At 35.0% G+C, this 57,671-nt stretch carries 50 protein-coding genes (2 of these 50 cut by a window edge); 27 read left to right on the top strand and 23 right to left on the bottom strand.

Features of this window, described 5'->3' with window-relative positions; genetic code table 11:
• Positions 1-871, top strand: the 3' portion of a protein-coding gene (locus CA834_RS08500; RefSeq protein WP_094968270.1) for a S41 family peptidase. 332 nt of this gene lie to the left of the window's left edge; only the last 871 of its 1,203 coding nucleotides appear in the window; its start codon lies beyond the left edge, outside the window; its stop codon occupies positions 869-871.
• An 82-nt stretch (positions 872-953) separates the two neighbouring features.
• Here the strand turns inward: CA834_RS08500 and hisIE are convergent, their stop codons facing one another.
• The 18 genes from hisIE to CA834_RS08590 form a co-directional block, all read right to left on the bottom strand.
• Positions 954-1,553 (bottom strand): bifunctional phosphoribosyl-AMP cyclohydrolase/phosphoribosyl-ATP diphosphatase HisIE, encoded by a 600-nt coding sequence (gene hisIE, locus CA834_RS08505; RefSeq protein ID WP_094968271.1) that lies wholly within the window; start codon positions 1,551-1,553, stop codon positions 954-956.
• Positions 1,550-2,305 (bottom strand): imidazole glycerol phosphate synthase subunit HisF, encoded by a 756-nt coding sequence (gene hisF, locus CA834_RS08510; protein ID WP_094968272.1) that lies wholly within the window; start codon positions 2,303-2,305, stop codon positions 1,550-1,552. Before hisF ends, hisIE begins: the two co-directional genes overlap by 4 nt.
• A 2-nt stretch (positions 2,306-2,307) precedes the next feature.
• A complete protein-coding gene (gene hisA, locus CA834_RS08515) occupies positions 2,308-3,051 on the bottom strand; it encodes a 1-(5-phosphoribosyl)-5-[(5-phosphoribosylamino)methylideneamino]imidazole-4-carboxamide isomerase (protein ID WP_094968273.1) in 744 nt (247 codons plus the stop codon).
• Between the two features lie 107 nt (positions 3,052-3,158).
• Positions 3,159-3,740, bottom strand: coding sequence for an imidazole glycerol phosphate synthase subunit HisH (gene hisH / locus CA834_RS08520; protein ID WP_094968274.1), 582 nt, complete (start codon positions 3,738-3,740; stop codon positions 3,159-3,161).
• On the bottom strand, positions 3,740-4,870 hold the full coding sequence (gene hisB / locus CA834_RS08525) for a bifunctional histidinol-phosphatase/imidazoleglycerol-phosphate dehydratase HisB (protein WP_094968275.1): 1,131 nt from the start codon (positions 4,868-4,870) through the stop codon (positions 3,740-3,742). The genes hisH and hisB overlap by 1 nt, the downstream gene beginning before the upstream one ends.
• Positions 4,867-5,904 carry a histidinol-phosphate transaminase gene (hisC, locus tag CA834_RS08530; RefSeq protein ID WP_094968276.1) on the bottom strand — a complete coding sequence of 346 codons (1,038 nt, stop codon included), beginning with the start codon at positions 5,902-5,904 and terminating at the stop codon, positions 4,867-4,869. Before hisC ends, hisB begins: the two co-directional genes overlap by 4 nt.
• Positions 5,901-7,187 carry a histidinol dehydrogenase gene (gene hisD, locus CA834_RS08535; RefSeq protein WP_094968277.1) on the bottom strand — a complete coding sequence of 429 codons (1,287 nt, stop codon included), beginning with the start codon at positions 7,185-7,187 and terminating at the stop codon, positions 5,901-5,903. The genes hisC and hisD overlap by 4 nt, the downstream gene beginning before the upstream one ends.
• 39 nt (positions 7,188-7,226) lie before the next feature.
• A complete protein-coding gene (gene hisG, locus CA834_RS08540) occupies positions 7,227-8,084 on the bottom strand; it encodes an ATP phosphoribosyltransferase (RefSeq protein ID WP_094968278.1) in 858 nt (285 codons plus the stop codon).
• A 217-nt stretch (positions 8,085-8,301) separates the two neighbouring features.
• On the bottom strand, positions 8,302-9,117 hold the full coding sequence (locus tag CA834_RS08545; protein WP_094968279.1) for a prohibitin family protein: 816 nt from the start codon (positions 9,115-9,117) through the stop codon (positions 8,302-8,304).
• 10 nt (positions 9,118-9,127) lie between these two features.
• Positions 9,128-11,161 (bottom strand): hypothetical protein, encoded by a 2,034-nt coding sequence (locus tag CA834_RS08550; RefSeq protein WP_094968280.1) that lies wholly within the window; start codon positions 11,159-11,161, stop codon positions 9,128-9,130.
• 19 nt (positions 11,162-11,180) lie between these two features.
• On the bottom strand, positions 11,181-11,927 hold the full coding sequence (gene fabG / locus CA834_RS08555; RefSeq protein WP_094968281.1) for a 3-oxoacyl-[acyl-carrier-protein] reductase: 747 nt from the start codon (positions 11,925-11,927) through the stop codon (positions 11,181-11,183).
• Between the two features lie 128 nt (positions 11,928-12,055).
• Positions 12,056-12,928, bottom strand: coding sequence for a succinate--CoA ligase subunit alpha (gene sucD, locus CA834_RS08560; protein ID WP_094968282.1), 873 nt, complete (start codon positions 12,926-12,928; stop codon positions 12,056-12,058).
• Positions 12,929-13,037: 109 nt separating this feature from the next.
• Entirely contained in the window at positions 13,038-13,973 is a 936-nt protein-coding gene (locus tag CA834_RS08565; RefSeq protein WP_094968283.1) for a UDP-3-O-(3-hydroxymyristoyl)glucosamine N-acyltransferase, read from the bottom strand.
• A complete protein-coding gene (gene efp, locus CA834_RS08570) occupies positions 13,974-14,540 on the bottom strand; it encodes an elongation factor P (RefSeq protein ID WP_094968284.1) in 567 nt (188 codons plus the stop codon).
• A gap of 15 nt (positions 14,541-14,555) precedes the next feature.
• Entirely contained in the window at positions 14,556-15,341 is a 786-nt protein-coding gene (gene lpxA, locus CA834_RS08575; protein WP_094968285.1) for an acyl-ACP--UDP-N-acetylglucosamine O-acyltransferase, read from the bottom strand.
• 1 nt (position 15,342) lies between these two features.
• Positions 15,343-16,749 (bottom strand): bifunctional UDP-3-O-[3-hydroxymyristoyl] N-acetylglucosamine deacetylase/3-hydroxyacyl-ACP dehydratase, encoded by a 1,407-nt coding sequence (locus CA834_RS08580; protein ID WP_094968286.1) that lies wholly within the window; start codon positions 16,747-16,749, stop codon positions 15,343-15,345.
• Complete coding sequence (gene lpxD, locus CA834_RS08585) at positions 16,736-17,764, bottom strand: UDP-3-O-(3-hydroxymyristoyl)glucosamine N-acyltransferase (RefSeq protein WP_094968287.1); 1,029 nt, start codon at positions 17,762-17,764, stop codon at positions 16,736-16,738. Before lpxD ends, CA834_RS08580 begins: the two co-directional genes overlap by 14 nt.
• A gap of 49 nt (positions 17,765-17,813) precedes the next feature.
• Complete coding sequence (locus tag CA834_RS08590; protein ID WP_094968288.1) at positions 17,814-19,040, bottom strand: HD domain-containing protein; 1,227 nt, start codon at positions 19,038-19,040, stop codon at positions 17,814-17,816.
• 43 nt (positions 19,041-19,083) lie between these two features.
• Here CA834_RS08590 and porX point away from each other — a divergent pair, with 43 nt between their 5' ends.
• The 6 genes from porX (at position 19,084) to CA834_RS08620 (ending at position 25,200) form a co-directional block, all read left to right on the top strand.
• The gene (gene porX / locus CA834_RS08595; protein ID WP_094968289.1) at positions 19,084-20,631 is read left to right on the top strand and encodes a T9SS response regulator signal transducer PorX; all 1,548 of its coding nucleotides are present in this window, start codon (positions 19,084-19,086) and stop codon (positions 20,629-20,631) included.
• 98 nt (positions 20,632-20,729) lie between these two features.
• The gene (gene tsaE / locus CA834_RS08600) at positions 20,730-21,194 is read left to right on the top strand and encodes a tRNA (adenosine(37)-N6)-threonylcarbamoyltransferase complex ATPase subunit type 1 TsaE (RefSeq protein ID WP_206186861.1); all 465 of its coding nucleotides are present in this window, start codon (positions 20,730-20,732) and stop codon (positions 21,192-21,194) included.
• 244 nt (positions 21,195-21,438) lie between these two features.
• Positions 21,439-21,990 carry a hypothetical protein gene (locus tag CA834_RS08605; RefSeq protein ID WP_240507541.1) on the top strand — a complete coding sequence of 184 codons (552 nt, stop codon included), beginning with the start codon at positions 21,439-21,441 and terminating at the stop codon, positions 21,988-21,990.
• A gap of 111 nt (positions 21,991-22,101) precedes the next feature.
• Positions 22,102-23,301 (top strand): alanine dehydrogenase, encoded by a 1,200-nt coding sequence (locus tag CA834_RS08610; RefSeq protein WP_094968290.1) that lies wholly within the window; start codon positions 22,102-22,104, stop codon positions 23,299-23,301.
• A gap of 16 nt (positions 23,302-23,317) precedes the next feature.
• Positions 23,318-23,704 carry a hypothetical protein gene (locus tag CA834_RS08615; protein ID WP_094968291.1) on the top strand — a complete coding sequence of 129 codons (387 nt, stop codon included), beginning with the start codon at positions 23,318-23,320 and terminating at the stop codon, positions 23,702-23,704.
• 116 nt (positions 23,705-23,820) lie between these two features.
• On the top strand, positions 23,821-25,200 hold the full coding sequence (locus tag CA834_RS08620) for a nucleotide sugar dehydrogenase (RefSeq protein ID WP_094968292.1): 1,380 nt from the start codon (positions 23,821-23,823) through the stop codon (positions 25,198-25,200).
• An 85-nt stretch (positions 25,201-25,285) separates the two neighbouring features.
• On the opposite strand, the gene CA834_RS08625 is transcribed toward CA834_RS08620, so the two are convergent.
• Positions 25,286-29,389 carry a T9SS type A sorting domain-containing protein gene (locus CA834_RS08625; RefSeq protein ID WP_165764777.1) on the bottom strand — a complete coding sequence of 1,368 codons (4,104 nt, stop codon included), beginning with the start codon at positions 29,387-29,389 and terminating at the stop codon, positions 25,286-25,288.
• A 603-nt stretch (positions 29,390-29,992) separates the two neighbouring features.
• Here CA834_RS08625 and CA834_RS08630 point away from each other — a divergent pair.
• The 15 genes from CA834_RS08630 (at position 29,993) to CA834_RS08700 (ending at position 50,056) form a co-directional block, all read left to right on the top strand.
• Complete coding sequence (locus tag CA834_RS08630; protein ID WP_094968294.1) at positions 29,993-30,982, top strand: glycosyltransferase; 990 nt, start codon at positions 29,993-29,995, stop codon at positions 30,980-30,982.
• Positions 30,975-32,507 carry a lipopolysaccharide biosynthesis protein gene (locus CA834_RS08635; protein ID WP_094968295.1) on the top strand — a complete coding sequence of 511 codons (1,533 nt, stop codon included), beginning with the start codon at positions 30,975-30,977 and terminating at the stop codon, positions 32,505-32,507. The genes CA834_RS08630 and CA834_RS08635 overlap by 8 nt, the downstream gene beginning before the upstream one ends.
• The gene (locus tag CA834_RS08640) at positions 32,504-33,592 is read left to right on the top strand and encodes a glycosyltransferase family 4 protein (RefSeq protein ID WP_094968296.1); all 1,089 of its coding nucleotides are present in this window, start codon (positions 32,504-32,506) and stop codon (positions 33,590-33,592) included. Before CA834_RS08635 ends, CA834_RS08640 begins: the two co-directional genes overlap by 4 nt.
• Entirely contained in the window at positions 33,593-34,798 is a 1,206-nt protein-coding gene (locus CA834_RS08645) for an O-antigen ligase family protein (RefSeq protein WP_094968297.1), read from the top strand.
• A 13-nt stretch (positions 34,799-34,811) separates the two neighbouring features.
• Entirely contained in the window at positions 34,812-36,323 is a 1,512-nt protein-coding gene (locus CA834_RS08650) for a DUF2264 domain-containing protein (RefSeq protein WP_094968298.1), read from the top strand.
• Positions 36,324-36,387: 64 nt separating this feature from the next.
• The gene (locus CA834_RS08655; protein WP_094968299.1) at positions 36,388-37,269 is read left to right on the top strand and encodes a sulfotransferase; all 882 of its coding nucleotides are present in this window, start codon (positions 36,388-36,390) and stop codon (positions 37,267-37,269) included.
• A 255-nt stretch (positions 37,270-37,524) separates the two neighbouring features.
• Complete coding sequence (locus tag CA834_RS08660; RefSeq protein WP_094968300.1) at positions 37,525-38,601, top strand: glycosyltransferase; 1,077 nt, start codon at positions 37,525-37,527, stop codon at positions 38,599-38,601.
• Positions 38,602-38,612: 11 nt separating this feature from the next.
• Complete coding sequence (locus CA834_RS08665) at positions 38,613-39,755, top strand: glycosyltransferase (protein WP_094968301.1); 1,143 nt, start codon at positions 38,613-38,615, stop codon at positions 39,753-39,755.
• A gap of 27 nt (positions 39,756-39,782) precedes the next feature.
• Positions 39,783-41,693, top strand: a complete 1,911-nt coding sequence (gene asnB / locus CA834_RS08670; RefSeq protein ID WP_094968302.1) for an asparagine synthase (glutamine-hydrolyzing) — start codon at positions 39,783-39,785, stop codon at positions 41,691-41,693.
• A gap of 4 nt (positions 41,694-41,697) precedes the next feature.
• Positions 41,698-42,831, top strand: a complete 1,134-nt coding sequence (locus CA834_RS08675) for a glycosyltransferase family 4 protein (protein ID WP_094968303.1) — start codon at positions 41,698-41,700, stop codon at positions 42,829-42,831.
• Between the two features lie 24 nt (positions 42,832-42,855).
• The gene (locus CA834_RS08680) at positions 42,856-43,476 is read left to right on the top strand and encodes a sugar transferase (RefSeq protein ID WP_094968304.1); all 621 of its coding nucleotides are present in this window, start codon (positions 42,856-42,858) and stop codon (positions 43,474-43,476) included.
• 361 nt (positions 43,477-43,837) lie between these two features.
• Positions 43,838-44,965 (top strand): DegT/DnrJ/EryC1/StrS family aminotransferase, encoded by a 1,128-nt coding sequence (locus CA834_RS08685; RefSeq protein ID WP_094968305.1) that lies wholly within the window; start codon positions 43,838-43,840, stop codon positions 44,963-44,965.
• On the top strand, positions 44,959-46,854 hold the full coding sequence (locus CA834_RS08690; RefSeq protein WP_206186862.1) for a polysaccharide biosynthesis protein: 1,896 nt from the start codon (positions 44,959-44,961) through the stop codon (positions 46,852-46,854). The genes CA834_RS08685 and CA834_RS08690 overlap by 7 nt, the downstream gene beginning before the upstream one ends.
• A gap of 32 nt (positions 46,855-46,886) precedes the next feature.
• Positions 46,887-47,669 (top strand): polysaccharide biosynthesis/export family protein, encoded by a 783-nt coding sequence (locus CA834_RS08695; protein ID WP_094968307.1) that lies wholly within the window; start codon positions 46,887-46,889, stop codon positions 47,667-47,669.
• A 17-nt stretch (positions 47,670-47,686) separates the two neighbouring features.
• Positions 47,687-50,056, top strand: coding sequence for a GumC family protein (locus CA834_RS08700; RefSeq protein WP_094968308.1), 2,370 nt, complete (start codon positions 47,687-47,689; stop codon positions 50,054-50,056).
• 22 nt (positions 50,057-50,078) lie between these two features.
• On the opposite strand, the gene CA834_RS08705 is transcribed toward CA834_RS08700, so the two are convergent.
• On the bottom strand, positions 50,079-51,251 hold the full coding sequence (locus tag CA834_RS08705) for a proline dehydrogenase family protein (protein WP_094968309.1): 1,173 nt from the start codon (positions 51,249-51,251) through the stop codon (positions 50,079-50,081).
• A 99-nt stretch (positions 51,252-51,350) separates the two neighbouring features.
• Between CA834_RS08705 and aroB the strand changes: the two genes are divergently transcribed.
• The gene (gene aroB, locus CA834_RS08710) at positions 51,351-52,424 is read left to right on the top strand and encodes a 3-dehydroquinate synthase (RefSeq protein WP_094968310.1); all 1,074 of its coding nucleotides are present in this window, start codon (positions 51,351-51,353) and stop codon (positions 52,422-52,424) included.
• Here the strand turns inward: aroB and CA834_RS08715 are convergent.
• The 3 genes from CA834_RS08715 to CA834_RS08725 all read right to left on the bottom strand — a co-directional run bounded on the left by CA834_RS08715 (position 52,415) and on the right by CA834_RS08725 (position 54,692).
• The gene (locus CA834_RS08715; protein ID WP_094968492.1) at positions 52,415-52,930 is read right to left on the bottom strand and encodes a DinB family protein; all 516 of its coding nucleotides are present in this window, start codon (positions 52,928-52,930) and stop codon (positions 52,415-52,417) included. The two genes, aroB and CA834_RS08715, sit on opposite strands and share 10 nt — an antisense overlap.
• A gap of 63 nt (positions 52,931-52,993) precedes the next feature.
• Positions 52,994-53,473 (bottom strand): Lrp/AsnC family transcriptional regulator, encoded by a 480-nt coding sequence (locus CA834_RS08720; RefSeq protein ID WP_094968311.1) that lies wholly within the window; start codon positions 53,471-53,473, stop codon positions 52,994-52,996.
• A 58-nt stretch (positions 53,474-53,531) separates the two neighbouring features.
• On the bottom strand, positions 53,532-54,692 hold the full coding sequence (locus CA834_RS08725) for a M14 family metallopeptidase (RefSeq protein WP_094968312.1): 1,161 nt from the start codon (positions 54,690-54,692) through the stop codon (positions 53,532-53,534).
• Positions 54,693-54,995: 303 nt separating this feature from the next.
• Here CA834_RS08725 and CA834_RS08730 point away from each other — a divergent pair, with 303 nt between their 5' ends.
• From CA834_RS08730 to CA834_RS08745, 4 genes are all read left to right on the top strand, one after another.
• Positions 54,996-55,370: a helix-turn-helix domain-containing protein gene (locus tag CA834_RS08730; protein ID WP_094968313.1), complete on the top strand. Its 375-nt coding sequence runs from the start codon at positions 54,996-54,998 to the stop codon at positions 55,368-55,370.
• 39 nt (positions 55,371-55,409) lie between these two features.
• Positions 55,410-55,796 (top strand): hypothetical protein, encoded by a 387-nt coding sequence (locus tag CA834_RS08735; RefSeq protein ID WP_094968314.1) that lies wholly within the window; start codon positions 55,410-55,412, stop codon positions 55,794-55,796.
• A gap of 5 nt (positions 55,797-55,801) precedes the next feature.
• The gene (locus CA834_RS08740; protein WP_094968315.1) at positions 55,802-56,605 is read left to right on the top strand and encodes a TerC family protein; all 804 of its coding nucleotides are present in this window, start codon (positions 55,802-55,804) and stop codon (positions 56,603-56,605) included.
• A gap of 221 nt (positions 56,606-56,826) precedes the next feature.
• Positions 56,827-57,671, top strand: the 5' portion of a protein-coding gene (locus CA834_RS08745) for an MBOAT family O-acyltransferase (protein ID WP_094968316.1). Its footprint extends 604 nt past the window's final position; 845 of the gene's 1,449 nt are visible here — the first part of the coding sequence; the start codon lies at positions 56,827-56,829; its stop codon lies beyond the right edge, outside the window.

Raw genomic sequence — 57,671 nt, forward strand, 5'->3', positions numbered from 1 at the left:
TAAGGCAGAAGTCAATGCCTTAAAAACTTATTTAGAGACAACCAAAGCAAATGCGGTGGAAGGCATTTATAAATTAGGGGAAAGCTCTATTGAAATCGGCTTAAAGCAAACGGCTAATAACGTGGTTGAAGGCATTGTTTTAACAGAAGGAGACTCCATCTGGAGGCAAGGCGAGGTTTATCTACGAGGGAAAAAGAACAAATTTGGAAAGTATAATCTCATTAGCAACAAGCGAGCTACCAAAACCCTTCAAATGATCAATAACATCAGCTTTGATAATGCGCGATTGGTTAGCTTAAAAAAACTTGAAAACCCTTATAATGCCGAATTTAAAACCGATAAGACCTCTAACTGGGAATTTAAGGCGCTTAAAGACAATGTCCAATACATCTATTTTGGGAGTTTTAACAGAAGAGAACCTAATAAAACCGCTTCAAAGGAATTTCTTAGTGATTTAAAAACAAAGTTAACCGCCGATTACCTTATTGTTGACCTAAGGAGTAATGGTGGTGGCGCCAATAAGATATCTCAACCCTTTTTTAAGCTACTTAAAAAATCTAAAGCAAAGATTTATGTATTAACCAACAGTTTTACGGTGAGCAATGCGGAACAATTTACCGTTAAACTAAAATCCTTGGATAACACGGTTCATCTGGGACAAGGTACCTATGGCGCCATTACCTACGGCTCAAATTATGGAAATGTTTATGAAACACCGTCTGGTTATTTTTCACTATACCCTACGGATATGAACTTTCATAAACAGTATTTTCAATATGAAGGCTCAGGTGTTGTACCTGATATAAAGCTAGATTTTAATCGGGATTGGATAGAACAAACTCTTGAAATTATTGAGGCAGACCAAAAATAGTAGTCTAACGTGGTTCTAATGCGCGATTAAACTTTCTGAATTTTCATTAGAGTAACTGTCACTAATTAACTTTAGTGACAGTTTATTTTTCTCTTTGTTTTAGCACGCTAACAACATCATTCATTTTATAGCCCTTAGCCTGTAATAGCATGAGATAATGGAATAATAAATCGGCACTTTCTTCTAGGAATAACTTATCATTATCATCTTTGGCCTCTATAACCACTTCTACAGCCTCCTCGCCTACTTTCTGTGCGATTTTGTTTATCCCTTTAGCAAATAAAGAAGCCACATACGACTTTTGCGCATCGGCAGATTCAATACGTGAAGTAATTGTATCTTCTAATTTCGTAACGAAACCATAAGATTCTTCATTTGATTGATTCCAGCAAGTATCAGAACCTTTATGGCATGTTGGACCCTTTGGGTTTACAGAAATCAAGAGCGTATCATGGTCACAGTCTAATTTAATATCCACAAGATTTAAAACATTACCACTTTCCTCACCCTTAGTCCATAAACGATTCTTAGAGCGACTGTAAAATGTAACCAAATTTGTCTTCTTAGTTTTATCAAGTGCGTCCTGGTTCATATAGCCAAGCATTAAAACATTCTTGGTTTGAGCATCTTGAATGATTGCAGGAACTAAGCCCTCTGGATGTTTTTCAAAATCTATAATCATAATCGTACTTCAACATTGTGTTTTCGTAATTCTTCTTTTAAGTCTTTAATGGGAATTTCTCCAAAATGAAATACACTAGCTGCTAAGGCCGCATCAGCTTTGCCTTCTTTAAAGGTATCAATAAAATGCTTCACCGTTCCGGCACCTCCTGAAGCAATAATGGGAATATTCACTAGTTCGGATAGTTTGGCCAATGCCTCATTCGCAAAGCCAGATTTGGTTCCATCGTGATTCATAGACGTAAACAGTATTTCGCCTGCACCTCGGGATTCCACTTCCTTGGCCCATTCAAAAAGTTTTATCTCTGTAGGTATAGTTCCTCCAGCCAAATGCACATACCATTCCCCTGCTATCTCTTTGGCATCAATGGCCACTACTATGCACTGACTCCCAAATTTATCGGATAACTCGTTAATAAGCACCGGGCGTTTAACCGCTGAAGAGTTTATGGACACCTTATCTGCACCACAGTGCAATAAATCATCTACATCTTCTACAGACGAAATGCCACCACCCACAGTGAAGGGAATATTAACCTGCGCTGCAACCTTTAGAACCATATCGTGCATGGTTCTTCGTTTTTCCTGGGTTGCTGAGATATCTAAAAAAACCAATTCATCTGCACCTAAATCAGCATATTGCTTCGCCAAGACGACTGGGTCACCAGCATCTCTCAAATCCACAAAGTTTACACCTTTAACAGTACGACCATCTTTTATGTCCAAGCAAGGAATAATGCGTTTTGTGAGCATGGCTAATTCTTAACTATAAATCGTTCTAGATCCTTTAAACTAATTCTATCCTCGTAAAGTGCTTTTCCGATTATCACCCCTTCACAACCTGTATCCTTTAAATCTATTAAATCCTGGACTTGGGAGACACCTCCAGAGGCTATCAACTTTATGGATTGGGTGGAATTGGCATTACTACAAGCCTCGATAATGGTTTCGTACAAATCAAAGGACGGCCCTTCGAGCATACCATCTTTGGAAATATCCGTACAAATAACGTAGCGAATACCCTTTTTTTGATAATTTTTTATAAATGAAATAACCTCTTCCTTACTATTATCTTGCCAGCCATTAATGGCTATCATTCCGTTATTACTGTCTGCTCCCAAAATAATTTTTTGAGGTCCGTATTGCGCGATCCAACCCTCAAAAATGTCTCTTCCATTTACAGCGATGCTTCCGCCAGTAATTTGTTTTGCACCACAATTGAAGGCAATGTTCAAATCTTCGTTGGATTTTAAGCCACCGCCAAAGTCAATTTTTAAACTTGTCTTGGAGGCAATTTGCTCCAAAACCTTATAATTTACAATATGCTGAGCCTTGGCACCATCTAAATCTACCAAGTGTAAGTAAGTTATTCCCGAAGCCTCAAAGGCCTTGGCAACCTCTAAAGGGTTTTCATTATATACTTTCTTGGTCCCGTAGTCTCCTTTTGTGAGGCGTACACATTTACCTTCAATAACATCTATGGCTGGTATTATTCTCATATCATTTCCCCCGACATTGGGAATCTCATTTAATTACTAATTCATTTAATTTAATAATCACAAAGCTTTAAAACCTTGCAAGCTATTGCAATAACATCTCACTTCTATTAAAGGTCTAAAAAGTTTTGCAATACCTGCTCTCCGGCCCTACTGCTCTTCTCCGGATGAAACTGGACACCGAAAAAATTATCCCTTTCTATGGCTGAGGTATATTCTTTCTCATAATACGATGTGGCTATAGTATCAGCACAAATCTCAGCGTAAAAACTATGCACTAAGTACATATAGGCCCTTTCATTAATACCTTTGAACAAATCGGATTTTAAATTATTAACCGTATTCCACCCCATTTGCGGTACTTTTACAGTATTAGAAAAGCGCTTAACACTCACATCAAATATACCTAAACCTTGGGTGTTTCCTTCCTCTGTATAATTACACATCAATTGCATACCGAGGCAAATTCCTAAAACAGGCTGATTCAATTGTGGTATTAGGACGTCTAAACCACTGTCTTTTAACTTCTCCATGGCTGAACTAGCCTCACCCACTCCAGGAAAAATAACCTTATCTGATTTTATAAGCTCTTCGGGGTCATCAGTTAGTACGGCATTGTATCCCAATCGATTAAAAGCAAATTGAATGCTTTTTATGTTTCCAGCTCCATAATTTACAATTGATAATTTCATTAGAGCATACCTTTGGTTGACGGTAATATCATTTTTTCAACATCTCGCTTTACAGCCATTTTAATAGCCTTTGCAAAGGCTTTAAAGATAGCTTCAATTTTATGATGTTCATTAGTGCCTTCTACTTTAATGTTTAAATTGCACTTGGCACCATCAGTAAAAGACTTAAAGAAATGGTAAAACATCTCTGTTGGCATTTTACCTATCATTTCGCGCTTAAACTCTGCATCCCAGACCAACCAGTTTCGTCCGCCAAAATCAATAGCTACCTGAGCTAGGCAATCATCCATCGGCAGGCAGAACCCATACCGTTCAATACCCAACTTATCGCCAAGTGTCGTAGCAAAGACTTCTCCTAAGGCAATAGCGGTATCTTCAATAGTATGATGTTCATCGACCTCTAAATCACCATTGACCTTTATCTTTAAATCCATTTGTCCATGACGGGCAATCTGATCTAACATGTGGTCAAAAAAAGCAATTCCAGTATCAATTTGACTTTGACCTGTGCCGTCAAGGTTTAAGTCAATCTTAATGTTAGTCTCGTTTGTATGGCGCTCTATAGCTCCCTTGCGTTCTTTACTTTTTAAAAATTTGTAAATATCTTCCCAAGTAGAGGTTTTTAGTGCAATTATGCCTTTTAATTGACTTATTGCTTCAGGGTTTTGTGCCTCTTGGGTTTCAATATTTATTAAAATACCTTTCGCTCCTAGATTTTTGGCTAACTCCATATCACTAGCCCTATCCCCTATAACATAAGAATTACCCATATCGTAATCACCGTTCATGTAGTGGGTTAAAAGCCCTGTCCTGGGCTTTCTAGTAGAAGCGTTATCCGATTCAAAGGTTTTGTCAATAATTTCTTCGTGAAAATCAATACCTTCATTTTTAAGAGACTGAATTAAAAAATTATGCACAGGCCAAAAGGTATCCTCTGGAAACGATTCCGTTCCCAAACCATCTTGATTGGTCACCATCACCAATTTGAAGTTAAGCTCTTTAGCAATCCTTCCAAGGTATTGGAATACGCCAGGAAAAAACTCCAATTTATCAAAGGAATCGAGTTGATAATCTACTGGTGGCTCAATAGCTAATGTGCCGTCGCGATCTATAAAAAGTACTTGTTTCATTCTATTTCAGTTAGGGCATTTACTAAATTTCTATTTTCACTTGGGGTACCGATAGTGAGTCTTAAACAGTTTTCACAAAGTGGCTCTTTCGTCCTATTCCTTACAACAATTCCCTTTTGAATTAACTGCCTGTAACGTTGATCAGCATCATCTACCTTTACCAGCAAAAAATTAGCATCCGATTTATAAATTTCTTTGATATACGAAATTGCAGCAAGAGCCTCTTCCAAATTTTCTCGCTCTAACAACAATAACTTTATCTCATTTCTAACTTCATCTAAATTCCTAAGACGTTCCAAGGCTTTGTCTTGAGTTAGTTGGTTGATGTTATAAGGTGGTTTTATCTTGTTAAGTACAGAAATAATAAATTCTGACGCAAAACAAATACCGAGTCTAATACCTGCCAATCCATAAGCCTTTGAAAGGGTCTGAGTGATGATAAGATTGGGGAATTCATCTAATCGGCTCAACCAACTTTCTCCTCGCGAAAAGTCAATGTAGGCCTCATCAATTACCACAATACCATTAAAGGCCTTTATCAATTTTTCAATTTTATCGGCGTCAAAACTATTTGCTGTAGGGTTATTAGGTGAACAAATGAATAACAGCTTTGAGGATTTATTTTGCGATTTCAATATATCATCAACATTCGGCTCAAAATCTGCATTTAATGGTATTTTAATTAATTCTACGGAATTAAGTTCTGCCAAAACGCTGTACATTCCATAGGTTGGCGGTAAGGTGATTACATTATCGATGTTGGGTTCACAAAAAGCCCTGAAAAGTAAATCTAAAACTTCATCGCTCCCATTCCCCAGGAGAATTTGGGATGTTGAAACACCCTTAATCTCCGCTAATCGTTCCTTAACTCTTGTTTGTTGGGGGTCAGGATATCTATTTACATTAGACTTAAAGGGGCTCTCATTGGCATCCAAAAATACCATATCTGCCGAAGCATCCTTATACTCATCACGTGCTGATGAGTAGGCCCTAATAGTTTTTATGTTCTTTCGTAAAAGAGTTTCTACGTTCATGCTTCCAAATCCTTTAAACGTATTGATACTGCGTTTCTATGTCCGACAAGACCCTCGGCCTCAGCCATTAATTCTACAGCCCGCCCAATATTTTTAATCCCTTTTTGGGATATTTTCTGAAAGGTTATGCTCTTGAGAAAGCTATCTAGATTCACACCCGAATAGGATTTAGTAAATCCATTGGTGGGTAAGGTGTGATTTGTGCCAGAAGCATAATCACCAGCACTTTCAGGGGTGTAATCCCCAATAAAAACAGACCCTGCATTGCTGATATTGTTCACAAAGAAATCATTATCGTCAGTCGCGACAATAAAATGCTCTGGACCATATTCATCAATGAGTTCTAGCCCTATTTCAAAATTCTCAACTATTAAGGTTTTTGAATTAGCTATGGCCTTTGAAGCTATTTCTTTTCTCGGCAGCTCGTTTAATTGCTTTTCTACTTCATTATGCACCTTCTGGGCAAAACTCTTTGAGGTTGTCACCAATATCACCTGACTATCAGCACCGTGTTCCGCTTGGCTCAACAAATCTGACGCCACATAAGCTGCATTTGCCGATTCATCGGCCATTACGAGAAGCTCACTTGGTCCTGCCGGCATATCTATTGCCACTCCAAATTGGGTAGCTAGCTGTTTTGCAACGGTAACAAATTGATTTCCTGGGCCAAAAATCTTATACACCTGGGGTATGGATTTAGTTCCAAAGGTAAGTCCTGCAATGGCTTGTATACCCCCTGCTTTAATAATTTTAGTGACGCCACACAATTGTGCGGTATATAATATCTCGTTGGGTATTTTGCCTTCTTTGTTTGGTGGTGTACACAGGACAATTTCCTTGCATCCGGCCAATTGGGCTGGCACGGCTAGCATAAGAACTGTTGAAAAGAGGGGTGCCGTGCCACCAGGAATATACAAACCAACTTTTTGAATGGGACGCTTTTCTTGCCAGCACTTCACTCCTTTCATGGTTTTTAAAGATACCTTTTTTGTGATTTGCGCCTCATGAAACTTTTCTATATTATTTTTTGCCAGTACTATAGCCTGTTTTAGTTCTTCATCAACTTGAGTGATAGCTTCGTTTATTTCTTCTTCATCAGCGATTAAATTCTCTATTTCAACTTTGTCGAATTGCAATGTATATCTAGAAATGGCTTTGTCACCATTTGTTTTAACATCATCAAAAATTCTTTTAACTGTCGCTTCAATGTCTCCAACTGATTGCGTAGGTCGCTTTAAAAGTTGGTTCCACTCGTCTCGCTTAGGATTTATATGTAGTTCCATTTAGTGTTGTAATTAAATTTTAGCAGAAAGCGCTTTTTGTTAAAGCACCATATTTTCTATTGGGCAAACTAAAATACCCTCCGCGCCATTAAGTTTTAGTTCGTCAATAACATTCCAAAAATCATTTTTGTTTATTACCGAATGCAAAGAACTCCAACCCTCTTTTGCTAGCGGCAGTATTGTTGGTGAATTCATTCCGGGCAATATTTTAATTATGGCATCGAGTTTGTCATTGGGTGCATTTAACAATACATATTTGTTTTGCCTTCCTTTTAGGACAGAACGTAAACGAAATTGAAGCTTTCCAACTAGCTCTTGATTTTCTGACGACAGTAAAGGCGAAGTAGCTAAAACCGCCTCAGAATTAAGAAGCACTTGTATTTCCTTGAGTCCATTTTTAAATAAGGTGCTGCCACTTGAAACAATATCGCAAATACCATCCGCTAAGCCAATATTTGGAGCGATTTCTACTGACCCATTAATAATATGCAAATTGGCCTCGATACCTTCGCGCTGCAAAAACTGATTAACCGTGTTGGGGTAAGAGGTGGCAATACGCTTACCTGCCAGGTCCTTAAGGTTTTTCGCTTTTGATGATTTTGGCACCGCAATGGAAACCTTGCATTTAGAAAATCCTAAGCGCTCAACAATATTGAGATCATTACCTTTTTCAATGAGGACGTTCTCTCCTATAATGGCAGCATCAACCACTCCATCCTTAAGATACTGTGGTATATCGCCATTGCGCAAATAGAATACTTCTAGCGGAAAATTTCGAGCCGAAGCCTTTAATTGATCCTTTCCATTATCTATAGAAATACCTATTTCCTTTAAAATTTTCATAGAGTCGTCGTGAAGACGTCCAGATTTTTGTACCGCAATTTTTAATTTACGCATTGGTTATGATATTAATGAAAACATCTATGGGTTAAATAAAAAAACCCATTTGATATTCTCAAACGGGTTTAACTATGTGTTGCGTTTATTCAATACATCATTATCTCGCTTGATTCAAGGAAGTTAAATGATGATGGAAATGAATAAACATAAGCTCTTATTGTTTTAAACAAATTTTCAAAAAAATTAGTTACAATTCCAAGTCTTTAACAAACTTTTATTGATTTCCTAAAATAATTGGCATTCCACTATCACCTGAACCTATGACAATGATTTTACTATTATTTGATTCAGATAATTTCACAGTAGCCTCAATTCCTTTGTCCTGTAGGATTTTATCCGTTAATGAAGCACTTAAAATCCTGTTGGCGTCTGCTTTACCTTGCGCTTCAATAATCACCTTTTCGGCTTCTTTAGATGCTGTAACCAATCTAAACTCATATTCTAAGGACTCTTGCTCTTGCTTTAATTTACGCTCAATGGCATCCTTAATGGTTGGTGGCAAAGTAACGTCGCGCACCAGGACTTCGTTTAGTTGTATATATTGATTCTCTACAAGTTTTCTTGTCTCCTCAAATATTTCTTGTTGTATGGCATCTCTTTTGCTAGAATACAGTTGCTCAGGGGTATATCGTCCTACGACACTTCTGGCTGCTGAGCGAATGGCCGGTAACAACACCCTAGTTATATATTGTTCACTTTTTTCCTGGTGTAATTTACCTAAATTGTTAAAATCAGGTTGAAACCAAATAGACGCATCGAGCTTAATGTCTAATCCGTTTGATGATAAAACATTCATTTTTTCAAAAACTTCTTGCTGTCTTACTTCGTAAATATATACTTTATTCCAGGGCGCAACGATATGGAACCCCTCACCCATCGGTGGCTCGTCTATAACCACACCTTCTCCAAAGGTTTTAAACAATACGCCTGCTTCACCTGAATCTATAGTGACAGCAGATTTAGCAATTATAATAATCAAGGCAATAACGCCTATTAAAATTGGTAATCCAATCTTTGGTAATCTATCCATTTTATTTTATTTAAATTAATCCGTTATACTTTCTAATAAACCACTCAAAAAACAAGCTTAGAGCTATTATAATGAGTAGATATTTCCATTCTATCAAAGGTACAATATTTTTAGTGCTTTTTTGTATAGTTGCAAAACGATTGTCTGACAATAGGGCATTAATCAATTGATCTACTTCATTACTGTAAAACACCTGGCCTGAGCTATTGTCTGCCAATAGGTTTAGCTTGTCAATGTCTGCATTAAGAAATTGCTGTTCAACGTTGTATTCCAATACTTGAAATTCACCCGTTGCCGAAACCAATTCAAAATTGTGGCTAATAGTGAATTGGTATGTGCCAGGTTCGATACCGCTTAAATCTACCCTGTAATTACCATCACTTAAAAGCAGAGGCACCTCTTTTGCTGCACCATTATTTTTATTTCTGAGAGCAATGGATAGGGCTCCATTACTATCAAACTCGTAGTTTTTATTGAAATACTGTGCAGTTATGATCACATCATCGCTTCCGTTGTAAAAGGATTTATAATCAATATTTAGCCGATTTCTTTTTTTATTTGAACTTAAATATTGAACTATTTTATTTACGAAGTTGTCGAAATTATTAAAGCTTTCTGTATTCAAAAACGTCTGTGCACGCCATCGCCAAATATTTTCACCATTTAGTATGGCCTGTTTTGTGCCTTCAGCTTCAAAAGTTGCTAAAAGAATTTGGTTCGTATTTATACCATTAACCGACTTATATAGAATGACTTCATGTGGAATATTAATTCCAAATTCACCGAACTCTGATTTTAGTGGCGGATAATCATTGAAATCTATATCATTTATAATAAAATTACTGTAATTACTATTTAATATGGGCTGGTATTCTTCGGTCTGATTAGTTACAGCCTGCTTAAAAAAGTTCTGGGCTTTATTTAGTAAGTTCCAGTCGGTCGTTGTCCCGGTAATAGTGAATGCATTCAGTTTTTTCTTCTTAACGGTCTCTAGAATAGTATTAAAGCTACTGTTAGGTTGATACAATATAACCAATTGAAAATCATTATACTTTGAAATATATTCTTGAGGGTCTAATATACTCACCTTTCGCTGCTCGTTACTTTCAATAGCCTTTTTTATTGCTCCTAAATCTGGATGAAGCCTTTCCGCCACAATGGCAATGTTTGTCTTTTGATCAATTACCTCAACACCAAAATTCTTGGTGTTATTGACTTTATTCTGTTCATTGTCAATTGGAGTAATTTCAGCACGATATGTTCTAACTCCAACAGCTTTGGCCAAAAGCGTTGCGGAGATAATCTCCGAAGTTTTAGATTCACTGAGCTGAATCGGTTTACTAAAGACTATCTGATTACCAGACCAAATTTTTAGTTCTGTATTTACATCGTCCTTTCCGCTATAGTTAACAATAATTTCAACTGGAAATCTATTTTTTAAAAAGACATACCGGTTAACGTTTAGTTGTTTGATACTTAAATCTGCATAAAGCGTAGAATCACCCAGAATTACTGGAAAAACCGGTTGACTCATATCTTTTGAAGAATAGCTGTAATCGGCTCCATAGGTTTGGTTTCCATCGGTAACAAGTATCACCGGGGCTGTGCTATTACTATATATCTCTCCCAGCTGCTTAAACGCCTTTGAAATATTGGATTGGCCCTCATTAAACCTTAAACTATCTCCGCTGTTTAAATCTTTTCCAAAGCTATAGGAATGTAAATGAAATCGATTTTTTAGGTCCTTATTTGAAATAATCTCATTGAAGGCAGATAAGGCATTCTCTCCTTGTCCTAAATAGCTTATAGATTCAGAATTGTCTACCGCTAATACTAAATCTGGTTTCTCATTAAAATAGGTGAAGGATTGCAACTTTGGATTAATCAGTAGTAATAAAACAGCAAATATGGTTACAGCCCGCAAACCAAATAAGGCATAGCGAAGATTTGCTCTTAATTTAGATTTATATATATACTGAAACAGCGCTAATAAAAGCGCTGCTATACCAGCAATACCTATGTAAACCAATGTACTTGTTTGCATTATATTTGACGTTAACAAATTATGTTAACATTCCGCCATCTACATTTAAGGTTTGTCCCGTAATATACGCACTCATATCACTCGCTAAGAACACGCACGCGTTTGCAATATCCTCAGGTGTACCTCCTCGTTTTAAGGGAATAGCGTCACGCCATCCTTTTACAGTTTCTTCATCTAACTTTGCGGTCATTTCGGTTTCAATAAATCCTGGAGCAATTACATTACTTCTAATATTTCTAGAACCTAATTCCAAAGCTACAGATTTTGAAAATCCAATTATACCTGCTTTTGAAGCTGCATAATTGGTTTGACCCGCATTGCCCTTAACGCCTACCACAGAACTCATATTTATGATAGAACCATGACGTTGTTTGAGCATAGTGCGCTGAACCGCTTTAGTCATGTTAAATACAGACTTCAAGTTTACTTCTATCACCTTATCAAAATCCTCTTCAGACATGCGCATTAATAAGTTGTCTTTGGTAATACCGGCGTTATTAACTAAAATATCTAGGGCGCCAAAATCAGCAAGAACATCCTCTACCAATTGTTGTGCTTCTTCAAAACTGGCTGCGTTACTCTGGTATCCTTTAGCCTTTACACCTTGTGTAATAAGTTCTTTTTCTAGAGCCAAAGCCGCCTCAGCAGAAGAACTGTATGTAAAGGCAACATTAGCTCCTTGTTGGGCAAAAACCTCTGCGATGCCTTTTCCAATTCCCCTACTTGCTCCGGTGATTATTGCCGTCTTTCCTTCTAATAATTTCATACGCTTAAATTCAGTTAGTTAGTTAAAATGTTATTGAAAGATGTTATCAAAGATAGCTATTACAAATTGCAAGAAATAAAAAAACCTCACAAGATTTTGTAAGGTTTTTAACAGTTTTACTAATTGGATTAGCCTAAGACTTCAGCGACTTTCTTTCCAATTTCAGCAGGAGAATCCACAACGTGGATTCCACATGCTCTCATTATTTTTTTCTTTGCTTGGGCCGTGTCATCACTTCCTCCAACAATAGCACCTGCGTGCCCCATGGTTCTTCCAGCAGGAGCTGTTTCCCCAGCGATAAAACCAATAATAGGTTTTTTGCTTCCACTTCCTTTATACCAATTGGCCGCATCCGCTTCCAATTGCCCACCGATTTCACCAATCATAACAACAGCTTCGGTTTCAGGGTCATTAATTAAAAGCTCAACAGCCTCCTTAGTCGTTGTTCCTATAATGGGGTCTCCTCCAATTCCTATAGCCGTGGTAATACCCAAACCTTGCTTCACTACTTGGTCTGCAGCTTCATAGGTCAACGTTCCCGATTTTGAAACAATTCCGATCTTTCCTTTTTTAAAGACAAAACCTGGCATTATCCCTACCTTAGCCTCTCCTGGGGTAATAACCCCTGGACAGTTTGGACCTATTAATCGACATTGTCTGTCTTTTATATAGTCATAGGCTCTTATCATATCGGCAACTGGGATACCTTCTGTAATGGTTATGATAACCTTAATACCAGCATCAGCCGCTTCCATGATGGCGTCAGCTGCAAATGCAGGTGGAACAAAAATTATGGTTGTATCAGCCGATACCTTCTCCACAGCCTCAGCAACGGTATTAAAAACTGGCTTGTCAAGATGGGTTTGCCCACCTTTTCCTGGCGTAACACCACCTACTACGTTAGTACCGTATTCTATCATCTGTTCAGCATGAAATGTGCCTTCACTACCAGTAAAACCTTGAACAATTATCTTTGAATTCTTATTAACTAATACACTCATGAATAATGACTATTATAACGTTTAAAATCGATGCAAAAATAAGACTTTTAATATCTTTAAGTAATGGGATTTTAATCTTTTTTATTGATTGAAAAATAGATACTGGGAATCAGCGGTTCTTGAGTTTTTCCAGAATTTCAGGTATTCTCTTTATTGAAACCATCTCCTTGTATTTACTACGACTATCCTCTGCTGGTGTTCCAAAATAAGTCTTTCCACCCTCAAGAGATTTACTTATACCAGATTGTGCTAAAATAACTGCATTTTTCCCAATAGTTATACCGCTGGAAATACCAACCTGTCCCCATATCGTAACTTCGTCCTCAACCACAACACAACCTGCAATTCCCGTTTGTGAGGCAATGAGACATTTTTTACCGATCAAGGTATCATGGCCAACTTGTATCTGATTATCCAACTTACTGCCCTCTCCAACGGTTGTATCTGCCGTCACGCCCCTATCAATAGTACAGCATGCGCCAATATCCACGTTGTTCTCTATAACCACACGGCCACCAGATTGGAGCTGATCATAGCCCTCTGGTCTATTTTTATAATAAAAAGCACTTGCCCCGATAACAGTACCAGCATGTATAATAACATTATCACCAATGATACTATCGTCGTAGATACTTACATTTGAATGAATGATACAATTTTTACCAATCTTGACATTATTTCCAATAAAACAGTTAGGTTGAACAACGGTATCCTGACCTATTGTAGCACTTTCAGAAATCGTGGATTTTGAAGGTATGAATGGCTTAAAATAAGTTGTCAACTTATTGAAATCGCGGAAAGGATCATCCGAAATCAAAAGCGCTTTACCTTCCGGACATTCCACTTTTTTATTTATTAAAACAATGGTCGCCTCTGATTTTAATGCCTTATCATAATACTTCGGGTGATCAACAAAAACAACGTCCCCTGGTTCTACAACGTGTATTTCGTTCATTCCCAGTACAGGAAAGTCATGCGGACCCACATATTCAGCACTAATAAGCTTAGCTATGTCTTTGAGTTGATATGCTTTTGGGAACTTCATCTATTCTTTTATCCGTTCTTTGTAAGTGCCCTTTTCAGTTTCTACTTTAATTTTATCCCCTTCATTAATAAAAAGCGGCACGTTTACTTCAGCTCCAGTTTCAACTGTTGCTGGTTTGGTTGCATTGGTTGCGGTATTTCCCTTTACTCCAGGTTCTGTATGAGTTACTTCCAGTACCACACTTGCAGGCATTTCCACAGATAAGGGCATGTTATCTTCGGTATTAATAAGAACCGTCACCACTTCACCTTCTTTCATTAAATCTGGTCTGTCCAAGGCAGCTTCAAGCAATCTGATCTGAGTATAATCAGCTTCATTCATGAAATGATAGAATTCACCATCGTTGTATAAGTATTGAAATTTGTGGGTCTCAACCCGGACATCATCTATTTTATGCCCTGCAGAAAATGTATTGTCTATGACTTTGCCAGTGGTAACACTTTTGAGTTTGGTCCTTACAAAAGCTGGACCCTTGCCTGGTTTAACATGTAAAAATTCAATAATTTTATAGATATCATGGTTATATCTTATACATAGTCCCTTTCTAATATCTGATGTTGTTGCCATTATTTTGTTTTAAATTTAATTTGATTTGAAATAACCCTTCATGATACCACGGTGCGAATTCTTTATAAACTGAAGTACCTCGTCCCTTTCAGGTGTTGCCTCCATCTCTGCCTCAATAATTTCAGCAGCCTGCGTATTGTTATAGTTCTTTTGGTATAATATTCTATAGATGCTCTGTATCTCCCTGATTTTATCACTTGAAAATCCTCGTCTCCTTAGCCCCACAGAGTTTATACCTACATAAGACAATGGTTCCCGGGCAGCTTTAACATAAGGCGGAACATCTTTTCGCACTAAAGAACCTCCAGTAACAAAAGCATGATTCCCTATGGAACAAAATTGGTGCACAGCTGTCATTCCCGCTAGGACCACATAATCACCAACTGTAATGTGCCCAGCTAAGGTGCTGTTGTTTGAGAAAATACAATTGTTACCCACAATACAGTCATGGGCTATATGGCAATAGGCCATTATAAGGCAATTATCACCAATAACTGTTTTCATTTTATCAGAAGTTCCACGATTGATGGTGACACATTCTCGAATCGTTACATTATCACCAATTTCAACAGTAGTATCTTCATCATTAAACTTTAAATCTTGAGGAACAGCAGATATTACGGCACCGGGGAAAATATTACAATTTTTACCGATTCTGGCACCCTCCATAATTGTTACGTTACTGCCAATCCAAGTACCCTCGCCAATTTTTACGTTATTATGAATTGTAGTAAATGGTTCAATAACTACATTTTTGGCGATTTTTGCACCTGGGTGCACATATGCTAAAGGCTGGTTCATATTATTTCACTTTCGTTATTTGTGCCATGATTTCTGCTTCTGAAACTAACTTGCCATTGGCGTAGGCCCGTCCTTGCATTTGACAAATTCCACGTCTTATGGGTGATAATAAATCTAATTTAAAGATTAACGTGTCACCAGGAACAACCTGATGCTTATATCGTACATTATCTATTTTGAGTAAATACGTAAGATAATTCTCTGGGTCTGGAACTGTGCTTAACACCAATATGCCGCCTGTTTGCGCCATGGCCTCGATTTGTAGGACTCCCGGCATAACTGGTGCACCTGGAAAATGACCTACAAAAAAAGGTTCGTTCATAGTGACATTCTTTATACCAATGACGTGGTTCTCTGATAACTCCATAATTTTATCAACCAACAAAAAAGGTGGCCTATGTGGAAGCATATCCATAATTTGATTGACATCTTTAACTGGGACTGCGTGTAAATTAACCTCAGGCACATAATTACGTCTCTCATTTTTAATAATTTTAGACATCTTTTTCGCAAATTGTGTATTTACATAGTGCCCTGGCTTGTTTGCTATAACCTTTCCACGTATTCGCGTGCCGATTAAGGCTAAATCTCCTATCACATCCAAAAGCTTGTGCCTGGCTGCCTCGTTTGGATGGTGCAATGTAAGGTTGTCTAAAATACCATTAGGTTTAACGCTAATATGTTCCTTATTAAAGGCCTCCCTGAGCTTTTCCATGGTCTCTGGAGACAATTCCTTATCCACGTATACGATGGCATTATTTAGATCTCCACCCTTTATTAAACCGTGCTCCAATAGCATTTCAATTTCATGCAGGAAACTAAATGTTCTGGCATTGGCAATTTCAGTTTTGAATTCGGAAATAGAATTCATTGTGGCATTTTGGGTTCCTAAAACTTTAGTCCCAAAATCTACCATAGTTGTCACTTGGTAAGAGGTAGAAGGCATCAATATAATTTCACTACCTGATTCATCATCAGAATAAGAAATGATCTGTGTCACTTCATACTCTTCCCTTTTGGCTTCCTGTTCAACAATTACGGCTTTTTCAAGTGCTTCCACAAAGAATTTTGAAGACCCATCCATAATTGGTGGTTCAGATGCATCTAACTCTATGATAACATTATCTAAATCTAAACCTACTAAAGCCGCTAAAACATGCTCACATGTTTGAATAGTTACGCCATTTTTTTCAAGACAGGTACCTCTCTGGGTATTGGTTACGTAGTTAGCATCGGCCTCAATTTTAGGCCTGCCTTCAAGATCAACTCTTTCAAAAATAAAACCAGAGTTTTCAACACCTGGTTTAAATACTAATTTTACGTTATGTCCCGTGTGCAAGCCAACACCTTCCAATGAGACTTCTTTTTCAATGGTCTTTTGTTTTGACTCGGTTTTAATTATTGCCATCTACTTTTTTTTCAAGTTCGTTTATAGTTTTAACAATCTTAGGTAGGTTTTTAAAGTGTACATAAGATTTGTTATAATCTCCGTATGTCAGCGCTGGTGACCCTTGCAACACCTCATTGTCTTTTACGTTGCGGCCAATTCCAGACTGTGCTTGTATTTTTACATTGTTACCTATAGTGATATGCCCTACAATACCAACTTGGCCACCAATTTGACAATTTTCACCAATTTTTGTGGACCCTGCAATACCAGTTTGGGCTGCAATTACTGTATTTTTTCCGATTTCTACATTATGGGCTATTTGGATTTGGTTATCGAGTTTTACCCCTCGTCTTATTACAGTTGACCCTAAAGTAGCTCTATCTATTGTCGTACCCGCACCTATATCAACGAAATCCTCAATAATAACATTGCCTATTTGAGGTACTTTGGCATATTCACCTTTTTCATTGGGCGCAAAACCAAAACCGTCAGCACCAATGATAGCACCAGAATTTATAAAACAGTTATTTCCAACAACGCAATCGGAATAAATCTTAACTCCAGCAAAAACAATGCTATTATTCCCTATGGACACATTATCACTAATATAGGAATTAGGAAAAATCTTTACGTTATCCCCAATGGTGACATTGTCTCCTATATAAGTAAAGGCTCCTACATAGATATCATTACCTAGTTTTGCAGATTCTGAAATATAGCTTGGCTGCTCTACTCCAGATTTATTTAGTTTAATTTGATTGTAGTATTCCAGCAACTTTGTAAAAGCACCGTAAGCATCATCCACCTTTATTAAAGTAGTCTTAAGCTCATATTCAGGCACAAAATCAGCGTTTACGATAGTAACGGATGCCTCAGTAGTATATATGTAAGATTTATATTTTGGATTGGCCAAAAATGTAAGCGTCCCTTTTTTACCCTCCTCTATTTTAGCAAGCTTTGAAACTTTAATATCTGGATTACCAACAATAGTACCTTCTAATATCCCTGCGATTTGTTGTGCTGTAAATTTCAATTAATTGGATTTATTTTTTGTTGGTCTTGGCAAAAATAGAAAAAATGTATCACATATTATTTTTAGGGTAGCACATATAATATTTTGTAACCGGTTTACTTAGAGCCTTAATATTTAAATGATCCGATGCTTTTACTATGTCTTTTATCTTTCCAGACTTCAAAAGAATATTAATTCCTTGCTTTTTTAGTTTATAAGCCTGATTGGTAATCTCACCACTAAAGACAAAATATTCCGCTTCTATTTTAGAAATATTATATTTTTCGATTAAGGCGTTGACGTGTTCCTTTAGCTCCTCTGAAGGAATAGGTTTGCTCTTAAATTTAATCTTGAGCAAATCTCTATTAATGATCATATCACATAGGTTACGCAACACAAAATCGTCATGATATTGCCAAGCCTTCATCGCTGAAACAATGTCGTAGTCATCTAATTTAGAGAACACATTTAAGACACCTGTGTCAAAATGTTCGGCAGTTATCTCGTTCTTAAGAAAAAAAGCCAAGGGCTCGCTACACTTTAAGTTATCGCCAAGTTCCGCCAATTCCTTTGCTCGTTTTAAAATCCTAGTTAATAATTGCTCAGCAACTAGCCCTGTTTTATGAAGATATACTTGCCAATACATAAACCGTCTTGCAACTAGAAATTTTTCAACACTGTATATGCCTTTCTCTTCGATAACCAAATCATCATCAACTACATTGAGCATTGTGATTAAACGCTCACTATTAATGTTCCCTTCAGCAACACCTGTGTAAAAACTATCGCGTTTCAAATAGTCGGCTCTATCCATATCTAACTGCCCAGAAATAAGCTGGCACATAAACTTCCTTGGATATTCCCCTTTAAACATTGAAATAGCCAACGTTAAACTTCCGTTAAACTCTACATTCAATTTTTCCATGAACCGAATCGATATTTCTTCGTGCGAAATATTATTGACTATACTATGTTCCATAGCATGCGAAAACGGGCCATGACCAATATCGTGCAATAATATAGCTATCAGCAAAGCGTTTTCTTCATCTTCAGTAATTGCAACACCTTTAAACCGAAGCACTTGAATAGCCTTCTGCATTAAATGCATGCTACCAAGGGCGTGATGAAATCTGGTATGATGAGCTCCCGGATAGACTAAATAGGACAACCCCATTTGACTGATACGCCGAAGTCTTTGGAAATATTTATGCTCTATAAGGTCAAATATCAACGAATTTGGTATAGTAATAAAACCGTAAATTGGATCGTTAAATATTTTAAGTTTGTTATTTGACAAACGCTTATAATTTAATTAATCAGGAAGCAAATATACACCAAGCATGATAAATATTCTTTGGGTCGATGATGAAATCGATTTATTAAAACCACATATTCTTTTTTTAGAACAGAAACAGTATAAGGTCACTACCTGCCAGAGTGGTACGGAGGCCATTGAAATAATAGATGACACCAATTTTGATATTGTTTTTTTAGATGAAAACATGCCTGGGCTCACAGGTTTGGAAACATTAAATGAGATCAAGGAACGTAGAGCGAATTTACCAGTGGTAATGATCACTAAAAGTGAGGAAGAATACCTAATGGAGGAAGCCATTGGCAGTAAAATAGCCGATTATTTGATTAAGCCTGTAAATCCAAACCAAATATTGCTCAGTCTTAAGAAAAACCTAGATCATTCGCGCTTAGTGTCTGAAAAGACCACCTCTAATTACCAACAGGAATTTAGGAAAATTGCCATGAATTTAGCCATGGTAAACTCTTATGAAGAATGGGTAGACCTCTACCAAAAATTGATTTATTGGGAGCTTCAATTAGAAAACATCGAAGATATCGGGATGACCGATATATTGGAGTCACAAAAAAACGAGGCTAACCTTCAGTTCGGCAAGTTTATAGAAAAAAACTATCCCAGTTGGTTTGAACCAAATACAGACGCACCAATAATGTCCCACACGTTATTTAAGGAAAAAGTTGTACCCGAACTTAACGATAAGCAGTCCACAATAATGATAGTAATCGACAATTTAAGATACGACCAATGGAAAGCTTTTGAGCCAATTGTAAACAATTATTACAAGAAATCTTCAGAACGTGCTTTTTTCAGCATTTTACCGACTGCCACTCAGTATGCTAGAAACGCTATTTTTTCTGGTCTCATGCCATCAGATATGGAACAGCTCTATCCGCAATATTGGAAAAATGACACGGATGAAGGTGGAAAGAACCTACATGAGGATGATTTTTTACGAGAGCAGCTTAAACGTTTAGGCTTAAGTCATATAAAGCATGAGTATCACAAGATTACCAACTTAAAATCCGGAAAAAAGCTAGTAGAAAATTTTAGATCCTTAAAAGAAAATGATCTAAATGTAATCGTTTACAATTTTGTAGATATGCTATCGCACTCCAAGACAGAAATGGAAGTTGTAAAAGAGTTAGCTTCAAACGATAAAGCTTATAGGTCCTTAACCGTTAGTTGGTTCAAGAATTCACCATTATTGGAAATGATTCAACTCTCTCAGCAACTTGGCTTCAAGCTAATTTTGACCACAGATCATGGTACCATAAATGTAAAAGCCCCAACCAAGGTTATTGGGGACAGGGACACTAGCTTGAATTTAAGGTATAAAACTGGTAGAAGTCTAACATACCAAGACAAGGATGTAATGGCCGTTAAACACCCAAAAAGCATTTATCTTCCTGCCTTGACCATGAGCAGTTCCTTTATTTTTGCAAAAGGTGATTTGTTTTTGGCTTATCCTAATAACTTCAATCATTACGTGAGCTATTACAGAAACACTTATCAGCACGGTGGTGTTTCACTTGAGGAAATGATCATTCCATTTGTAGTATTGGATCCAAAATAATCCGTAAAAAGCATAAAAATCCGATGAAATGCAAGTTTCTCTAGGATTTTTAAGTATTTATACCTATCATTGTATCAGAATAAGAAAGGTTTGCTGCTATGAACACTATAGAGTTTTTATACAACCTAGAAGATATAGACGCTACAGCCCGTAATGTACTGGATAATTTAGACTGTAAAACGTTAATATTATACGGCGAAATGGGTGTTGGAAAAACAACATTTATCAGCGCTCTTTTGAGAGCTATGGACAGTACGGACGAAGCTACGAGCCCTACTTTTTCAATAGTTAATGAATATCACATACCAAATGATAAAGTTTTTCATTTTGACTTTTACAGAATAGAATCTGTAGAGGAAGCTTTTAATTTTGGTATTGAAGATTATTTGAATTCGACTCATTGGATATTTATAGAATGGCCAGACCGCGTAAAAGAGTTGATACCGGAAAACGCTCAGGCGATAAGTATTACTAGCATAGACAATAATAAAAGATCCCTCAAATTAACCATAGAGAACAAAAGTTTAACCAAAAATATGGCCATGACAGATACGAAAATTTAGATAAAATTTTCACAACATTTCATTCCTTAGATTGACCAATTACGGAAAAACCGTAACTGAACGCTGGAAATTCATCGGATTTTAACATAAGTTGATTTTTACAGGCCTTAAGTGAGCCCTAACTTTGTACTAAATTAATTAATTAAAACCCTTGAATTTATGAAAGCTAAAAAATTAGTGCTAGCAATCGCAATCTTCGGAGGTATGTTATTTACTGTACAGGCAACTAACATTATCGACTTAGATGGACAAATTACAACACAAGTTGACAAAAGAAAACTTAAGCCACCACACTGGGGCTAAGAAAGCTTACAACAAGAAAATTCTAATTGGGAGTATAGTTGCAACGTTGGTTGCAGCGACTCCCTTTTTGTTTTATTTATATGAATATGTTCCTGACACTCCAGTGTGGGATAATTTCCTGTTTACTTATAAAAGTAATTGGTACAAGAGTGCCAATGCGGGTGTTTGGGTCTTAATGATGAAAGTAATCCCTTTACTACTTTCTCTTATTTGGTTTTTTACTTGTAAGCATTGGTGGTACCATGCATTGATAGTTCCTATTGCAATGTTCACATTTCAAGTTATAGGAGCAATTAAAACAGATGTTTACATGGATGAGCTGCATATTTTATATCTGTTACCCATAATGGCAATCGTTTTCCCTTCTATCTATTTAATTAGAGCTAAAATGTTTAATAAAATTAATGATTCTGACAAAACCATGGAAGAACTCGAGGAAGAATTTATGCTTAAGCCTAAGACCTTCTGGGATAAAATGAAACAATATTTTTAAATAGAGACAACAGTAATTTTAAGATATAATTCGTAACTTCAAGTTAGATTAATAGAAGAACTATTGAAAGGTTTAAGTATCTTGCAATGGATAAACAATTAACTAACTTAAATGAGTAAATCCTTATCGCCTTTTACTAAAGCTCAATTACTTCCGCAAGAGGAAACCTTAGAAATTCTAAAACAGAAAGGTGAGTTATTTATCGGTATACCAAAAGAGACCCATTTTCAGGAAAAACGTGTATGTTTAACACCAGATGCTGTTTCAGCTTTAACCTCTAATGGCCATAGAGTTTTATTAGAGTCTGGCGCTGGAGAAGGTGCTAATTTCAAAGATAAAGATTATAGTGAAGCTGGTGCTGAGATTTCAAAGGATACTTCAAAGGTGTATTCCTGTCCTATGATTCTCAAAGTTGAACCACCATCTCTTGACGAAATTGCACATATCAACCCACAAACTATTTTAATTTCTGCTCTGCAGATTAAAACGCAAAGCAAAAGGTATTTTGAAGCCTTAGCGAAAAAGCGGATTACTGCCCTAGCCTTTGAATACATAAAAGATGACGATGGTGCATATCCCGCCGTGAGATCTTTAAGTGAAATAGCAGGAACAGCCTCAATTTTAATAGCATCTGAATTGTTGTCAAACGTAAATGGTGGTAATGGTTTAATGATGGGCAATATCAATGGTGTACCACCAACAGAAGTGGTGATTTTAGGTGCCGGTACCGTTGGTGAATTTGCAGCACGATCTGCTATTGGTCTTGGAGCTAATGTCAAAATTTTCGATAGTTCCATAACAAAACTCAGATGCGTACAGACCAGTCTAGGACGAACGGTTTACACATCAACGATGCAGCCTAAAAATTTATTGAAAGCCCTTAAGCGATGTGATGTAGCCATCGGTGCCGTAAGAGGCTCTAACCGATCCCCAATTGTTGTGACTGAAACTATGGTGGAGCACATGAAACCGGGCTCCGTAGTAATTGATGTTAGCATAGATATGGGTGGTTGCTTTGAAACGAGTGAGGTCACCACGCACGATCACCCAACATTCGATTATAACGGCGTTATCCATTATTGTGTACCAAATATTCCAGCGCGATACTCGCGGTCCGCTTCCGTATCGATAAGCAATATCTTTACACCTTACTTATTACAAATTGGAGAACATGGAGGTATAGAAAATGCATTGCGGTTCGATCGAGGCCTTAAAAATGGCCTGTACCTATACCATGGTATTTTAACCAATAAGTCAGTGGCCGACTGGTTTGGTTTAGATTATAATGATGCGAATTTATTGATTTTTTAAAGCTCCCTTTTACACCATGAAATTTACACAGCGTCTCGGTTACTATCTCGGTGGATTTGGAATAGGTTTAATTATATTAATGTTTTTTCTAAACGGCAAGAACGCCTCATGCGATTATGGACCAAATGCAAGAACCGTCAAAAATATTAGCTCTAAACCTATTATATACTCCTCTAGAGCGTCTGATTTTATAACTGCTTACCAACTTGATTCCGCAACTGTTGTGAACCTCATTAAGTACGGAAACGTAAACTTTACTAAAAGTAAAACTCATCTCGACTCGTGTAAAATCTATTACATTGAAAACAGCTATAAGAATAAGGCTCTCGAATTACAAATTCAAAATTGTGACACCATTGCTGCTATTCTTAATATAGACTACAATTCGGACGTTAATCGTTGAAAAGGTATATTTTATATAAAACATTCTAACATTTCAATAATTTACTGCACATTTGTTTTGTAAATAAAATACATCTCAATTAGATTAATACAAATCGAAAAAACATATAAATTATTATGCAAATAAACAACATTTGCTGTATTGGTGCCGGATATGTCGGTGGACCTACAATGGCAGTAATAGCCAAAAAAAACCCAAACATAAAGGTTACCATTGTAGACATAAATGAAGAGCGGATTGCAGCTTGGAATGAGAATGACGTTTCAAAATTACCAATATACGAACCGGGTTTAGCAGAAATAGTTAAGGAAACAAGAGGGAAAAACCTTTTCTTCTCTACAGAGATAGATAAAGCTATTGATGAATCCGAAATGATTTTTATATCAGTCAACACACCAACAAAAACCTATGGCAAAGGAAAGGGTATGGCTGCCGATTTAAAGTATGTAGAACTTTGTGCCCGTAATATTGCTAAAGTTGCCACGACTGATAAAATTGTTGTTGAAAAATCTACATTACCTGTAAGAACCGCTCAAGCAATAAAAAGCATACTCCATAATACAGGAGGTGATGTTAACTTTAGCATCCTGTCTAATCCAGAGTTTTTAGCAGAAGGAACGGCAATCCAAGATTTATTAAATCCTGATAGGGTTTTAATTGGTGGTGAATCTCAAGATGCTATTGAAAGTCTAGCCAATGTTTATGGAAGTTGGGTGCCACAAGACCGAATATTGAGAACTAACGTATGGTCTTCTGAGTTATCTAAATTGACGGCAAATGCTTTCTTAGCACAACGAATTTCGTCGATTAATGCCATTTCAGAACTATGTGAAAAAACAGAAGCAAATGTAGCAGAGGTATCCAAGGCCATTGGCATGGACTCTAGAATAGGACCTAAATTTCTGAATGCCTCTGTTGGCTTTGGTGGATCCTGTTTCCAGAAAGACATATTAAATCTAGTTTATATTGCTAGAAGTTATGGATTAAATGAAGTAGCCGATTATTGGGAGCAGGTCATAATTTTGAATGACCATCAAAAGCGACGGTTTTCAGATAATTTAATTAGCACATTATACAATACTGTATCTGGTAAAAAAATAGCCATGCTTGGTTGGGCATTTAAAAAAGATACTAATGACACTAGAGAATCAGCTGCAATTTATGTAGCTGATCACTTATTAAATGAGCAGGCTAATATCGCGGTTTACGACCCTAAAGTTCCATCAAAAAAAGTATATACCGACCTTAATTATTTACAGACACGTTCTGAAAATGAAAATAAAGAGTTAGTTGAAACTTTTGATAATCCGTATAATGCAGTAAAAAATGCCCATGCCATTGCCATAATGACGGAATGGGACGAATTTAAAACCTACGACTGGAAAAAGATTTATGACCTTATGAAAAAACCAGCTTTTATATTTGATGGTAGAAATATCTTGAACAAATCAGAAATGGAAAAAATTGGATTCGAATATTCGTCTATTGGACATTAAATCATAAAACACTTAGATAAAAAAGGAGAACAAAAAAACCAGATTAGCATTTTAATCTGGTTTTTTATTAAAGTAATTTCAACTTTTAGTTAACAATAATCTTTTTTACGATCTCTTTATCATTATCAATAAGTTTAAGGAAATATACACCATGCCTTAAATCTCGTACATCAACTTTTTCGATGACCGTTGCGTTATAATCCTCATTATTGATTTCTCTCTGAAGAATGAGCTTACCTGTAAAATCATACATTAACATCTCGGTGATTTCAAGAACACCCGACAATCTTATATTTGCATAGGTTGTTGCTGGATTTGGGTACACCATTACTGAAAAATCTAGAGATTCATCAGGTTGTTCTGTGCTGTCATCAGAACAACTGTCATTAATACCAACGATAACAGAATCTTCGTCATAATCCATAGCATTAAAAACCGTTACAGTATACTCTGTCGTTGCCTGTGGAGAAACTTCAATACTTTGCGTTATTTCTCCGGTACTCCAAAGATACTCATCACCACCAGAAGCTGTTAATATCGCCGATTCATCCAAACAAATAAGTACGTCTTCACCTGCATCAGCTACCACTGGTTGATACACGTTTACTGTAACCTGTTTTTCGTCATAACAATCATTAACATATCCCCTAACTTCATATGTCGTTGTTTCAGAAGGGCTTACAGCTATATTGGGTTGGGTGGCACCATTACTCCATTGATAATTGTTTGCACCTGACGCTGAAAGGGTAATGAAGTCACCATTTAAAATATCAACAGTATCCCCATTAGCAATGACTACATCGGGGTTTGGGTCCACAAAAACAGTCACAGATGCTGTATCTTCTTGATTGCCTTGGGTTACGGTAACGGTATAAGTTGAGGTGGACACAGGACTTACATATATAGTCTGAGTAGTTTCTCCTGTATTCCACAAATAAGTATCACCTGGCCCAGCCGTTAACTCTACTTCATAATTGTCGTCTTGACAAACCCTTTGATTATCTCCCGCCGTAGCTTGAAATAGTTCTTCAACATTTACGGTAACTTCTGCTTCTGCTTCACAGCCATTGCTTGCACCAGTGACCGTATAAATTGTTGTTTGGGTTGGACTAACGGTAATCGATTGTGTTGTTTCTCCTGTGCTCCAAAGGTAACTGTCAGCGCCTTCTGCAACTAGTACCGTTGATTCGCCTTCAATAATGGAAACAGAGTCACTTATGGTAATGACGGGAGTTTCATTTACAGTAACAGTAACGCTGTCTGAATCTGAATTTCCAAAATTATCTGATACCGTTACTGTATAAGTTGTTGTTTGAGCCGGACTTACCGTAATAGAGGCCACTTGCTCACCAGAATCCCACGAATAGTTTGTTCCACCAGTTGCTGTTAAATTGACACTTTCCCCAGAGCATATCGTAACGTTAGCGCCTGCATTAGCAATCACTTCTGGAATCACAGTCACAACAACTTCTGCGGTAGCCTCACAATTACCATTAGATCCTGTAACAGTATAGGTTGTTGTTTGAGTTGGGCTTACAATAATAGTATCACTAGTATAACCGGTATTCCAAAAGAACGATGGTGCACCATTAGCCGTAAGCGTAGTGCTTTCTCCTTCCATAATAATAACATCATCACTAACAGTTACTATAGGAGTCTCATTTACGGTAACGGTAACCTCATCCATATCTGTGCCACCCAAAGCATCCGTAACGGTGACTGTATAAGTTGTTGTTTGGGTTGGACTGACGTCTATAGAGGCCTCTGTTTGTCCAGAATCCCAATTATAGGAAATACCTCCTGTAGCATTTAACGTTACAGTCTCACCAGAACAGATAGTAACATCTTCTCCTGCATAAGCATTTGTTGGTGGCAATACTGTGACCAAAACTTCTGCAGTTGTTTCACAACCATTAGCAAAGCCTGTAACACTGTAAGTTGTAGTTACTTCTGGGCTAACCGTTATGGATTCCGTTGATTCACCTGTATTCCATACATAGGTTTCTGCACCACTCACTGTCAATGTGGTTGAGTCTCCAATATAGATATAGGTATCATCAGTAATTGAAATCTCTGGAGATGGCATTACAGAAATTAACACAGCATCTGTGCTGGAACACTCATTGGATATGGCTTCTACAGTATATATTGTTTCTGAATCTGGGCTCACGGTAATAGAAGCGGTAGTCTCCCCTGTGCTCCAGAGATATGTTGTTCCGCCCGAAGCAGTTAAAGTTATACTTTCCCCTTGGCAAATCGTTTCATCATTACCCGCATTGGCGACAGGAACCGGATTAACAGTAACCACGACATCATCAGTTACCTCCTCACCTACATCATTTGAGACCGTCACAGTATAGGTTGATGATTCAGTTGGACTAACTTCAATTTCTGGAGTAGCATCTCCAGTACTCCAAAGATAAGTTGTGCCATTATTAGAAGTAGCAGTTAATGTTATCGATTCCCCTTCACAAATCGTTTGGTCATCACCTGCGCTCGCCTGGAGCGCTTCAGGAAAAACCGTTATTTCGGTTGATGCTGTGAGTCCACCATCATTGGTGGTAAAGGTTATGGTAACTTCTCCTTCTGAGACTGCAGTAACGACACCATTGGAGTCTACTGTGGCAATGGCTTCATCACTTGAGCTCCACACACCTGTTTGATTTGTAGCATCATCTGGGCTGATGGTTACTGTTAATGTTAGGGTTTCCGGGACTTGTAATTCTGCCGTGCTCGGCGTAACTGCAACACCTTCTACACCTATTGCTGTAACATCAACATCTACCTGATTTAAATATTCTTCCAACCAAGTATACCCGCTAGGGGCAATATCGTTATGGTCTTGTCCTTCTGGAACGTTGGCTTGAAACCAAACTTCAGGGATATGTGGGTTGGTAATGTAAAAATTAGCGGGTCTTGTTTCACTTGGCATTATGATTTGAGTCGCTAAATTTTGGTATTCACTCGAACTTATATAACCTCCTCCAGAATCATTATCAGCTAACTCTATTAATCTAATATCAATATCATCTCTAAAAAACTGTACATTTCCATTGTTATCAATATATTCACAAGCACCTACTTTTGGAAATAGTTCTGTTTTTAAATCCTGAGCACTTAAAATAGCTGGATCAACACCTTGTAGTGGTAATCTATTAGAAACAAACCATTCAGACTTAACAGGCTCTGTACTTGTAGCAAATGGAAACCAAGCCGATTCAGGCTGTGCGGGGTAATTTATAGGTCGATGTTGAGCTTCAATGAAATTATCTTCATCCCAAATTTGTGGGTTCATTGTTGCATTTGTCCATGTTGCAAAAATTGCTTTATCATCTCTTTCTCCAACTCCTGTAACTCCTCCGCCTTGATAATAGTTACCAATAAGGTTTAAATTAAAATCATATGCATCCATTCTAATAGTTCTGGCTTGCCAATTATTGTGAAAATTATTTATCACATCTAAATCCATAGCTCCTCCTCCCTTTGGATGTCTCCAACCTACATTTGAGGTTACATTTCTTAAAATAGATGAATTTCCAAATTCTACAGCTTCAGAATTACCAACTAACATTGCTTGTTGACTTTCTCCAAATAAGCAATTTTGAATTGTAATCTTTTCAGCATATTCGCCTGGTCCAGATGTACCAATACCAACACCTTTGCTTCTAGCGTAAGCAAAAGAACATCTATCTACTATTACATTTGAAGCTCCACGAAAACCTAAGCACGATGTATTAAGACTTCCATTAGGCTCTGCTGCTAAATATCCATTTCTGAATCGTATTCCTCTCCAAATCATATTTTCAGTTCCTTCACCAGATCTTATTGCCGCACCTATTATAGTTATACCACCATTTGGAGCAGAAAAACCATTTACTGTTAAGTTACTTCTATCTGAATCACTACTACTTATGTATATTTGGCTTTGTAAGTCAATAACACCACTTATATCAAAAATAACTGTTCTAGTACCAGGTGTTAAGAGCGCTTCTCTTAAACTTCCAGCACCGCTATCGTTGAGGTTAGTTACGTGTATAACTGCACCACCTCTACCACCTGTTGTATTAGCTCCTGCACCATAAGCTGTTGGGAAAGCTAATTGTTGTGAGTTTATAACATTGTGAAAGACAATTATAATAAGGAGACTATTTATTAATTTAATAATAGTGTCTCTCAGTGTAGGAATCATATTCATGGGGGCTAAAATTTACTATTAATTTGGGGCTATTCATTTATAGTTAGGCGTAAAGTAAAAAATATAAATATAAAAAGGCGTTAAAAATCAATATTATTCGACAAAACGTTATTTATTTGTAAGAATTCATTTTGTTTATGTCTTAAAAACATATTTTATGTTTCCTGATTTTGATTAGACGTCAGAAAACATCCGGTGAATTGCACAATAATCTGATGTAATTACGGATAAAACTTAAAAATGGATTTTTAAATCTAAAAATTTAACTTATTTTAACTTATAGTAAAATATTATTTGATTGTTAAAGGATATTTACATTCTCTACAACTTATTGGCCTAAATATTTCGTAATGCTTGAGCAATGAGGTTTAAAAGCAAAAGATGCCTTTAATCGTAAAAAACTATTAATTATCCTTAATTTTATTTTACTTAAAAAAAAAGCTCAATATTCGTACAACATATTATTATAGCTCCTAATAAATTGAATACTGTGTTTATAAATGAAGAAGTGACATATCCTTTTATTTTTTGTTTTGACACTTAACATAGGAATATTTTAATAACTATTGACTTTTCCATTAAACCCAAATCCTAGAAATGAATACTTTAATATCTATTATTGTTCCAGTTTATAATGTCGATGAGTACTTAGAACGATGTATAGAATCCTTAATTAATCAGACTTATCATAATCTTGAAATTTTATTAATTGACGATGGATCTACGGACAGTAGTGGCTCGATTTGTGATGAATATGCCTTAAGAGATTACCGAATAAAAGCTTATCATATTGAGAATGGAGGGTCCAGTATAGCTAGAAATTTTGGACTTAAAGAATGTACAGGTGAATATATTGGATTTGTGGATAGTGATGATTGGATAAAACCTAATATGTTTAGTGAACTTATTAAATTTGCCGAATCAAATCATTTAAAAGTAGTTGAAACAAACTCAGTAGAATCTCATTTAACTGAAGCAAATAGAAATGATTGCGAGACCATTATTTCTAAAGTCGAAGATAAGAATTCGGCCTTAAAAAGAATAATAAAGCATAAAAGATTTGCAGTTTGGAGACGAATTTACCATCATTCTCTATTAAAAAATCGCTTTTTTATTGAAGGCATCTTACACCAAGATGTATACTACACCATAGATCTCCTAAATGAAATTTCTTGCTTAGGCTATTTTGAAAACTCATTTTATGTCTATAATGTTCAAAATCCAACAAGTGTTATTAGAAGTCCCTATTCTATAAAAAAATTAAACTCTATCAATGCAGGAAATTATGTTGTTGAAAACACCACTCAATACAATGAAGAGGTACAAGATTTGGCTAAACAATACTTGTTTCAGTTTTTAACGTACCATTATGATTCTTTATATTTAAATACTGAGTTAGATAAAGATAAGACTCATCGAAAAAATATTCGGAAAACCATCAAAAAATATCATGATATGAATAATTTTCATTTTTATGCTTATACTATTCTTATCCTACCTCCAATATTTTATAAAATATTTCTTTTAACAAATAAAAAGAGAATAGAAATACAGTCTCAAATTTATCAAATTCTAAAAAATGTCTAGAGTAAGTCATGCAATAAAAAACATGAAGTTTAGCATGTTTTTTTATGCTGTTTTTTTGGTTCTCCAATTTGTGTCTAGAAAATTATTTTTAAACAATTTGGGGGATGAATTTATGGGACTTTCAGGGACTTTGAGAAGCTTTTTAAGCTTTTTAAATCTGGCTGAGTTAGGCATTGGAGCCGCAGTTGGGTTTAGTTTGTACAAGCCCATTTTTAATAAAGAACATGGACGCATTAATGAATTAATCAGTTTATTTGGTCACTTATATAAAAAAATTGGTTTAATTATTTTAATTGGTGGTCTCGTACTTTCCTTCTTTTTTCCGTTAATTTTCGACTCTTTAGATTCCTCATTAGTTGTTGTTTATTACACCTACTACACGTTTCTATTTGGAATGTGTTTAAACTTTTTCTTTAATTATCATATTATATTACTTCAGGCTGATCAAAAAGATTATGTCGTTACTTCCACTACACAATCTCTTAATCTAATAAAAATAATTATTCAATGTGTTGTCGTCTATTATTATCAAAGTGTGTATGGTTGGATTACCCTAGAATTAATCTTTTATATAGCTAATAGTTATTTTTTAAGGTCCAAAGTCAAACATATTTATTCATGGTTGACTATTAATCAAAAAACTACAAATTCAATATTAAAAACCAATCCAGAAATCATAAAAAAAGTAAAGCAAATATCCGTTCATAAGTTAGGAGCGTTTGTTACTGGTGGAACTGACCAAATATTAATTTTTGCTTTTATAAGTGTTGAAAGTGTTGCATTTTTTGGTAATTATCAGTTGGTATTTAACAGACTTATACAGCTTGTAAATACAGCATTCGCTGGCACTGCCGCTGGCATAGGTAATCTCGTAGCAGAGAATAATAAAGAGAATATTAAGAAGGTATTTTGGGAAATGATGGCACTCCGGTTTTACATTGGTGGTGTTGCTGTAATCGTTTTGTACTTTATAACAGAACCTTTTATTATAGTTTGGCTTGGTGATAAGTATCTCCTAGGTGATTATGTCTTACTCCTATTTCTCATCAACATGTTCATCATGCAAATAAGAATTCCTGTAGATCACTTTAAGGATGCCTATGGATTATATCAAGACGTATGGGCGCCAGTTATTCAAAGTATAATTAATCTAGGAATGTCAATAATTTTATTGCATTATTTTGATCTTGCTGGAATTTTAATGGGAACAACCATTGCATTTTCAATAGTGATTTTAATATGGCGTCCCTATTTTTTATATAAATACGGCTTTAAGAGTCCTATGATGCACTATTGGAAGGAGTTTATGGTGTTGGTAATAGCATCTGTGATTCCTTTTATAATTTGCAACCAAATTCAAGAATACATCATACTGGAACAAATTTCTTTTTTTAGTTTGGTGTATTATTCTGTAAAAATTTTAGCACTTGTTCTGATTGTATACACCCCTATAATCTACATATCGAGTATAGGATTCAGAAATGTATCTAAAAGACTCTTAGGACTCATAAAACTTAAAATATGAAAATAGATTTTATTGTATCTTCTTTAGGAGGTGGTGGTGCAGAACGTGTAGTTGCATTAATGGTCAATAGTCTTGCTAAAAATAAGGCCAATGAGATTTCAGTTATAACTTGGTTTGGAGTTAAAGACAAGTATGAGCTTAATCCGTCTATAAAACGTGTGGTTTTAAATCAAAACCGCGGTATACCAAGTCATACATTAAGAAGCATTTTTAACTTATTTAAATATTATAGAAGTAAAGAAAAGAGACCTGACATTATAGTTTCATTGATAACTTTAACAAATTTGATAGCAATATTAGTAGCAAAATTTTACCAAATTAGAATAATTGCTCAAGAACATAATTCTCATTTGAGATATATGAAAGGTCGTGAATGGATTTCAAAATTCACCAAAAAATACGTCTATAAAAGAGCAGACGTTTTAACCGTATTAACGGTTTTTGATATTGAATATTACAAAAAATACGGAGTTAATGTTCGTGTGATGCCTAATCCTTGTAGTTTTAAGTCTCTAACGGAAAACATGCATAATAGAGATAAAACTATTTTAGCCGTTGGTAATTTAAACCGCTATCATCATAAAGGATTTGATAACTTAATAAATTTAATTGCGCCTATTTTACAAAATAATCTCGATTGGAACCTAAAAATAGCAGGTGCGGGTAATGATGGTATGAGGTACTTAAACAATTTAGTTGATAAACATAATCTGAATAGTCAAATTGTGTTTACGGGATTTGTAAATAACATCTCGGATTTAATGTATCAATCTTCTATATTTATTCTCTCTTCACGATTTGAAGGCTTACCTATGGTTCTTTTAGAAGCGATGTCTCAAGGAATGACATGTATATCATTTGATTGCAAAACAGGGCCGTCAGATATAATTAAAGATAATGTTAACGGATTATTGATAAAAGATCAAGATTTAAAGGAAATGCAACTTGGTCTAAATAAACTTATAAAAAACGAACAATTAAGAAAACGACTTTCATCAAATGCTATAAAATCAATTGAAAATTTTGATATCGAAGTCATTACTGAACAATATGAATCATTATTTAATGAAATAATTGAATATTAAATGAATAAATTAATAGTTTCAATTTGTTTTTATGTCCCATTGGTCATTAGTTGCTTGAACCTTCAGGCGATGGTGTCTAAATTTATAGCACCTAGTTTGGCCCAACTTATTGCTTACTTGAATCTTACTCTGATTGTAACAGGTTTAATTTTATTTCGAAACAATGTTAAGACTATATCGAAAACAGCGAGACTATGGTTTGTATTTTATATTTTGTACTATAGCTTCGGATTATTAGCGTCAGGAGTTTCCGGTTTTCAAACATCTATAATAGCGACTCTTGTTCCTGTCATTTTTTTTACTGGATTCTTTTTTTTATTAAGTAACCGAAAGGAGTTCCTAACTTATTTCAAAGTTATTACAATTTGTTTTGTAATATCATCTTTTATCACCATTCTCTTTGTTAAATTTAATATTAATATGAAAACTGCAGAGGTACACAATTGGGCCTTAGACCGTGCTGGTGGAGTAACTGGGGATGCTAATGCTGCTGCCCATACTAGCATTTTTGCATTTATTTTCTTTAACCAATTTTTTCAACCAACTCAACTTTTGAATAAGGTTCTTAAATTTATAGTTTTATCACTTATTTTTTATAGTTTGATACTAACCTTCTCAACAACGGGTCTATTTACATTCACTATTGTATTTTTTCTCATTAATTATAAGTTTTTCAGTGGGATTCGCATCATCTTATTTGCTTCAGCTATACCTTTATTTTACATTGGAATTTTTACTATTCAGTCCCAAGCTCAAAATTTAAGCTTATCTGAGGCTCAAATAAATAAGGTAAATAATTTAGTTAATGTTTTGACATTGAATTTTGATGAAGTAGATAATTCAGGCCGTGGCGAGCTTCTAGAAAATATAACCTACTATCTTTATAAAAATCCCATAATGGGTAATGGTGTTGACTTTTCTGTATTTATGCGTGCTCATAATACCTATGTTGGAATTTGGGTGGATGCAGGAATATTTACCTTCCTATTTTTTCTATTTATTTTATTCTTTTATTTTTTAAAAACTTGGACTTTAAATCCACAGCTTCGCTTTTTTGCCATGTCTATTCTACTAGTATTATATATATTTATGATTAGTCTTCAAAGTGTGATTAACCAACCATATCTTATTGTTTTATTTGCTTTTTTGGGATATTTAATTGATTTTAAAAAATTAAACAAAGAAGCTTCTGATACTGTAAAGTAATAATCGTTCAGTTATGAATAATATCACTCCTTCAAAGAAATTTAAAAAGATACTTTTAATCGTAGTACTCGGTGCTCTATTAATTAGTGTTTTATTAGGCTACAATAAAATATCCAAAATAGCCGTCGATGGTTGGTCACAACATATTGAAGTTTATAAAAATTCGGATAAAATTGATAAAAAGTTAAAAGAAATATTTCTAGATAAAAAACGGTTTTCAACATCTTACCGCTATAACTATTTATTTAAGTATTTCGCTTACGGTAATTTTAAATACCGTTCGGGAGAGGGTGCATTAGTTTTGTACCCAGGTGAGATTAGCTCTAGAGGTAGAACAATTAATGGATTGGAAAGCTTTGCTCGATTTTTCCCTTTAGCCGCATCTTGGTTAAGCTCAAATAGAGCAGTTATAATAACTGTGCACAATGAAGACATCAATCTTCCTCAAATTTTAATGAAAGGGTTAATAAATGGAACTAACCCAAAAAATCTTGAATATTGGGGTGACGTAGAAGATAAAGACCAGCGTATAGTTGAAGCAGCAGATATTGCCCTAGCTTTGTGGATTTCAAGAGATTATATTTGGAATAATTTCAAAGCTTCAGAAAAAGATCAAATTGCAAATTGGTTGAATCAGTGTATAAACAAAGAAATTGTAGATAACAATTGGAATCTTTTTCCAATTACAATTGTAAAAGCACTTCAGGCCTTGGGCTATTCTGATGAGGTAAATATCAATTATGTAAAAGAATTATATAATAACTATAAAAATAAGCATTATCTTGGGGAAGGTTGGTTTGACGATCCCCCAAAAGGTGTTGATTTTTATAACGCTTGGTCCATCCATTACAGTTTATTTTGGTTAGATCAAATTGACCCTACCTTCGATCATGATTTTATTAGGAAAAGTCATTCTGAGTTTGTACAATTCTATAAATACCTTTTTAGCACAGAGGGCTTTCCGATTATGGGAAGAAGTGTTTGTTACCGATTAGCTGCACCTGCACCAATAGTTTCATCAGCCTTAATAGCTCCTAAGGAAATTTCAACAGGTTTAGCTCTAAGAACATTAGATGTCACTTGGATGCATTTTGTTGAAAATAATGCGGTTCAAAATGGAAAACTCACACAAGGTTACTATGAAGACGACCTTAGACTTTTAGATGGATATAGTGGAGCCGGAAGTTGTCTATGGTCTTTAAGATCTTTAATCGTAGCGTTTTATATAGATGGACTTCTCCCCCTTATGGATGCAGAAGAGGAAGCTTTACCAGTAGAACTGTCGAGTTTTTCAGTTACAAATAGCACATTAAATTGGACTCTTAAAGGAAATCAGACTAATCAAGAAATAATTTTACTAATTAATAAAAATATCAATAATTCTCATTACGGCTTGAAAGACTATAATTTCATCAATAGGTCAAAGGAGTTTATTTTAAAGAAACCTTTTAGACCCAATAATGAGGATGCACTTTATAAAAATTATCAATATTCTAACAAGAACTCCATAATAGGCAAAAAATAAGTTTTTAAAATCTAAAATGGTGGATTTACATAATGTTAAAAATGTTTCATTAACACGGTGAACAATGGAAAAATTTAAAAAACCAATAATTTTTATTGGTACCGGTAGATCAGGAACCACTATTATTTCTGAGATTATTAATCGACACCCTCATTTAGCTTTCCCTAGCAATTATCAAGATATGAAACCTTCAAATAGAAAAATAAATCTTGTGAGATCACTATTTGATAATTCATTATGGAGGGTTTATGGTCAAAAACCACAATTAAATAAAATGTCAATTATTAACAAATACACATTTAGACCATCTGAAGCCTATAATATGTGGGAATATTTAACGGGTGCTAAATTAGATTTCTCGAGGGGGTTTCTTACAAATGAAACGGTTAGTGATGAGAGACTAAACTTTATTCGATCGTACTTTAACGATATGGTGAAATATCAAAATAGAAAGCGATTGTCCGTAAAGGTTACCGGTCCTTCAAGAATTCCCTTCTTTTTAAAATTATTTCCAGATGCCATTTTTATTCACTTAAAGAGAGACTTAGTTCCAACAATTAATTCATTTCTTAAGGTAGAATTTTGGAATAGCAGAGGTGCTAAACAGTTGTGGTGGCAGGGTGTTTACAATGAAGAAGAGAAGGAATGGGCTATGAATAATTCTAATGCTCCGTCATTAATGACGGCTTTTCAACTAAAAAAAATAATACAAATAACTGAATTAGAGCTGGAGCAATACAAACCAAAAATTCTTGAAACATCATATGAAGATTTTGTTATGAGTCCTAAAAACGAATTACGTCGTATTTTGAGTTTTGCTGAACTTCCTGACATGAATCTCGATGAGCATCTGAAAAAAGTAAAAATTTTTAATAGAAATAAGAAACACACAGATTATTTTGATAAAAATCAATTAGAAAAAATTTATCAAATTATAAATCAATAAATGCAAATAAATTACAGAATCATTAATAAAAAGTAACGACAGAATGCATTTAAAAGTAATTAATTAATGGTTTACAGATTAACTTTGATTTTTTATATAAAATAAAACATCTTTACCAAAACTTGAATGTCCCAAATAAAAAATATCTCTAAATTTTATGTAAGAGCTATCGCCAATGTTATCTACACTAATTTTTTCTTAAGTGTAATATAACCATGTAAAATGTAGCCTTTAAAATTCCACTTTAAGATAATTATGAAAACAAAAAAAATCAACATCACATTTGTACTACCCAATCTACTACCAGGAGGTGCGGAGCGTGTTTTCTCATTTATTGCTCAAAACATAGATTCAAAAAAATTTAATGCAACTTTATTGATTATTGGTCACTCTAAAGATGCCGCTTATGATGTGAAAGATATCAATCTTGTATTTTTAGAGAAAACGAGGGTTAAAGATGGAATACCCGCATTATTCCGATATATTAGTGAACACAAACCTAATATTTTGTTGAGTGCTGCAGGTCACCTTAATACAGTTGTTGCCTATATGTCGTTATTCTTTCCTAAAACAAAGTTTATTTCCAGGGAAGTAACAGTTCTTAGTTTAGATGCTGCATTCTTTACGACAAAGAAAAAAAAACTTAATCTACTAGGTATATTAGGTAAAAATAGATTTAATTTTTTTGATAAAATCATATGTCAATCCAAAGACATGCAAGATGATATTCATGAGAACTACAATATTGATATTCATAAGATTACAGTAATCAATAACCCTATTACTGACGGTTTTAAACTAAAGGAACAAAAAACTAAAAATAATCCCGTTCAATATATCACCGTAGGACGTTTGAGTAAAGAAAAAGGTTATGAAAGAATCTTAAAACTCTTATGTAAACTCAATTTTCCATTTCATTACACCATCATTGGTCATGGCCCAGAAAAAGAAAAACTGTTTGCGTTAATAGAAAGTTACGGTTTAAGGGATAAAATCACACACATTGAATTCACGAAGAATGTTGCTGAGTATTTAGAAAAATGTGATTTTTTTCTTCAAGGATCCTATTTCGAAGGATTCCCTAATTGTTTAATAGAGTCTTGTGCCGTTGGCACACCTGTTTTGGCCTTTACAGCACCAGGAGGGACAAAAGAAATAATTAAAAATGGAGTTAATGGTTATTTGGTTGATAATGAGGAAGCATATTTTGAAAAATTATCAGAGAATCGCTTGTGGAATCCAATAGCAGTAAGAGAATCTGTATACAAAAAGTTTAATAAAAATTATATTATTAAACAATATGAGGATTTATTTATAGATATATTAAAATAATTAATAGAATCATGAAATTAGGGATATTTATGTACTCGTTAGCTGGTGGGGGTGCAGAAAGACAGGCTTCTTACATACTTGATTATTGCGTGAAAAATAACATCGATGTTCACCTAATTTTAATGAACAATACCATTAAATACGAATTACCAGAAGGATTACCTATTCATTACATTGAAAAATCCAAGCATGATGAAAATGGTATTATTAAAGCATTAAAAATACCATTACTTGCTCATAAATATTCAAAATTAGTTAAGCAACTGCAACTCACCCATAGCGTTAGCCTACTAACGAGACCCAACTTTATAAATGTTATTGCTGGTAAAATAACAAGTTACAATTTTAAGATAATTATCAATGAGTTAGCCTATCCTTCGCTCCAATATAGTTACAAAGGCTTTCAGTCCACTTTTAACAAATTACTTATAAAATTATTATATAAAAAGTCAGATTTGGTTATCAGTAATTCTGAAGGTAATGCTTCAGACCTCATTGCCAATTTTAATGTACCTAAACAGATTATGAATGTAGTCCACAACCCTATAGATTTGGATAAAATTAAAAAAATAAACCCTGTAGAGTCGTTTTTTGATAATAATACATTCAATATAATTACACTCGGACGCTTAGATGTTGGAAAAAACCACATTATGCTTATAGAAGCAATTCATAAAGTCAACAATCCATTAGTGAGATTATATATTTTTGGTGATGGAGTTATGCAAAAAGAACTGATGCTGCTTATTAAAAAACTAAATTTAGGCACTCACGTTTTTCTTGTGGGTTTCGACCCAAATCCTTATAAATACCTTAAAGCGTCAGATTTGTTCATTTTTGGCTCTAACCATGAGGGGTTTCCGAATGTTATATTAGAAGCCATGTCATGTGGTCTACCTATACTAACTACTAATTGTCAATCTGGTCCTAGTGAGATTATGGAACTAAATATTGCTAAAAATGATTTAATGATTACGGATTATGGCATTTTGGTGCCAATAAAAAATTCAGACCTTATGGCTAAGGGTATTCGTTATTTTATCGATAACAAAAAATATATGAAATTTTGCAAAAAAAATGGCCAAAGCCGAATCAAAGATTTTGAAAAAGAAAGTATTCTGAGAGCATACGTTAATCTAATAAGAACCATATAATTCTATTTCATATAAATGAATTAAACTATGTGCGGAATAAATGGAATTATAGAAAGGTCAAAAGCGGCTACTAGGAACCAACTTAATGAGGTTTTAAATCAAATGAATAACCTTATTATACATAGAGGACCAGATGAAGACGGCATATTTTCAGAACAAAATGGGTCATTTTCAATTGGAATGGCCATGCGTCGTCTATCGATTATAGATTTATCTTCTGGGAAACAGCCTATTTTCTCTGATGATAAGCAGATTGTCATAGTATTTAATGGTGAGATCTATAACTACAGAATTTTAAAATCTAAATTAGAAGCTGAGGGTGCAGTCTTTAATACCACTAGTGATACTGAGGTTATTTTGAAAGCCTACGAAAAATATGGTATTGAATCATTTAAATGGCTAGATGGTATGTACGGCTTCAGCATCTATGACAAGCATAAAAACAAATTATTCATTGCACGCGACTTTTTTGGTGAAAAGCCTTTGTATTACATGCAAAACGCCGAGACATTTATTTGGGCTTCAGAATTAAAGTCTATCGTAAATACTATAAATTTTAGACCAACTATTTCAAAAAAGGGATTGAACCTATATTTTAGATTGACCTATATACCAGCACCTTATACCATTTATGAGGGTATTAAAAAATTAAAAGCAAACCATTATATAGACTATGATTTAAGCTCTCACGAAACTGCTATTCATAAAATAAATGAAGAGCCTAAACCAAAAGTTCAAGATATATCCTTTGAAGATGCTAAAGCCAAAACAAAACAATTGGTTTACAATAGTGTAAATAGCAGATCTATTGCAGATGTAGGTTTGGGAACATTTTTGTCTGGTGGTGTAGATTCCTCAATCATTTCACTATGTCTTTCGCAAACAACAGAAAAGAAAATCGATACCTTTTCTATAGGTTTTAAAAAGGCTTCCTATGATGAAACTGATAAGTCTAGGGTCGTTGCTAAGATGATAGATAGTAACCATCACGAATTTATAATTGATGAAGAAGACCTTAAAAACAATATCCATGATATTTTAGTTAATTTTGACGAGCCCTTTTCAGATACAGCTGCATTACCTACGCACCTACTTTCTGAAAAAACACGAGAACACGTAACCGTTGCCCTAACTGGTGATGGTGGAGATGAGGTCTTTGGAGGTTACAACAAGTATTATATTGGTAAAATGAACAAGAAATACACAACTGTTGTGCCCAAAGGCTTACATAAAACCATTTTAAGTTTAAGTAATAAATACCTAATCAATAAAGACGATTCGCGCGGTAGAAAGTTTCAAATCAATAAACTCCTCAATGCCATAAGCTACAATGGTGATTTTTATTGGGATATTATTTCTCTAGCAAATACAAACGAGCAACTAAAGGAAATTATTTCTCAAGACTACTTAGAGGACAACTTGTTTCAAGACTATAAAGACGTTCTTGGTAATAGAAAAATAGAAAGTTTAACTGACTTTAGGCTAGTTGATAAAATTCTAAGCTTAGAAGGCGGCATGCTGGCCAAAGTGGACCGGACTAGCATGATGACCTCTTTAGAATGTAGGGCGCCATTCTTAAACAAAGATATCTGGGAATTTACAAACACCCTTCCAGAAAGCTATTTAATGAATGGCTGGAATAAAAAGTACATCCTTAAAGAAGCATTTAGAAGTCAATTCCCAGATGAATTTTTAGAAAAAAGTAAAAGCGGCTTCGGTTCGCCAACGGGTGACTGGTTAAGACAAAGCCTAAGAAAGGAATTAGAGAGTTATATCGAACCTGAACTTCTTAAACAACAGGGAATATTTAAGATAGATGTGATAACAAAACTAGTGAGAGATCATTTGGATAATAAAAAGGACAGTACGTTTAGAGTTTGGTCTTACTATTGTTTCCAAAAATGGTACAAATTCAATTACCTAAAAAAAGAGTCCTAATACCATGAAGGAAAAAAGAATTCTACTTATCGCATCTCAAGCAGGTTCTCTGATTAGGTTCAGGGGAGATTTCATTAAGAGTCTTGTTGATACTGGTTATATGGTCTTTACGGCTGCACCAAGCTATCCGGATAAAATTTATAATCAAATTAGTGATATAGGTGCAACCCCTATTGAATTTAATCTTCAACGCACGGGATTAAATCCTTTCAAGGATTTTAAATCCATTAAGCAATTGAAATCGATAATAACAGAAAATAAAATTGATTTGGTTTTTCCTTATACAGTAAAGCCAGTAATTTATGGCTCAATGGCTGCTAATATGTGCAAAGTTCCGGTAATCTCATTAATAACGGGTTTAGGATATGCCTTTACGGGCTTAACATGGAAAGCCCGTATTCTTCAACGCTTGAACGAAACGCTATATAAATTTTCTATTAGAAAAAACAAAGTCATTGTTTTTCAAAATAAAGATGATTATCAACTATTCCTAGACCGAAAGGTGATTTCTGAGAATCAAGATGTTGATTTTGTTAGTGGATCGGGGGTGAATCTCAATCAATTCAATTTCAAGGAAAAGACTGTTACGGACAAAGTGCGTTTTTTGCTTGTAGCACGTTTGATTAAAGAAAAGGGAATAGCTTTATATATGGAAGCTGCTAAAATACTTAAAGGAAAATATCCAAAAACAGAATTTCATTTAATCGGTGCGCCAGAAACATCACCTTCAGCAATAAATGAGATCGAAATAAAGGACTTACACAATAAAGGAGTTATCATATTTCATGGCGTACAACTAAATATTGAAGAACATTTAAACAGAACAGACGTTTTTATATTACCTAGCTACTACAGGGAAGGCTTACCAAGAACAACGCTCGAGGCTTGTGCTTGCGGCAATCCTATTATTACCACAGATTCTGTTGGATGTAGAGAATCCGTTAAAGAAGGGGTTAATGGTTTTTTGATTGAACCTCAGAACTTAGAGGCTCTAGTCAAATCTATGGAATACTTTATTACTAATCCTGAGAGAATAAAGGAAATGGGGGCTAATAGCCGAAAATATGCTGAAGAGCGGTTTGATGTTAATATTATTAATCAAGATTTGATCAATTTGATAAGGCGAACCCTTAATTAATTTGTAGAAACACATAGTTTTTTTGTGAAGAAATTTTATACCAAACTTATAAAACCAATATTTGATTTTTTGGCAGCCCTGACTGGATTGTTAATTATTTCTCCTGTTTTATTAATACTTATAGTAGTTTTGACCATAGAAAATAATGGTAAACCGTTTTTCTATCAATCCAGAACGGGTAAGCATGGTAAACTCTTTAAAATTATTAAATTAAAAACCATGAACGATAAAACTAATGCCAATGGTGATTTGCTACCGGCATTGGAACGTGTTACTAAAATCGGAAATTTTTGCAGAAAATATTCATTAGATGAGATTCCACAACTTATAAATATCCTTAAAGGGGATATGAGTCTCATCGGCCCTCGCCCACTACTACCGGACTATTTGAAATATTATAACGAAACTCAAATGAGACGTCATGAGGTTTTTCCCGGTATTACAGGTTGGGCTCAAGTCAATGGTCGCAATACTATTAGTTGGGAGAAAAAGTTTGAATATGATGTTTTTTATGTTGATAACATGTCTTTTAAGCTTGATTTAAAGATCATTTTAAAAACAATTTATAAGGTTATAAGCCGAAAGGATATTAATAATTCAGATAAAATCGATATGCCGAGATTTAGAGGATCTCCTCCTAAATAACAAATGCATTAAAATCATCCATTTGGTATAATTAAATTGTACCGACTTCATATTGATACCATACTTTTCTGAGTTTAAATTGTGATTTATTAAAAAATAATAGGTTTTCAATGACTGTTTTCGGAGTCTATACAATTTAAATTTCATGTAAACCCGTGTAAAATTCCTTAATCTAATAATTGTGCACTTTAAATAACAGAACTTCTTATATATCGTTTAAATTTAACCTTTTATCTAATATTGGGTTATAGTTTTAGTCTTTAAACATTTCGGGCTTATATTAGCGTTATAATATTATTACTAGTTAGGTCCCAAACACCTTAAATTAAAGCCTTTAGGTTTTGTATTAAAGCTATAACCTATGAATGACAAAATATGGTTGTCCTCACCCCACATGAGTGGCAAGGAACAATTCTACATAAAGCAAGCCTTTGATGCAAATTGGATAGCCCCTCTAGGTCCCAATGTTAATGGTTTTGAAAGCGATATTGAAAATTATCTAAATGAAGATATTCATGTAGCAGCGTTAGCTTCGGGAACTGCCGCCTTGCATCTTTCATTGATAATTCTTGGTGTTACTGCAGGAGATGAAGTCATTTGTCAAACTAAAACGTTCTCTGCTTCGGCTAATCCTATTGTTTATCAGGGCGCATCTCCGATTTTTGTGGATAGTGAACCTGACACTTGGAATATCTGTCCAGAACAATTAGAACGAGCCGTTAAAGACAGGATTGCAAAAGGAAAGAAACCAAAAGCTATCATTGCGGTTCATTTGTATGGTATGCCGTATAAGGTAAATGAAATTAGAGAAATTGCCGATAGATATGCCATACCAATCATAGAGGACAGTGCTGAAGCATTGGGCAGTTCTTATAAGAATCAAAAATGCGGAACTTTTGGGGATTTGTCTATTCTCTCATTCAACGGTAACAAAATAATAACTACGTCAGGAGGTGGTGCGTTGGTTTGTCGAACAAAGGAACAGAAGCAAAAGGCAGTTTTCCTTTCCACCCAAGCCAGAGACGATGCACCTCACTACGAGCATACACATATTGGTTATAATTACAGGATGTCTAATATTGTTGCGGGTATAGGGCGTGGTCAAATGACCATTTTAGATAGCCATGTGGAAAAAAGAAGGTCAAATTTTGAGTTTTATAAAAAGGCTTTTAAAGATAACGATGATATCTCTTTTTTGTTTGAACCAAAGGGTTACTTTTCTAACCGTTGGTTATCCTGTATTTCCTTACCTGATTATAACGTTCGTGAAGAAATTCGTTTAGCCTTAGGCAAGGAAAATATAGAGTCTAGGCCATTGTGGAAGCCTATGCATGCACAACCTGTATTTAAAGATGCTCCTAGTTATTTAAATGGAGTATCAGATGCTATATTTGAAACTGGATTATGTTTGCCTAGCGGTTCTAATCTTACTGAAAGTCAATTAGAACGCGTTACAACAACTATTAATCAATACTTCGCGGTATGTTAATTAAGTATCTCAACAAAATATCGGAGAAATACGCTTCTAAATGGTTGGTTTTGTTGTTTGACATAACCATCGTTCTGATTTCATTCTTTTTGGCTTACCTGATTCGCTTTAATTTCCAATTATCATTTGATTTAGGTTTGTTAATACACCAACTGCCATATATAGCAGTGGTTGCTGCCGTTAGTTTAGTTGCAGTTGGATCTTACAAAGGCGTTGTGCGATTTACAGGGTTTAAGGATATTGTAAACGTTATTATAGGTGCTAACATTATCGCTACGATTCTCATTTGCTCTACGTTTCTGAGCAGAAAATTACTGACAACCGATAGTGTATTTAATATTTCAGGTTCAATTATTTATATACACTTACTGCTAAACATACTTTTTCTGATTGGTGCCAAACTGTTTATTAAGTCACTTTATAATTACGTGACCCAAGATTCAAAAAGCACTTCAAATGTTTTAATTTTTGGAGCTGGTAGTTCAGGAATGCTAACCTATGACGCCATTCAGAACGACGCTAAGAATGGATTTAATGTTGTTGGATTTATAGATGATGACGAACGCAAGATTGGGAAAAAAATTAACTTACTTAAGGTCTTTAAATTGAGTGAAATCAATGATAAATACATTAAGAAAAACAATGTTCAGGATGTCATCATCTCCATACAAAATATTGACCCAGCAAGATTGCTTCAAATAACCGGAAGTCTATTTGCTTTGGGCCTGAAAGTTAAAATTGTCCCTCCCGTACAACATTGGATTGATGGTGACTTGAGCGTTGGTCAAATAAAGGAGGTTAAAATTGAAGACTTATTAGGTCGTGACCCTATCAATATTAAGAATCCAGATTTAGAGGAACAATACGACAATAAAGTTATTTTAATTACGGGCGCAGCAGGATCCATAGGTAGCGAAATCTCTAGAAAGATTAGCTTATACAACTTTAAAAAATTAATATTAGTTGACAATGCTGAATCTGCTTTATACGATATAGAGCAAGAATTTAAGCAGCAAGGCCTCTCCCAGATAGAAGCCATTGTTGCTGATGTTAGAAATAAAACAAGAATTGATCAAATATTCAATCAATATAAACCAAAAATCGTTTTCCACGCAGCAGCTTACAAACATGTCCCATTAATGGAAAGTAATCCTTACGAGGCTTTGAGTGTCAATATAAGTGGCACCAAGAATGTCGCTGATATTTCTGTTAAGCATAGTGTAGATAAATTTGTGCTTATCTCCACTGATAAGGCTGTCAACCCAACTAATGTGATGGGTGCTACAAAGCGTATCGCTGAACTTTACGTAACTTGCCTTAAAGGTAAAGGACATACCAAATTTATAACTACAAGGTTTGGAAACGTACTTGGGTCTAACGGCTCCGTCATCCCATTATTTAAAAAGCAGATTGAAAAGGGTGGACCACTAACCGTTACCCATAAAGAAATTACACGTTATTTCATGACCATTCCAGAGGCTTGTCAATTAGTGATTGAAGCTGCAGCAATGGGAAATGGTGGAGAGATTTTTGTTTTTGACATGGGGGAACCCATTAAAATTTTTAATTTGGCAACTAATATGATAATTTTATCTGGTCTTCGCTATCCAGAGGACATAGATATAAAGATTACAGGCTTAAGACCAGGTGAAAAGATTTACGAAGAACTATTGGCAGATGGTGAAAACACTAAAAAGACCTATCACGACAAGATAATGATTGCAAAGTCAAGGTACGTAGACATTAACCATGTCGAAAAAGAAATTATAAAATTAACAAAAATGAATTCTTTGGTACAACCCTTAGAAATCGTTTCAACCATAAAATCCTTAATTCCTGAGTATATTTCAAATAATTCAACTTTTGAAGTATTAGATAAAAAAAAATAAAACTTTAATTCACACAATACCATAATATAATTATGAGAGTTCGTTTAATCTTAATTTTATTTGTAAATCTTATTCTGGTCTCGTCTTGTGGGTCTAGAAAAAATATTGTTTATTTTCAAGATGAACCTATAAATGAAGGCGTGATAGTTTCACAGCCAAAGGAACTAATTTACAAGCCAGATGATATCTTGACGATTAATGTAGCTGCTTTAGACCCAGAAACGGTTAGACCTTTTAATCTTACGGTTCCAGCGAGTAATTCTACTGACGTAATACGTATACAAGCAAACCAACAATTACAGACTTATCTAATTGATTATGAAGGCGATATAGATTTTCCTGTTTTAGGAAAGATAAAAGTTGCTGGACTTACTAGGCCCGAACTCACGGAACTTTTGACTAAGAGGATAAGTGAATACGTAAAAGATCCTATTGTAAATGTTCGGTTATCAAATTTTACAATAACAATAATAGGAGAGGTTAATAGACCTGGCTCATTTACAATTCAAGATGAACGTATTACTATTTTGGAAGCTTTGGGTTTGGCTAGTGACTTAACAATTTTTGGTGAGCGAAAAGATGTTTTAGTTATAAGAGAAGTCGATGGTGAAAAGAAATTTGCAAAAGTTGATTTACGGTCAATTAATACTATAAACTCACCCGTATACTATTTACAGCAAAATGATGTCATTTATGTGGCACCAAACAATGCTCGAGTACGGTCCTCAACATTTAATCAGAATAATTTAGTGCTTATTTCAGCCATTAGTACATTATCTACAATCGCGGCGCTTATTCTAGCTAATAGTAATTAAATTACTTACCTTCTTTTATGGATAAAAACCAAATATCAAATTCTGTTGACTTAAGGCAAAACGTAGAGCTCTACATATCACATTGGAAGATAATACTACTTTCTGTAATTATTTGTGTTTCCCTTGCATATACTCATTTACGCTATGCAACATCAATGTATAAAGCCAATGCCACAATCAAAATTAAGGATGATGGCCAAGCCAACAAGTTACCGACAAGTATGCTTGAAGGTGGCTCTCAAGCTATATTTGGTACGTCTAAAGGCATAGAAGACGAAATGAAAATTATGCAATCACGTTCCTTACTTGAAACCGTTGTCAAAAATCTCAAACTTAATATTGGAATCTTTGAAAGAGGTAGTATAAAGGAGTTAGAACGCTATGAAAATCCTCCTGTAAGTTTAAGTTTCTTTGAAAGCGACTCAATAATAAATTCCGTAAACTACGTGGTTTACATAAAAGTAAAATCGACAACAGATTTCTTATTATTTAAAGATGACGGGGCCTCATTGATAGATAGAGACGAGAGTGAAGGTATTCTTCATGGTTTTGGCGAAAAGATTGAAACTAATTTTGGAGGTTTAGTGCTTACCCCAAACGTTGGGAAGTATGCGCCTAGAGTTGGAAGTAATATAAAAATTAAAATTGAGCCCATTCGAAAAGTCGTAGGAAAATATTCAAAAATGATAGAACTTTCATCCGATAAAGAATCGAATATTATCAATTTAGGAATTAAAGAAACAAATCCGAAAAAAGCAATTGATATTTTAGATGAGGTCATAAAATCCTACAACGAAGATATACTTTCAGATAAAGAGGATGTAGTTAGGATAACTTCAGATTTTATAAACAACCGTTTGCAGAAGGTTTCAGAGGAGTTGGAACAAGTAGATTATACTGCAGAACAGCTTCAGAAAAAGAATCGATTAACCGCTTTAAATTCTCAAGCTGATATAAACATACAAAATGAAAAGGCCACACAATCTCAAATTGCAACTACCTCCAATAAAATTCAGTTAATTGAGTTTTTAGAGGAAGAGATAAGTGCTGAGGACCGACCTTCGGATATGCTACCTTCTGACATCGGAATAGGTGACCCAAACACCGCACAGGTCACACAACGCTATAACGAATTGGTTAGGGAACGTGATAGACTATTGAAAAACTCAAGTGAAAAAAATCCCGTTGTAGCCAATTTAAATGATCAAATCGACGCACTTAAGCAAAACCTGAAGAGCTCTCTCCAAAATATGAAGGAGACCTCTCAATTAACCCTAGAAAATTTGACTAAAGAACGTAATCGAATAAGTGGTCAATTGTATGCGGCGCCTACAAAGGCTAGGCAATTTAGGGATATTAAAAGACAACAGGACATAAAGGAGTCACTTTATCTTTACCTTCTTCAAAGACGAGAAGAATCTGCTATAAAACTAGGAATGTACACACCGAATGCTAAAATAATTGACAGCGCTTATTCCTCCTACATGCCAGTGGCGCCAAATAAAATGATTACTTATTTAGCAGCTATTCTTTTTGGTTTAGCAATACCTATTGGTTTTATTATTATTACCGACTTATTAGACACTAGGCTATACAACAAAAATGATCTTCTTTCTATTTTAAGCATACCCTACTTAGGCGACATACCTAAAACTTCGAAAAAGGAAAAATTAATTAAAAAAGTTGATTACTCGTCCAAAGCAGAAGCTTTTAGAATATTGAGATCGAACATAGATTTTATGCTAAAAGATGTTAAGACTAAGTCCAAAAAGTTATTTGTTACCTCTACTAAAGCACAAGAAGGTAAATCACACACCAGTGTTAATTTGGCATCATCAATATCTTATTCCAATAAACGTGTCTTAATCATTGAAATGGATATAAGGATTCCAAAAATTTTAAACTATTTAAATATAAAATCAACCAACAAAGTTGGATTGACCGACTATATCATAGACAAATCCATCATTCCTGAGGATATTGTTGTTAACCATCCTGATAATTCTTGTCTTGATATAATTCCCTCTGGCACAATTCCACCGAATCCAGCTGAACTCTTGATGAGTGATCGCGTAGGAGAACTATTTCAGTATTTTGAGAATAAATACGACTATATAGTTGCGGATACTTCAGCTGTAGGTTTAGTAAGTGATACCCTTTTAATATCTAAATATGCTGATATGTTCATCTACGTAGTAAGTGCTGATAATGTTGATAAACGCCAACTGAAACATGTAATTGAACCATTGTATGAAGATAACCGACTACCGAGGTTGAGTTTACTGCTTAATGGCGTCTCATCTGGTAAAAAAGGCTATGGGTATGGTTATGGCTACGGGTATGGCAATAGCCCAGGAAAAAAGAAGAAGTGGTACCAAAGAAATTAAACTATTTCCTTTTTATAATGCACTAAATCTTTCGCCGCAGTCTTTCTTTTTTCAGTAATGACAATTCCCTGCTTGTCTGCCCGGCAACAGAGGTGTTCTCTTCTGCCCTTCTAATAAGATAGGGCATAACATCTTTTACAGGACCGAAAGGGATGTATTTAGATACGTTGTAACCCTCTGCGGCCAAATTAAAACTAATATGGTCACTCATCCCATAAAGCTGACCAAACCATACATTGTTATTACTTTTAGATATACCATATGCCTCCATCAACTCCATGGCATAATAACAACTATTCTCGTTATGGGTACCAATAAAGACGGCTATGTCATTAAGATTATCTAAGATATACTTTAATGTATTATTAAAATGATCGTCAGTGGCTTTCTTATTCTCACAAATAGGTGATTTGTAGCCTTTTTCCTCAGCTCTTTGCCGTTCCTTTTCCATATAAGCACCTCGTACAATCTTAACTCCTATTTTAAAGCCTTGATCTTTTGCACGTTTGTGAAGGGATTTCAAATAATCTAGTCTATCCCACCGATAACATTGAAGCGTGTTATAGACGATTGGCTTTTCACTGTTATATCTGCGCATCATTTCCTCAACCAAATCATCAGCCGCATCTTGCATCCAACTCTCTTCACTGTCAATAAGGACTTCCACATCCCTTTCCTTTGCTAATTTACACACCGTATCGAACCTCTTAACAATCCTGCCCCATTCTTCCTCTTCCACTTTGGTAAATTCTAGTCCTTCCGTTTTTTTCTGGTACAGGTAAAATCGACCAAACCCAGAAGGCTTAAAAACAACAATTGGCATAGCCTCTCTTTCATCACAAAAATCAATAATCTTTAAAATTTTTTCCAAAGCACCGTCAAATTGGTTATCTATTTCCTTGCCCTCTACGGAATAGTCCAAAACCGAACTCACTCCTTCAGTATATAAATTATCTATAACGGGTAAGCAATCCTCCTCACTTACGCCGCCACAAAAATGATCAAAAACGGTTGATCTAATAAGACCTTCAACTGGTAAATTCGCGTTTAAAGCCAATTTAGTAGCCACCGTTCCAATTTTAACGAGTGGCTGGGAAGAAATCATCTTAAATAGGAAATATGCGCGTTCAAGCTCTGAATCAGATTTTAAGGTAAAAGCCGTAGCAGTATTTTCAAATAGGGATCGATTAATCATAGACTTATAAAGTAATGTTACAAATATATTTATTCTTCAACTTAGTTTTTTTATAAAATCTAAGTAATTTCATACCCTTAAAATTAGCTATCCTCAAACATGGAATCAATCACCACGAAAAGCGCTATAGTCCACTTCAATACTAAAGTCTATACAGAATTAAATGCATATATAAAAAAAACAAATCCATCGAAGATTTTCGTTCTTGTTGATACTAATACACATGAATATTGTCTTCCTCAATTTTTAGCCAATATGGAATCTGGTAATATAGTGGTTGAGGTAATGGAAATGCCAGAAGGCGAAGACCATAAAACCATAGATATCTGCACAGGTGTCTGGGATGCCATGGCAGAATATTATGCTGATAGAAAGAGCTTAATGATTAATCTTGGCGGTGGCGTTGTGACTGATTTGGGTGGGTTTGTAGCTAGCACCTACATGCGTGGAATTGACTATATAAACGTCCCTACGTCCCTTCTAGCTATGGTTGACGCTTCAGTAGGAGGTAAAACCGGTGTGGATTTAGGTAGTTTAAAAAATTTAGTCGGTGTTATAAATGAAGGAAGCATGGTGTTGATAGACACCTCATTTCTTGAGACCCTACCTCAAAACCATATGGTTTCTGGTTATGCCGAAATGTTAAAGCATGGCTTAATTTTCAACAAACCGTACTGGAAATCCTTGATAAACCTGAAAAACTTGGATATCTCAGCATTAGATCAACTCATTTATGATTCAGTAGTCATTAAAAATAATATAGTTAGTGAGGATCCGAATGAGAAAGGTTTACGAAAAATTCTGAATTTTGGTCATACGCTAGGACACGCTATTGAGAGCTATTTTCTTGAAAATGCTGACAAAACTCCTTTGCTTCACGGTCAGGCCATTGCTATTGGCATGATTCTGGAAGCCTATATTTCTACTAAAATTTGTAGTTTATCTCAAGAGTCCCTTGAAAATATTACATCGGCTATTTTAGTTTCATTTGATAAGGTTGAGATAAATGATTTAGATATTAGTCTCATCATCCAATTGCTAAAGCATGACAAGAAAAACAGCCATGGTATTGTAAAATTTGTTCTTTTAGACGCCATAGGAGAGCCCAAAATAGACTGTGAAGCAAGCAATGCTTTAATTCTTGACGCTTTCAATTATTACAATCAAAGGTAACGTTCTTTGATGATTTGAATATGGTGATTTTCATGGCCAGCAAGAATATAACCGATGGCCCTAACGGATATAGAAGAACCACTAGCCTGACCAATTCTTGTTAAGTCCTCAGAACTAAAGTTTTCATATAGACTTATGGTAGATTGCCTTACTGCCTTGTATTCTAACACTAGGCTTTCCATGGTGCGCGAGAGTGCGTTTGCAGACAACACATAATCATCTTGATCAAATCCAGCCATTTCTGTCATATCGTTCCTCCCAATTCTCAGCGCTCTATAGGCAAAAATACGCTCGGTATCAATAACATGAAGTAAAATATCCTTTACAGTCCATTTGTCCTTGGCATAAGTATACTGTTGCTTATGCCTTGGAATAGATCTATAGAAGTTCATGACGCCTTTAAGATTTTGACCTAACCCCTTCAAAATATCCTGATCAGTAGCTTTTTCTATATACCCCTGGTAGTAAGGACTGTATTCTTTGGAACTTAAAATATCGGTAATCATAACTTCAAAAATAAAAAAACCCTTAACCATTTAGGCTAAGGGTGGTATAACTGGTTTTGGTTGTCAGAGTTCGTTGAAAATTGTATGCATCAAACGCTTTTTATCGTTTATGCTTTCTTCTAAAGAAATCATGGTTTCGGTCCTGTACACCCCTTCAATATCGTCTAACATGAAAATAATTTCCTTAGCATGCATTGTATCTTTAGCTCTTATTTTACAGAAGATATTAAACTTTCCGGTTGTTATATGGGCAACTGTTACATAGGGAATGTTATTAATGCGTTCCAATACAAATTTGGTTTGTGAGGTGTTTTGAAGAAAAACGCCAACATAGGCGATAAAGGCATAGCCTAATTTTTTATAGTCTAGGGTTAAGGAGGAGCCTTTAATAATACCTGCTTCTTCCATTTTTTTTACTCTCACATGGACCGTACCCGCAGAAATCAATAAGTTTTTGGCAATATCAGTAAAAGGAATCCGCGTATTATCAATCAACATATCCAAGATTTGGTGATCAATTTCGTCTAATTTAAACTTTCCCATATTGTATAATTTTTAAATTATACGCAAAAATAAGAGATTTTTATTAGGGATTACGCATTTAAATTGAATTATTTTTAGGTTTCAGTGCTATTTTCTTATTATTTACCAAAACGAAATCGATTTCGTGGCCTAACTGAATTTCTAGTTTTTCATCCGTTTGAACCAAAGTACCCTCCGCGTCAATTTCTCTGTGAGCATAAAATGTTTTTGGCTCTACAAGGGCTTCCACAATAGGCGTGAATTGAATGACTCCATTCTTTAAGTCTTCTCGATATTGAATGACAATATCAGTTAAAGTCTCGTCTTTAATGATGGACTTAGCATTCTTTATAACAATATCTCGGAAGTTTTTAACATTTTCAGGAATTTCCTGATAACCTTTATAACTAGCCTTACTAAAACCCTTGGCAATCGAAAATAAACCCTGACAGATGCTCAAGAATAGTAATCGCCTCACCTCTTCTCTTTCATAATCATTTGTAAAATGTCCAGCTTCATACAAAACGGTAGGAACACCTAAACCTTGAAAAGTGTCTCCGACACAATTTAAATTGAATTCGTCATCGTATCGGCCAATACACCTTGGAATTTCCGTTTGCATATGATTATTAATATCAGAAATAAGTGCCATGGCTTCCTTTCTTGCTGGGGTAATACTTCGCTTGACATCCGAAGCAGGCGCTAAAAACGACAGGGTGGCTACATGACCTTTAGTTCCTGCACCAAATATCGTTCGTTGGCCATGAAGATTAAAGCAGTAGTCAGGTTTAAAGGCATCAAAGGTCGATCTCAAAACTTTACTTTCCGGTTGGGATAAGTTTTGGGCATCCCTATTTAAGTCAATCCCATTGGCATTTAACCGTGTATAACGCTGTGCCCCATCAGGATTTAAAATGGGAATTGCCATCAACGTACAATTGGTTAAAATAGTCGAGGCCACATTATTATCCTTTAAAAACAGATTAAAACAATCGCACAAAGCTTTAGTAGTCGTTGATTCATTGCCATGCATCTGTGACCATAATAAAATCTTTTTAGGGCCTTCACCAATTCTTAAACCGTAGACCGGTTTTCCTTCTACCGAATAACCAAGTGTTGAAAGCCACGTTCTTGGAATAGTCTCAAGCCATTTTTCAAGGTCTGAATTTGTAACATATCGACCGTAAAGGGCCTCAGATTTTACATCTAGATAGAGATTATTTAACGTCTTTATAGCCATCTGAATTTATACATCCCTACAAATGTAATCATTTGATATTTTACATATGTAAACACTTTGCACACTAGAAAATGCGACAGAAGTATACAAAAGTATACAGGTTTTGATTTAAAGGCTGATGTTAATTATGAATTTTTCAATTGACTATTATTATTACATTTTAATATCTTATTATCAATATTTTAAAACATATTACTTAATATTTAAATTTAAATTTATTTTTCAAATAAATAGTTTTATAATACAATTACCAATCTAATGTTTACTTTTGTAACGTATATTTAATGAGAATTACAGTTTACAATGATAAACTCAGGAGAATTTGCAAAACGACTTCAAAAAGTCATAGATCATTATGACGAAACAGCTTCAGGTTTTGCCGAAAGAATTGGAGTGCAGCGCTCCAGCATTTCACACATACTATCCGGCAGAAATAAGCCCAGTTTAGATTTTGTAATGAAGGTGCTTGGCGCCTACCCCGAAGTAGAATTATATTGGTTGCTCAACGGTAAAGGCTTTTTTCCTCCTAACAGCAGCCTATCGAACATACAGACAGACCCTTTAGAGAGCAACACTACCCAGCACTCAAGATTGCCAATAGAACCAAAATCGAATACTGAGATTGAAAAAATCGTTATTTTCTTCAAAGACGGTACTTTTAAGAGCTACACGCCCTAACTGAATAAGCTATTTATTACCTTTGTAAAAATTAATTTGATGAAAAAGGCAACCCTTTTCTTTACGTTACTCGCTTTCTATGGGTGCTTTGAGATTGAACGGGATTGTAGCGCTTTTAAGACGGGTAAGTTTGAGTTTAAATATGTCCTAAATGGTGTTGAGAAGACCGGTAGTTTTATACGTACAGACTCTTTAAATATTGATTTTTATGAAGATACCGCCGACACGTCTTCGGTACGATGGATCAATGACTGTGAATTCATTCTCACAAAGTTAAACCCTCAAACTAATTCAGAAAAGGATGCCATTCATATGAAAATCCTATCAACAACAGACAACTCTTATACGTTTGAATATAAACTCGCTGTAAAAAAACCTAACAGACCGTTGCGCGTTGAGAAAGGTGTTGCCACAAAAATTGACTAAAGTCCATGCTAGATTTCCTTCTGTCTTCAGACGCCATAATCGCCTTGCTCACCTTAACATTCCTGGAAATCATTCTCGGAATTGATAATATTGTATTTATTTCTATTGCCGCCAATAAGCTCCCAGAGCACCAGAGAAGTAAAGCCACTAATATTGGACTGGTTTTAGCCATGCTACAGCGTATTGCCCTATTGTTTTTTGTATCCTTCTTAATTGGTTTAAACGAGCCTTTTTACACGATTAAGAACACTTGGCTTAGTATCTCCATAAGTTGGCAAGCCATCATATTATTTTTAGGTGGCCTATTCTTGATTTATAAGAGCACTTCAGAAATTAGGGAAAAGGTAGAAACACCAAGTCATGACAAAGATGGTGTTAAGTCTAAGGTAATTAAATCGCTTAAGCAAGCCGTCATTCAAATATTAATAATCGACTTTATTTTTTCAATTGACTCTATTCTTACGGCTGTAGGTATGACCAATGGCCTTCATCCAAATAACGACTATAACCTTGTTTTAATGATTATAGCTGTTGTTATATCTATTCTAGTCATGATAGGCTTTGCTAATCCTATCCGTAAATTCATTGACCGCAATCCAAGCATACAGGTTTTGGGTTTAGCATTTTTAATCTTGATTGGTTTTATGCTAGTCACGGAAGCCGCTCATATCTCAGACACCGAGTTCTTTGGTAATAACGTGGGGGCTATCCCTAAGGGTTACCTATATTTTGCCATTGCTTTCTCACTTTTTGTGGAGTTCTTAAACCAGAAAGCCTTTAATAGAAAAAAGTTAAAAAATCACAAATAATATTAATTAGTTAAATTCTAACATAAGTATGTATGAACTTATTAATAACATTTCGATTAGGGCAGATAAGAATAAATTTTTTTAAAATGAAGTATTAGAGCGTAAATTTCAGGCTTCTTGACTAAAATATAGTGGGAAATACCAATAACAAAAACTACAATTCATATATTTCTTAAATTTTTTAAAAAGATAAAAGAACCCAAATCTTAAAAAGTTAGGTAATGCTATTCAATTCAATAGACTTTGCGATATTCCTACCTATAGTTTTTATTCTTTATTGGTTTTTTTGCCACAAGAATTTAAAACTCCAAAATTTACTTATTGTAGTAGCGAGTTATGTGTTCTATGGGTGGTGGGATTGGCGCTTCTTATCACTTATTGTTTTTAGTACAGTTGTCGATTATTCTATAGGCATTGCACTCTCTCGAGAAGAAAATAAAAAGAAGAGAATACTATTTCTATGGCTTAGTATTATGGTCAACTTAGGATTTCTTGGTTTTTTCAAATATTACAACTTTTTCTTAGACAACTTAATTACCGCATTTACGTTTTTCGGAATTAAACTTCATGCCAGTTCTTTAAAGGTTATATTACCTGTGGGCATTAGTTTTTACACCTTTCAAACATTAAGTTACACTATAGATGTATACAGAAAAAAACTCACCCCAACTAAGGATTTTATAGCATTTTCAGCTTTTGTTAGTTTTTTTCCACAATTAGTTGCTGGACCTATTGAGCGCGCAACAAATCTGTTGCCTCAATTTTACACCAAACGAAAGTTTGAATATAACAAAGCTGTTGACGGACTTCGACAAATACTGTGGGGAATGTTTAAGAAAGTAGTTATCGCTGATAACTGTGCTGAATTTGCAAATGAGTTTTTTAATAACCACACCGAATATGGAGGAAGTGGATTATTATTAGGAGCTTTATTTTTTACATTTCAAATTTATGGAGATTTCTCTGGTTATTCGGATATAGCGATTGGCACGTCTCGATTATTTGGATTTAACTTAAAACAAAATTTTGCGTTTCCATATTTTTCAAGAGATATTGCCGAATTTTG

Origin of the sequence: Winogradskyella aurantia, assembly GCF_002266855.1 — a bacterium.
GTDB lineage: Bacteria > Bacteroidota > Bacteroidia > Flavobacteriales > Flavobacteriaceae > Winogradskyella > Winogradskyella aurantia.

Coding starts and splice junctions, on each gene's coding strand:
- hisIE (WP_094968271.1), bottom strand. CDS start 1,553: ATGATTATAGATTTTGAAAAACATCCAGAGGGCTTAGTTCCTGCAATC.
- hisF (WP_094968272.1), bottom strand. CDS start 2,305: ATGCTCACAAAACGCATTATTCCTTGCTTGGACATAAAAGATGGTCGT.
- hisA (WP_094968273.1), bottom strand. CDS start 3,051: ATGAGAATAATACCAGCCATAGATGTTATTGAAGGTAAATGTGTACGC.
- hisH (WP_094968274.1), bottom strand. CDS start 3,740: ATGAAATTATCAATTGTAAATTATGGAGCTGGAAACATAAAAAGCATT.
- hisB (WP_094968275.1), bottom strand. CDS start 4,870: ATGAAACAAGTACTTTTTATAGATCGCGACGGCACATTAGCTATTGAG.
- hisC (WP_094968276.1), bottom strand. CDS start 5,904: ATGAACGTAGAAACTCTTTTACGAAAGAACATAAAAACTATTAGGGCC.
- hisD (WP_094968277.1), bottom strand. CDS start 7,187: ATGGAACTACATATAAATCCTAAGCGAGACGAGTGGAACCAACTTTTA.
- hisG (WP_094968278.1), bottom strand. CDS start 8,084: ATGCGTAAATTAAAAATTGCGGTACAAAAATCTGGACGTCTTCACGAC.
- CA834_RS08545 (WP_094968279.1), bottom strand. CDS start 9,117: ATGGATAGATTACCAAAGATTGGATTACCAATTTTAATAGGCGTTATT.
- CA834_RS08550 (WP_094968280.1), bottom strand. CDS start 11,161: ATGCAAACAAGTACATTGGTTTACATAGGTATTGCTGGTATAGCAGCG.
- fabG (WP_094968281.1), bottom strand. CDS start 11,927: ATGAAATTATTAGAAGGAAAGACGGCAATAATCACCGGAGCAAGTAGG.
- sucD (WP_094968282.1), bottom strand. CDS start 12,928: ATGAGTGTATTAGTTAATAAGAATTCAAAGATAATTGTTCAAGGTTTT.
- CA834_RS08565 (WP_094968283.1), bottom strand. CDS start 13,973: ATGAAGTTCCCAAAAGCATATCAACTCAAAGACATAGCTAAGCTTATT.
- efp (WP_094968284.1), bottom strand. CDS start 14,540: ATGGCAACAACATCAGATATTAGAAAGGGACTATGTATAAGATATAAC.
- lpxA (WP_094968285.1), bottom strand. CDS start 15,341: ATGAACCAGCCTTTAGCATATGTGCACCCAGGTGCAAAAATCGCCAAA.
- CA834_RS08580 (WP_094968286.1), bottom strand. CDS start 16,749: ATGGCAATAATTAAAACCGAGTCAAAACAAAAGACCATTGAAAAAGAA.
- porX (WP_094968289.1), top strand. CDS start 19,084: ATGATAAATATTCTTTGGGTCGATGATGAAATCGATTTATTAAAACCA.
- tsaE (WP_206186861.1), top strand. CDS start 20,730: ATGAACACTATAGAGTTTTTATACAACCTAGAAGATATAGACGCTACA.
- CA834_RS08605 (WP_240507541.1), top strand. CDS start 21,439: ATGGACAAATTACAACACAAGTTGACAAAAGAAAACTTAAGCCACCAC.
- CA834_RS08610 (WP_094968290.1), top strand. CDS start 22,102: ATGAGTAAATCCTTATCGCCTTTTACTAAAGCTCAATTACTTCCGCAA.
- CA834_RS08615 (WP_094968291.1), top strand. CDS start 23,318: ATGAAATTTACACAGCGTCTCGGTTACTATCTCGGTGGATTTGGAATA.
- CA834_RS08620 (WP_094968292.1), top strand. CDS start 23,821: ATGCAAATAAACAACATTTGCTGTATTGGTGCCGGATATGTCGGTGGA.
- CA834_RS08625 (WP_165764777.1), bottom strand. CDS start 29,389: ATGATTCCTACACTGAGAGACACTATTATTAAATTAATAAATAGTCTC.
- CA834_RS08630 (WP_094968294.1), top strand. CDS start 29,993: ATGAATACTTTAATATCTATTATTGTTCCAGTTTATAATGTCGATGAG.
- CA834_RS08635 (WP_094968295.1), top strand. CDS start 30,975: ATGTCTAGAGTAAGTCATGCAATAAAAAACATGAAGTTTAGCATGTTT.
- CA834_RS08640 (WP_094968296.1), top strand. CDS start 32,504: ATGAAAATAGATTTTATTGTATCTTCTTTAGGAGGTGGTGGTGCAGAA.
- CA834_RS08645 (WP_094968297.1), top strand. CDS start 33,593: ATGAATAAATTAATAGTTTCAATTTGTTTTTATGTCCCATTGGTCATT.
- CA834_RS08650 (WP_094968298.1), top strand. CDS start 34,812: ATGAATAATATCACTCCTTCAAAGAAATTTAAAAAGATACTTTTAATC.
- CA834_RS08655 (WP_094968299.1), top strand. CDS start 36,388: ATGGAAAAATTTAAAAAACCAATAATTTTTATTGGTACCGGTAGATCA.
- CA834_RS08660 (WP_094968300.1), top strand. CDS start 37,525: ATGAAAACAAAAAAAATCAACATCACATTTGTACTACCCAATCTACTA.
- CA834_RS08665 (WP_094968301.1), top strand. CDS start 38,613: ATGAAATTAGGGATATTTATGTACTCGTTAGCTGGTGGGGGTGCAGAA.
- asnB (WP_094968302.1), top strand. CDS start 39,783: ATGTGCGGAATAAATGGAATTATAGAAAGGTCAAAAGCGGCTACTAGG.
- CA834_RS08675 (WP_094968303.1), top strand. CDS start 41,698: ATGAAGGAAAAAAGAATTCTACTTATCGCATCTCAAGCAGGTTCTCTG.
- CA834_RS08685 (WP_094968305.1), top strand. CDS start 43,838: ATGAATGACAAAATATGGTTGTCCTCACCCCACATGAGTGGCAAGGAA.
- CA834_RS08690 (WP_206186862.1), top strand. CDS start 44,959: ATGTTAATTAAGTATCTCAACAAAATATCGGAGAAATACGCTTCTAAA.
- CA834_RS08695 (WP_094968307.1), top strand. CDS start 46,887: ATGAGAGTTCGTTTAATCTTAATTTTATTTGTAAATCTTATTCTGGTC.
- CA834_RS08700 (WP_094968308.1), top strand. CDS start 47,687: ATGGATAAAAACCAAATATCAAATTCTGTTGACTTAAGGCAAAACGTA.
- CA834_RS08705 (WP_094968309.1), bottom strand. CDS start 51,251: ATGATTAATCGATCCCTATTTGAAAATACTGCTACGGCTTTTACCTTA.
- aroB (WP_094968310.1), top strand. CDS start 51,351: ATGGAATCAATCACCACGAAAAGCGCTATAGTCCACTTCAATACTAAA.
- CA834_RS08715 (WP_094968492.1), bottom strand. CDS start 52,930: ATGATTACCGATATTTTAAGTTCCAAAGAATACAGTCCTTACTACCAG.
- CA834_RS08720 (WP_094968311.1), bottom strand. CDS start 53,473: ATGGGAAAGTTTAAATTAGACGAAATTGATCACCAAATCTTGGATATG.
- CA834_RS08725 (WP_094968312.1), bottom strand. CDS start 54,692: ATGGCTATAAAGACGTTAAATAATCTCTATCTAGATGTAAAATCTGAG.
- CA834_RS08730 (WP_094968313.1), top strand. CDS start 54,996: ATGATAAACTCAGGAGAATTTGCAAAACGACTTCAAAAAGTCATAGAT.
- CA834_RS08735 (WP_094968314.1), top strand. CDS start 55,410: ATGAAAAAGGCAACCCTTTTCTTTACGTTACTCGCTTTCTATGGGTGC.
- CA834_RS08740 (WP_094968315.1), top strand. CDS start 55,802: ATGCTAGATTTCCTTCTGTCTTCAGACGCCATAATCGCCTTGCTCACC.